Raw genomic sequence first — 56,112 nt, 5'->3', positions numbered from 1 at the left:
TCGTACGTCAGGGCCTGTACGGCCAGCGCTACCTGAAGGAGAAGTTCGGGGTCACGGCCACGGTAGGCATGAACGTCGACCCGTTCGGCCACAACGCCATGCTGCCCGCGATCCTGCGCGGCCAGGGCATGGACTCCTACTGCTTCCTGCGCCCGGGACCGCACGAGAGCGAGTTGCCCGGCACGATGTTCTGGTGGGAGAGCCGCGACGGCAGCCGGGTGCTGGCGTACCGGATCCCGTTCGAGTACTGCAGCCCGCCCGGCGAGGTCGCGGGTCAGACCGAGAAGGCGCTCGGCCAGCTCGACCGCTCGCTCGGCGACCTGATGATCTTCTACGGCGTGGGCAACCACGGAGGCGGCCCCACCAAGGCGAACATCGAGTCCATCCACCGCTACGACAGGATGGGCACGTTCGGCGAGCTGACGATGTCCTCGCCGCGCCGATACTTCGACGAGGTGGCCAAGCGCCTGGGCGAGCAGGGCCTGGCCGAGCTGCCGGTGTGGCGCGACGACCTGCAGCACCACGCGGCCGGCTGTTACTCCTCGCACTCCGGGATCAAGGCGTGGCAGCGCAGGGCGCAGGCGGCGGTGCTGTCGGCCGAGCGCTGGGCCGCCGTCGCGGGCCACGACGTACGTGAGGAGCTGGAGCGGGCCTGGAAGCAGGTGCTGTTCAACCAGTTCCACGACGTGCTGCCCGGCTCGGCCATCGAGCCCGCCTACGACGACGCCCGCGACCAGCTCGGCGAGGCGGTCGCGATCTCCAAGCGGATCATCACCAGGGCGCACAACGTGATCGCCCGCGACATCGACGTGCCCGAGGAGGCCGGCACGCAGCCGGTGGTGGTCTTCAACCCGCACCCGTGGCCGGTCACGACCCGGGTCGAGATGCAGTACGGCCTCGCGCCCACCGGCGTGCGGGTGGTGGACGCCGACGGCGCGGACGTGCCCTGCCAGCGCACCCAGTCGGTCGCCACCACGGACGACAAGGGGCGCGGCGCCACCGTGTTCCAGGCGGAGCTGCCGGCCCTGGGCTACCGCCTCTACCGGCTGCGCCAGGGCACGTCGCCGTACACCAGCGGCCTGACAGCGTCCGAGCACCACATCGAGAACGACGTCCTCCGACTGGAGATCGACCCCCGGACGGGCTGGCTGTCCGGCCTGCTCGACAAGCGCACCGGCGTCGACCTCGTGGCCGGGGCGGCGGGCGAGCACACGCAGATCTGCCAGGACCCGACCGACACGTGGGGACACCGCGTCGTGTCCTACGACTGGCCCGGCGAGGCGATGACGACGACCCGCATCGTGCTGCGCGAGAGCGGGCCGCTGCGGGCCCGCATCCGCGTCGAGCGCGAGTGGGGCCGCTCCACGATGGCCGAGGAGTTCATCCTGGGCGTCGGGGACGACGCGGTGGAGGTGCGGGTCACGCTCGACTGGCGCGAGCAGGCGCACCTGATGAAGCTGCGCTTCCCGGTCGCGGTGGAGGACCCCGTGGCCACCTACGAGATCCCGTTCGGGCACCTGACCAGGCCGATCGACGGGGCGGAAGAGCCCGCGCAGTCGTGGGTGGACCTGTCGGGCACCGGTGCGGGGCTGGCCGTCGTGAACAACGCCAAGCACGGCTACGACGTCTCCCCTCCGGCCCCGGGCCGCGGCCACAGCATCGGCCTCACCGCCGTGCGCAGCCCGGTCTACGCCTGGCACGACCCGCGCCTGCTCGACCCGGACGGCTACTACTCGTACCAGGACCAGGGGGCGCAGCGGTTCACGTACCTGCTGGTGCCGCACGCGGGAGACTGGCGCGCTGCCGGGCTCACCCGGCGGGCCGCGCTGCTCGGCTCCCCGGTACGCGCGATGCTGGAGAGCTTCCACGACGGCCCGCTCCCGGCGGCGCGCGGCTACCTGGACGACGGCGGCGGCCAGGTCATGGTGACCGCGGTCAAGCCGCACGAGGACGCGCCGCGCGACCTGGTGGTCAGGGCCGTCGAGACCACGGGCCGGGCCGCCCTGGCGACCTTCGACGTCCCGCTGGCCCGGATCAGGCTCACGGCGGACTTCGGGCCGGGCCAGATCCGTACGTTCCGGATCCCGCTCGACGATCCGCTCTCCACGGTGGAGACGGACCTGGTCGAGTTCGGCGCCCGCAAGGGCGCGTGCACGGTGGAAGCGTGGTGATCCCCGGCTGCGGCGAGCCGGCCCTGAAGATCCGGTACGAGGGCGCGGAGCCCGCGACCTCCTGCCCGGAAAGATCCGCCTACTCGCGGAAGGCGTCAAGCGGGTGCGCGCGGTGGTCGATCACGGTGGCGTCGAGGATGCGCGCGCCTTCGGACCCTCTCGCGGCCTCGGGCAGCCACACCGGTGTATCCGGTGTAAGCGGATAAATCATGACCTCGACCGTCTCGATGCCGCCGGAGATGTCGATGTCCCAGGGGGCGCCGTTCCAGTAGAGGTCCTCCGTGCGGTCGCCGACCCTGGCCACCGCCACGTCGCCGACCAGGTCGAGGCGGAGCAGCGTGCGCTCGCCGCCCGGGGGCACGGTGATCGTGTAGCGGGCCGCGTGGGCGGCCAGCGTCTCCGGGCCGGGCGCGGAGGCGCGGCCCGGGACGGTGATCGGGCGGGCCGGCGGTGGCGTGGCCTCGGCCGTACACACGATCTTCACCGGGGCGGGGGCCGTCGGATGGTCGAGGTCGTGGCGCTCGAAGGCGCCGTCCTTGAGGATCTCGACGGTGGCGGGGCCGGTGGTGACGGCGGTCAGCACGCCGTCGGCCTCGACGATGTCGGCGTCGGAGATGACGAGCCGGCCGCCGGGCGTCCAGGCGCGCCGGGCGTCGGCCGCGTCGAGCACCAGCAGGCGCAGCCGGGCCCCGTCCGGGGTCTCGACGGTGAGCGGCTCGCGGCTCGCGGGCAGGTCCTCCAGGATCACCTCGCCGTCCCGGTCCAGGGCCGGGTGGCCGGTGACGGACGTGCCGGCGGGCAGGGAGAGGTGGGCGGGGATCCCGTCCGTTCTCGTCAGGACCAGCACGGAACCCTCCAGCAGCGTCAGGACGCCGAGGGTGGCCCAGTTGATAGTGACCCCGTGGACGTCGAGATTGACCGGCCAGCAGAAGAACGCGCCGCCCGGGATGTCCACCGGGCGGTGCGGGAAGCGGACGCGGGCCCCGTCGTGGGCCCTGCCGAGCTCGACGTCGAAGCGCACGTCCCGGTGCGCCGGCAGCGGCTCGTACGGCTGGTGGTTGTTGACGAACACGAACCCGCTGCGCCCGTCCGAGCGCAGGGACCACCGGAGCGACGCCTGGCCGGGGATGGTGGCGTTCATGGCGGCCAGGCGGTCGCCGAACGCGGCCAGGAAGGCGTGCTGGTTGCGCAGCAGGTGGAAGCTGTCGCGGGTCTGCAGGTGGGCCCCGATGGGGGCGTGGAAGTCGTAGTTGTACTCCGGCAGGTCGTTGGGGTAGCCGGTGGCGTGCGACTCCTGCAGGCCGGGGCGCGGGTTGGTGCCTCCGGCGTACATGTAGTAGCCCTGCCAGGCCGAGCCGCTGCCCAGCTTGGTCAGCGCCAGCGCGGCGATGTCCGCCCCTTCGAGCAGGGGGCGGCGGTGGTACGCGGTGGCCATGCCGCCGCCCAGCTCGCACGTCGCCGCCGGGAAGTCCGGGTGCTTCGCGCCGCTTGCCCGGTCGCCGGCCAGGTCCTTGCCGATGCCGGGGTCGTCCCACTGGTGGGAGAAGCGGAAGTGGGCGCGGAAGGAGTCGTCCCAGCCGTCGGCCGTGTCCACCCAGAAGCCGTCCGCGTAGCCGCCGTACAGGGGGAAGACGTCGCCGACGGGCACGTCGGCGCTGCCCCAGGCGGTGGCCGTCCACAGCGGGGCGTGCAGGCCGGACTCGCGGGCGATCCGCTTCAGGGTGACGATGTGGGCCGGCTGGTCGTACAGCTCGTTCTCGAGCTGGATGCCGATGATCGGTCCGTCAGGGCCGCACAATGGGCCGAGCTCCCTCCCGAGGTGGCCGAACCAGGCCCGCACCTGCTCCAGGTACGCCGGGTCGTCGCGGCGGGCCGGTGCGACCCAGTCGGGCAGGCCGCCGTTGCGGACCTCGCCGTGGCACCAGGGGCCGACGCGCACGATCATCTCGAGGCCCTCCCGCCGGCAGAGGCCGGCGAACGCGGCCACGTCCAGCCCGCCGCCGAAAACCGGCTCGCGGTCCTCGCGTTCCTGGTGGTGGATCCAGAAGACGTACGTGGACACGACGTTCACCCCGCCCGCCCTCACCAGGCGCAGGGCGTCCTGCCAGCGCTCGCGCGGCACCCGGCTGAAGTGCAGCTCGCCCGTCACGGGGATCCACCGGCGGCCGTCACGCCAGAGGGAGCGGTTGGTGAGGGCCAGTCCGGGCCGGGGATCCTCGGTGCCGGCCATGGCGGGCCGGGTCTCCGGCAGGTCCCAGGGGGTGTGTCGTACGGGCATCCGACCATTGTCCACACCGGCCGGGGGAGCGGAGGGAGGGGGTCATAGCCTCGCAATATGAGGGTATTCATCACCGGCGGCACCGGGGCGGCCGGTCGTCACGCGGTCCCGGCACTGCTCGCCGCAGGGCATGAGGTCACCGCGCTCGCCCGCACGCCCGAGAAGGCGGCCGGGCTCGAGGGCCAGGGTGCGACCCCCGCCATGGTGTCGCTGTTCGACCGGGAGGAGCTGGCCTCGGCGTTCGCCGGTCACGACGCGGTGGTCAACCTGGCGACCGCGATCCCGCCGATGTCCAAGTTCATGAGCGAACGGGCGTTGCGCGACAACCACCGCGTCCGGGCCGAGGGATCGGCCGCCGTCGTGGACGCTGCGCGCGCCGCCGGCGTCGGGCGGATGGTGCAGGAGTCGGTCTGCCTGCTCTACCGCGACCAGGGCGCGCGCTGGATCGACGAGGACGCCCCCGTGGACGACTTCCCGATGGCCCGGGGGAATTTCGCGGCCGAGTCGAGCGCCCATCGGTCCCCGTGCGGCGTGGTCCTGCGCTTCGGCTGGTTCTACGGGCCGGGCGCCGCGCACAGCGAGCAGCTGTTCGCCCAGGCCCGGCGCCACGTCGGCATGGTGCTCGGCCGGCCGGACGGCTTCCTGTCCTCCATCCACATGGCCGACGCCGCCACCGCGGTGGTCGCGGCGCTCGGGGCCGACGCGGGCACGTACAACGTCGTGGACGACGAGCCGCTGACCAAGCGCGGGTACGCCGACGCGCTCGCCCGCGCCGCCGGCGCCCGCATGTGGCTGCGCGGTCCCGGCCGGGCCGCCCTGCTCCTCGGCGACCGCCTCACCTCTCTCACGCGCTCCCTCCGTGTCAGCAACGCCCGCTTCCGCGCGGCCACCGGCTGGGCGCCGCGTTACCCCAGCGCTCGGGAGGGCTGGCTGGCGTTTACATCCTGAATATACTTACATCAGTTGTAAGTTTGCTCCTAGTGGTGTTATCTGGGAGTCGTGACAACAACTCACCAGATGCCCTTACGTGCCCGGGTGGCGCCCGCGATCGGCCTGTTCCTCCTGGCGCCGATGGACGCGGAGTTCCTGATGGGGAACATGGCGGTCACCAATGTCGCGGTGGTGCTCGGCACGATTCCCCTCTACGGAGCCGGCGCCCTGTTCATCCGCGAGGCGGCCCGGCGGACCGGGCGCGGCTGGCCGGCCATTCTGGCGTTCGGGCTGGCGTACGGCATGTTCGAGGAGGCGTTCCTCACCCAGACGCTCTGGGATGAGAACTGGGCGAACGTCCGCATCCTCGACTACGGCTACATGCCCGCGCTGGGGACGGCGCCGCCGTGGATCATGTTCATGGCGGGTGTGCACACCATCTGGAGCATCAGCGTGCCGATCGCGATCACGGAGACGCTCGCAGGCTCCCGCCGCACCACGCCGTGGCTGGGGAAGCGCGGTTTCCTGGCCGTGGGCGTGATCTTCGCGCTCTATTTCGCCGGCGGCGCCGCCGCCACCGCCGCCGGCAAAGGCCTGCTCACCGGCCCGGCCCAGTTCATCGGGGCGGCGGTGGTGGTCGCCGCGCTCGTCGTGCTCGGCCTGCGCCTGCGCCGCAGTGCCCCCACGGTCGAGGGCAGGGCGCCCGGCCCGTGGGCGGTGTTCGCCTTCGCCCTGGTGGCCGGTGCGATCTTCGTCCTCCTCTATGCGGTCGACCCCACCGGCCTGTCGCCGTGGCTGGCGATCCCCATCCCGGCCTGGGGCAGCGTGCTCATCTACCTGGCCCTGTTCGCCACGGTCGGCCTGCTGGTGAGGCGCTGGTCGCACCGCTCCAACTGGTCGGACGCGCACCGGCTGGCGCTCGCGGCAGGGGCCATGCTCACGTACGCGTGGCACTCGTTCCCGTGGAAGGTGATCGTGCCCGCGAGCCAGGCGGCCGACCTGACCAGCAACGCGATCATGACGGTCGGCGCGGTCGTCCTGCTCCTGATCGCGTCGCGTCGCGTCTCCGCGTGAGGAGCCGGAGCGCCATCAGGCCCAGCCAGGCCCACGCGATGGTCACCGCGGTCCGCTGGAAGAGCCCGCCGTAGGCGACCAGCGCGGGGTCCTGGCCGAAGGCCATCGTGGCGAGCACGATCCCGCCCGTGAACCCGACCGCGCAGGCGCTCGAGTACGCCGCCCATCCGCGCTCCCGTTCCCGTAAGAACCTGACGGCGAACACCACGCAGGCCGCGGGCAGCGCCACGAATCCCACCAGCGAGAGGAGATCGTGCAACGCCGCATGCACGCTGCCGTACTCGTCCAGCCGTTCTGGAGTCCCCGGCGGACAGCCGCTCACCGGGTCGGTGGTGAACACCCCGGCGCAGATCAGCATGACGCCCCAGACCCCCACCAGGATCGGTCCCCAGACCGTCGCCGCGGGCTGAGGGGATGCTTTGAGCGCCCGCCGCAGCCCGGCGGCGAGGGCGACCGTCAGGAGGCCGGCCACGACGAAGTTGACCGCCTGCACCCAGCCGGACCCACCCAGCGCGAGTGAGCTGACCGGGTGCCGCAGGGGGTCGTAATGGGGGCGGCACAGTGCTGTCAATCTAGCCTGACAGGCTGGACCCGGGATCTAGTCGAAGAACCCGACCACGCGCCGGATGCGGTCGCCCTCGAACTCCACGACGTCGTAGCCGGTGGCCACGGGCGTGTCCGAGCCCGGCGCCCCCAGCCTCCAGGTGAACAGCGCCGTGTCGTGGTGGGCGCCGATCAGCGTGCCGAGGCTGAACACCAGGTCGCCGAAGTTCTCCTGAGCCCGGCCGATCGCCTCGGACAGCTCGGCGTGACCCCGCAGCCCGGCGTAGTCGGGGTCGGAGTAGACCGAGTCGTCGGTCAGCACGGCCTTGATGAGGACGTCGCGGGCGGCGGCGTCCCGCTCGTTCCAGACGTCGAGGTACTTGCCGATGAGGTCGTTGATCATGAGATGGTTCCTTCCTTGGCTGGTTTGAGTACGAGGGCGATGAGGCCGCCCACGGCGGTGACGGCCGCGGCCGCCCAACCGGCCGCATGCAGCCCGCCGAGCACCTCGGAGGCCGTGCCGGTGGCCTGGCCTGCGGTGGCGACGGCGACGAAGATCGCCAGCCCCATCGCGCCGCCGACCTCCTTGGCCGTGCTGGCCAGCCCGGACGCCACGCCCTGCTGCTCGGGCGCCACCCCGGCGCCGGCCGAGGCGAACAGCGAGACGAAGGCCACGCCGCCGAAGAATCCCCAGATGACGCTGCCGGGCAGCAGGGTCCAGAACCCGCCGTCGATGGGCGTTCCGGCGGTGAGCACGCCGATCCCGGCTCCGGCGCCGATCATCCCGACGCTGAGACTCGTACGGACTCCCCACCTGCCGAGCAGCACCGGCGTGACTTTCAGCGCGGTGGCCATGCAGACGAGGGTGAGCGGCAGGAACGTCAGCCCCGCCGCCAGGGCGCTGTAGCCGAGGACCGGCTGCAGGTACGAGGTGATCACGTAGTAGCCGCCGCCCAGCGTGCCCTGGAAAATGGCGATCACGACCATCGTCGTGGCCAGACTCCGCCGGCCGAGCAGCCGCAGCGGGATCAGCGGATCCCGGGTACGCGACTCGACCAGCAGCAGCAACCCCAGCAGCGCGACACCGGCGACCAGTGCACCGGCGCCGCGTACCGATCCCCATCCCGCCTCCGGCCCGCTCGCCAGGCCGAACACGAGCAGCGTCGAACCCGCCGTGGCCAGCAGCGCCCCCGGCACGTCGAACCCGCCGGGCCTGGACGTGTCTCCGGGGTCGGAGCGAAGCAGGCGGGGCGCCGCCGCGGCGGCGCCGATGGCCAGCGGGACGTTCACGAAGAACACCCACTCCCAGCCCAGGTAGTTGGTCAGCACGCCGCCCAGCAGCGATCCGGCGGCCAGTCCCGCGCTTCCCGCCATGCCCCAGGCGCCCAGCGCCCGGTTGCGCGCGGCCCCCTCCTCGAAGCCGCGGTAGATCAACGCGAGCGTGGCCGGAGTGAGCAGCGCCCCGCCCGCGCCCTGGACGGCACGGGCCACGATCAACGCCGTTGACCCCGTGGCCAGGCCGCCCGCCAGCGAGGCCACGGCGTACAGCGAGAGGCCGAGGACGAACATGCGCCGCGCGCCCAGCTTGTCAACGGCCCGGCCGCCGAGCAGCAGCAGCCCGCCGAGCCCGATGGCGTACGCGCTCACCACCCACTGCACGGACCGCGTGCTGAAGCCCAGGGCCGCTCCGATGTCGGGGAGCGCCACGTAAACGATGTTGTAGTCAAGAGCCACGATGAGCTGGGTGAACGCCAGGAGCGCCAACCTGAGCCCGGAACGGCCCACGTCGGTCGGCGCACGAGAGGCGGCAAGCGTCACGGGAGGTCTCCTCAGGGGATTCTTATACGGCGAATGGTTTGTACACGCCGTTCAGTCTCTGCACGCAGAACAGTAGCCCAACTCTGTAGACTGTCAAGGGTGGGCGATCAGACGATGAGCAGGCGCGACCGGCTGCGCGCGGAGACCACGGCGGAGATCAAGGCGATCGCGCTCAAACTCATGGCCGCCGGCGGCCCCGACGCCATCTCGCTACGCGCCATCGCCCGCGAGATGGGCATGACCGCCGGCGCGATCTACAGCTACTACGCGACCCGGGACGACCTGGTCACCACGCTCATCGCCGACCTCTACACCGCGCTCGTGGAGGCCGCGGAGGCCGCCCGCGACGCCGTGCCCGCCGACGATCCGGGCGGCCGCATCCTGGCCTGGGCCGAGACCGTACGGGAGTGGGCCCTGGCAAACCCGGAGGGTTTCCGCCTGATCTACGGCGACGCGGTCCCCGGCTACCAGCCCCCGGCGGACGGCCCGGCGAAGGAGGCCGAGCACCGTGCCTGCCGGGGGCTCACCGGCCTGGTCGCGGCGGCCTGGCGCGGGCCGGGCAAGGGCGAGTACGGCTGGTCCGACTTCGACCCGGGGCTGGCGGAGGACATCCAGGCCACGTTCCCGGGCCTGCCGCCGGACGCGGTGGCGCTCACTGTCCGGGTGTGGGGCCGCATGCACGGCCTGGTCGCCCTGGAGATCTACGGCCACCTGCGCACGCTCACCCATGAACCCACGGGGATCTACCGCGACGAGATGATCGCCCTGATCACATCCCTCGGCTTGACGCCTGGCCGCGACTCGAGCTGAGGACCGAGGGCCCGGCCGTCACGACCCCTTCGCGGGATCCGCGCCCTCGGCCTCGGACAAGTGCGTGAGCACGATCTCGGCGATCGTCCCCAGCGTCTGGATCTGCTCGGGGGAGAGCAGGTCGATGAAGTGGCGGCGGACGGATCCGACGTGTGCGGGTGCGGCCTCCTGGATGGCGCGCGGGCCGCCCTCCGTCAGCACGATCATCGCCCCTCGGGCGTCGCCCTCGAACTCCTCCCGCCCGCCCGCGATGGTGTGCGGGAGCGGGTCCTGTCCCACCTCGTCCCCATGACCGACCCTGCAAGGGCCGTGGCGCGCCGGGTCAGCGGCCGGCGAGCTCGGAGAAGATCTCCACCAGTTCGGGCCGGTCGAACGGGCCGACATGGGGCGCCGCGACGCTTCGCACGTCAGTCAGGTTGTCCGGAGTGAGGCGGTCGGCCTCGTCGATGAACCGGTCCTGCAGCGCCGGCGGAATCAGCCGGTCGAGGGTGAAGCGCACATACGTCCGGGGAATCCGGCCCCAGGTCTGCGCTTCTCCCCGGGCTTCAGCCAACGGAATGCCGGCGGGCTCGTCCGGCTCGAGGTCATGGAGCAGCCGGGTCACCGCCTCGTCGGTGAAGTCGCCGGCGAGGCACTCCTTGATGCCGGCGATCACCGACGGGTCGGCCGTACGCCAGTTGACCCGGCTCACTCCCAGGACCGCCGGATCCGCGACCAGCGCCTGGGTCACCAGCGGCAGCAGGGTGTCGCTGTTCTCCGGCGTGGTCTGATAAGCGGTGATGCTCGGCAGGTCCACGCAGCAGTACGCCGCGACATAGACCACCCGATCGAGCAGGTCGGGGATGGCGTTGCCGACCCTGCTCACGGTGACGCCGCCCTGGCTGGCGCCGACAAGGATCACGGGCCCGTGGCGGCGGGCGCGGCGCACCACCTCCACAGTGCGCTCGACATAGTCGTCGAGGGTGAACTTGGCGTTCGGCGACGGTTCGGTTGCCAGCGCCTCGAGGTCCTGCGGGGCCTGGTACGCACGGGGGATGAACGCCTCGTGGCCGTGTCCCGGAAGGTCGACGGACACGCCCCGGTGCCCGCGCAGGGTGAGTTCGTTGATCAACCCCGACCACATCCACGACGGGGCGTTGGTGCCGTGGATGAACACCAGGGTCGGCGGCCGCCGGTCACCGTGATCGGCGGCGGCGGTCGTCTCAGCTTCATAGTTCGTTGTCATCGTCGTTCTCCTTTGCTCGTCGGGTTCTGCCGGTTGAGTGAGGGTGGCTGGATGGGCGGTGCCAGTCGGCGCGTTGCCGTGCGCCGGCGGTCAACGGCGCGGTTGGCGCCACATCGGCCACAGGAGCGGGCTGTCCGCCACGCGAACCGGTTCGCCGAGATCCTCGAATCCGTGCCGCTGGTAGAGCGCGCGACTCCGGGGTGAACTCGCCTCCAGGTACGCGGCGAGCCCGTCGGCGTCCGCTCGCTCCAGCCGGTGCCGCAACATCGCCGAGCCGAGCCCGGCGCCCTGCCGCCCGCCGAGCACCCCCATGCACGGGAGATAGAGGTGCGCTTCGCGATCGGGGTGTCGTTGGGCCAGCGCCTGGCCCAGGGCCGTCAACCGCGCGCCGTTCTCACCGAAGACCGTGCTCTGGCCCGCCTCGGGCGTGTCCGGGTGCTCCTCGTGGGGCGCCTGGCCCGCGGCCAGCGTCATCCACACCGACGCGCCCTCGCGACGGCCGGCCAGGTACGCCTCGGCGGCGGGATGGGCGAGCAGGCGGCGGTAGAAGTGCCTCTGGAGAAGACCTCGTTCGCCCGCCTTGGGGAAGAGCCAGCAGACGAGGGGATCGTTCATGAACGCCTCGGTGAGGACGTCCAACACCGCCTGCCGGTCCGCGTCATCCGCCCGCCGCAAGGATGCGTACGGTGTATCTAGTGTCATGCGTACAGAGTATCGACATCGTCGACCGATTGGCGTCTATGTCGTTATATGAGCGGACAAAGTGAACTAGTACTGTAGCAATTGAACTAGTACACTTGCGACAGGAAGGCGACCTCACCGATGGATCGGGGGCTCCCATGTCGTCGTCAACGCAGCGGCCGGATCCGCCGTACCGGCAGATCGTCGCGGAGATCCGCGCCCGGATCCTGGCCGGCGACCTGCGGCCCGGCGATCGGATGCCGTCCATCCGGCAGATCGCCCAGCGATGGGGCGTCGCGATCGCGACCGCGACCAAAGTGATGGCGACTCTCCGCGACGACGGGCTGGTCGAAGCGAAGGTCGGTTCCGGCACGGTGGTCAGCGCGCGCACGAGCAGGCAACAGCAGGCCGCCCGGAGCGCGTCACCGGGCCCGCGTCACGCCGGCGTCCCCAAGCGGGCACTGAACCGGCAGCACGTTCTCCGCACCGCCATCGCGATCGCCGACATCGAGGGGCTCGACGCCGTGTCCATGCGGCGACTCGCGGCCGAACTCGGCGTCGGTCCGATGTCGCTGTACCGGCACGTGGCCAACAAGGACGAACTGGTGACGCAGATGGTCGACGAAGCCTTCGGCGAACCGGAGCTCCCCATCCCCGGGCCGGACGGGTGGCGAGCCAAGCTCGAACTGATCTCCCGCCGGCAGTGGCAGCTGGGACGGCGACACCCCTGGCTGCCCAGGGCCATCTCCTTCACGCGCCCTTTGCTCGTGCCCAACATGATGGCCCACACCGAATGGACCCTGCGCGCACTCGACGGGCTTGGCCTGTCCATGACGACACGCATTCGAGAGGCGCTCACGCTGCACGCACTGGTCGTCACCGTTGCTCTGTCCATGGCCGATGAGATCGAAGCTGAGCAGGAGACCGGTATTACTCTCGACCGGTGGTGGCTCGCGCAACGGAAACGCGCCGACGAACTCCTCAGCAGCGGACGATTTCCCCTGCTGGCCGCGATCCCAGAAGAAGCGGTGTCGGACCTGGACGGACTCTTCGAATACAGCCTCGCACGCCATCTCGATGGTTTCGCCGCCCTGGTCGAGGACCAAGCCCGAACGCCGTCATGAGGCGCCGCCGACCCCGCGGCCCTGCTGCTCGAACCGCCGGTCGGCTCCCGGGAGCCGACCATCTCCGCAGCCGCCGCGCATTCTCAACACTTTGCGTGTTCGTTGTGTGACAATGAGTGTCATGCCGTCCCCCCGACATGACGCCCTCGTCGGGCTGTTCCGCGACCGCCCCGAACTGGCGGTGGAGGTCCTGCGCGACCTCCTGGGCGTGGATCTGCCCGCCACTCCGCTGATCTCGCTGGAGAGCACCACCTTCAACACCCGCCGCTCCGACGACATCGAGGCCGACCTGGTTCTCGCCATGGGGCCACCGCAAGAGCCCGCGCACGCCATCATCGTGGAGATCCAGCACGACACATCCAAGGCACCCCGGCAGTTCGCCCGCTACGCCGCCGCGCTGTGGCTGCTGCTGGGCTGCGACGTCACGGTCCTGATAATCTGCCCCGACCGCGGGACCGCCACCCATTACGCCCAGCCGATCGATTCCGGGCTGACCGGCTATCGCCTGCAGGCCCAAGTGCTGGGACCGGACGGCATTCCGGCCATCACCGACCCGCAGGAGGCCGGTGCGCACCTGGAATTGATGGCCATGGCGGTCATGGTCCACGGCCGTGACCGCAAGGTGGTCGAAGCCTTCGCCACGGCGCTGTCCCAGCAGCGCGACGAACACGCTCCGAAGTACTATGAATACACCTACAGCATGTCCGCGCCCGAAGTGCGGCGCCTCCTGGAGGAGATCATGACGTCCACGGACTGGCCCGTCTACAGCCCCTTCGCCCGCGAACACTTCGGCCGCGGCCTCGCGGAAGGCAAAGCAGAGGGTAAGGCAGAAGGCAAGTCGGAAGAAGCAGTCAAAATGCTCCTGCTGGTGCTGGACGCCCGCGGTCTTGACGTCCCAGAAGACACGCGCGCCCGGATCACGGCCTGCAGCGATCTTGCCCAACTCGAAGCCTGGACCACCCGCGCGGTAACCGCCCGGACCCTCCAGGACCTGTTCAACTAAGCTGGCGGACAGCACCGTTAGAGGCAAAGCAAGGCCGGGGGCGGTTACGAGCCCGCGACGGCTGCGTACGGCGCGCTGCGCTATCACGTGCCCGATCCCGGGAACATCAGCTGAGAAGGCCGCCCGCGCCGTGCGGCCTTCTCGCTCCGGGAGTCGGGGGAAGCCTCGATCCCCGGGGCATACTCGTCCGAGCGCCAGCGAGAACCACTCGGGGCGGGCTCCAGCAGGCCCAGGCGGTAACCGGGCAACGGCCGGGCGTGGCGAGCAGGGGTTTCGGGGGGTCGAAGGGGGCGTGAGCCCCCTGGGAGGCACTGGCTGGAATCCCATGCGCGAAGCGCCCCCCGTGGAAGGCCTTGCTTCTTGCCCCCGAGACCCTAGCTACCGACTGGTTCGGCGCGGAGGCGGGCAGAGTGTTTGACCAAGCTGATCAACACTTCCCGGCTCGACTCCCGCTTCCGCGCGTCACACATGATGATGGGGATCGAGGGGTTGAGCTGCAGCGCCAGCCGTACCTCGTCCAGCTCGAACGTAGGCGCGTCCTCGAAGCAGTTGACCGCCACCACGAACGGCGTTCCCCGCCGCTCGAAATAGTCCACTGAGGGGAAGCAGTCCGCCAGCCGCCGGGTGTCCGCCAGGATGACGGCCCCCAGAGACCCCTCGGCCAGCTCGTCCCAGACGAACCAGAACCGCTCCTGCCCAGGCGTGCCGAACAGGTACAGGACGTAGTCGTTGCCCAGCGTGATCCGGCCGAAGTCCATCGCCACGGTGGTGGTGCGCTTGGCCTCCACCGACGTGAGGTCGTCCACGCCGATTCCGCGGTCGGTCAGGACCTCCTCGGTGCGCAGCGGCCGGGTCTCGGAGACCGCGCCCACCATCGTCGTCTTGCCCGCGCCGAAGCCGCCCGCGATCAGGATCTTGATCGCCGTCGGCAGGCGCGGACGCTCAGAGCGAGCGAAGACCATCGAGCACCGCCCTGTACATCTTCATGTCGTGCATGTCCACCTCGGATTGTGGTTCCTGGGCAGAGACGAGTTCGCGGTCGAACAAGTCGCCGAGCAGCACCCGGATCGTGCCGGCCGGTAGGTCGAGGTACGCGGCGATCTCGGCGACGGACTTGGGTTCGCGGCAGAGCTGGATGATCCGCAGGTGCTCCGGATCCAGCCCGGCGTCGGGGCCCGGTGGCGGGCCCACCGCGAGGGCCATCGAGATCAGGTCGAAGCGGCCGTGCGCGGGCTGCGTACGGCCACGGGTGACCACGTAGGGCCGGATGATCTCCGGATCGAGCCAGTGCTCGTCCGTCGGTTCGTCCGCGCCTCTCACCGGTCGCTCCCGGCGATGGCCTCGGCGTTGCGGGCACCCGAGGTGAGGTACTGGCCGACCCTGGCCACCAACATCGCCATCTCGTACGCGATCAGCCCGATGTCGGCGTCATGCGAGCACAGGACGGCCAGGCAGGCCCGCTCCCCGGCCGTGGTCACGATGAGGAACTGGTGCTTCCACTCCACGACCGTCTGCCGCACGGTGCCGCCGGAGATCTGGTCCGAGACGCCCTTCGCCAGGCTCTGCAGCCCGGAGGCGACGGCGGACAGGTGCTCGCCGTCGGTCCGCTGCAGCCCGGCGGACGAGGCCATCAGCAGGCCGTCGGACGACAGCACGATGGCGTGGTCGGCCTCCTTGATACGGCCGACGAGGTCGTCGAGCAGCCAGTTGAGATCGGTGCCGGCGGAGGGGGTCATGCCTCACCTCTCGACTGCTCGTCCAGCATCTTGGCGGCTTCGCTTCGGCCAAGACGCGTGCCTGACTGCAGAGATCCCATCATCGCGCGGATCTCCTCCGGCGAGCGCTCGTCATCGTCCTCCTCGAAGTCGGGCTGCGTGGGCGTGTCGTCCCGCAGCGCTGGCGCCAGGTTGGCCTGGGGCACCCGCAGGGGCAGCCCATTCGACGTGAACTCGGTCACAGGCTTCTGCTCCGGTTCGGCCGGCGTTTCCGGTTCTGTTGCCACAGAGGCAAGTGAGGGCGCGGGGGCCGGCGGGGCAGGGTCCGGGGGAGGCGTGGAGGCCGGCGGGGCAGGGTCCGGGGGAGGCGTGGGGGCAGGCTCGGGAGCGGGTGCCTGGCGCGCGGGCTTGAGCGTGCGTACGTTCTCCGCCGTGCCCGGCCGGATCGCGGTGGCCACGGCCGTCGTCCTGCGCGGCAGGCGCTCCCGCCGCTCGCCGTCCTGCGGTTCGGGCGTGGGGTCGAGCTGTACGAGCTCCTGCGGCAGCAGCACCACGACCGTCGTCCCGCCGTACGGCGACGCCTTGAGCACCACCTGGATCTCGTGGCGCTTGGCGAGCTGGCTGACCACGTAGAGGCCCAGCCGGGCGGTGCCGGTGATGCGGAACTCGGGCGGGTCCGCGATGCGCGCGTTGTTGGCCTCCAGGTCCTCGGCCTTCATGCCCAGGCCGCGGTCCTCGATCTCGATCACGTACCCGTTGGCCACGAGCTGGCCGCTGACCTGCACGTTCGTGTACGGAGGCGAGAACGACACGGCGTTCTCGATCAGCTCGGCGAGCAGGTGGATGACGTCACCGACCGCGCGGCCGACGAGCACGACGTCGCCCATCGGCATGAGCGTGACGCGGGTGTAGTCCTCGACCTCGGCCAGGGCGCCGCGGACGACGTCGACCATGGGGACCGAGCGGCGCCACGTACGGGCGGGGGCCGAGCCGGACAGGACGATGAGGTTCTCCGCGTTGCGCCGCATGCGGATGGCGAGGTGGTCGAGCCGGAAGAGCTCCTTCAGCTCCTCGGGGTCGGTCTCGCGGCGCTCCATCACGTCGAGCACGGTGAGCTGCCTGTGGACCAGGCCCTGCGTCCTGCGGGCCAGGCTGAGCAGGATGTCGCGGATGCTGCGGCGCAGCTCGGCCTGCTCGGCGGCGACGCTGATCGCGGTGCGCTGAACGGTGTTGAACGCCTGGCCCACCTGGCCGATCTCGTCGTCGCCGAAGTTCAGGTCCGGGGCCTCCTCGGCCAGGTCGACCTCCTCGCCACGGCCGATGCGCTCGACGACGCCGGGCAGCCGGTCGTCGGAGAGCTCGTGCGCGGCGTCGCGCAGCTTCTGCAGCTGGGCGAACAGGGCACGGGCCGTGGTGATGGACAGGATGATCGAGGCGATGACCGCGATGAGCCCGAGACCGCCCGCCAGGATCAGCCGGATGATCACGTTGACGGCGACCGGGACGGCCCGGTCGACCAGGCGGTCTCCCGCGGTGAGCACCAGGTTGTTCAGGTCGGCGAGAGCGCGGTCGGCCGTCGACTTCCACTGGTCGGCGCTGAACGGCAGGGTCCCGGCGTTCGGGTCCTGCTCGGAGACCAGCGTTTCCAGATTTTTGAGACGGGTGAACGACTGGCCGTTGACGAGCTTGTCGTAGTTGGTCCTCTCGGACGCGGGGAGCTCGGCCGCGGCCTGGTCGGAAAGGATGCGCCAGGCTCCCACGGTCTGCGTGAACTGCGCGTGCTCCACGGCGGTCAGCCGGCCCTCGGCGAGCGCGCCGGCGAGCAGCGCGTCTTCCCTGGTGATCACCTCTCGGGCCCGGCTCAGGGAGAGGAGCGTGCGGATGTCCTTGGCGAGAGTCTTGTCGTCGAGGGTCGCCAGCGAACCGTAGAGGCCGTAGACGGCGTCGATGACGTCGCCGTAGGTGCTCGTCGCCTGGAGCCGGTTCATCTGGCCCGCGTCGATGGCCTGCCGGGTCTGCTTGAGGGTGTCGAGCTGCCGGAGCACGTCGGAGAGCCGCTTGGCCCCCTCCTCGTCCAGAGCGAAGTCGACGAGGCTCGAGCTCGCTGACTCCTTGAACGTGGCGAGCATGCGGTCGGTCTGCTTGCGCTGGTTTTCCACGTCCTTGCGGGACCGGACGCCCGCGTTGCTCAGCTTGACGACCGAGACCCGGCGTTCCTTCTGGAGCTCGACCAGGAGCGGCTCGCTGGGTGAGATGATGCTGGAGTCGAGCTGGGAGACCCAGAGCAGGTTGACGCCCTCACGAAGCGTGACCCACGCAGCGAACGCCCACAGCGCCGCCAGGGAGAGAAGCAGAGCCGTGACTTTGGTCCGCAGTCGTGTATTGCGGAAGCCCATAGTACCTACCCTGTAAAAGTCATTTCGTGTGCCGACCACCAGGCCATGCAGTGGCATACCGGGGGCTGTCGATCAAGGAACTTTAGCGCAGCTCAAAGCGCCTCTCAAGCAACAGTAATCACTTTGCCTACAAATATCCCCTTTTTGACAACATTAGTCAAATATGCTCAAAGAGGATATCATTCCACAGTGAGCGACCCAGCCCTCTCTGGCTACTTCAGCATCAGTAATGACGTGGTGGATCGCCTGCTTCGCGGGTCGCACCAACTGGCCGGCGTTCCGGAGGAGGATCGCAGCGGCGTTCTCCGGGCCGCGCTGGAGGCGGTGCAGGAAGCCGCCGAGCTGGTGCGCCCTTACCCGCACCTGCTCGCCGACGGCGACAGCTCCGCCAGTCGGCTGGCGTTCAGCTGCCTGTCTGCCGCGGCGACGTTCCCGCAGGCGCGCCCGGACCAGATCGCCGATCTCGGGACGCTGATCGTGATCTTGTTCGGCTTCGACGACATCGCGGACAACATCGCAGGGCAGTGGTCCCATCACGACATCGCCGCATTTTTCGAGCAGCTCTGCCTGATCGTTTCCGGCGAACCGCCCCAGACCAGCGCTGAGGGCGCCCTCGGGCAGGGCCTGCACGTCTGGCAGGCGTGGTGCGACCGCTTCCGCGGGCACGAGGGTGCCGCGGTGCACGCGTCGACTCTGCGGGAGCAGCTCGAGCTGGCCGGCGCCGCCATGATCCGTGAGCGCAGGTGGGCGGCGGGTGAGGAGCCCTGGCCGTCGTACGAGGAGTACGTGGCCAACGGCAGCCTCACGATCCTCTACCCCACATGGTGGGCCGCCGCCCTGGCGATCTACGGTCCCGCTCCCGCCGCCGCCGAGCACTGGGGATCGACCGCCCGGATCACCGGACTCGGCGCGGCGTGCATGCGGCTCGTCAACGACGTCAGGACGTTCGAACGGGAGAAGAGCGAGGGCAAGCCGAGCTCCGTCCTCATCCTGGAACGCCAGGGCATGACCACGGAGGCGGCGGTCCAGCGGGTCTTCGCGCACTACGCCGAGCTCAACGCGGCATTCCTGGCCGCCATCGGGGAACTGCCCTCCCCGCTGGCGGGGGTCGGGGAGGGGCAGCGCAAGAACGTCGCGTTCAACGGTGGCTGGTACATGGCCAGGGACACGCATGCGTACACCGTTCAGGAGCTGGTCAGGGACGCGGACACGTACGCGGACTAGGACGGTGCACCCTCCGGCGGCCAGGGGCGTTCTCGCGCCCGCCGGGCGAGATGCGTCGCGGCGATCACTGCGGAGCGGGCCACGGCGAGCGGCACGTAGAGGTCCTTGTCGTGCCAGAGCGGAGGATGCTCCTTGCCGGCCGAGCGCGTCAGGTACTCCTCGCCCGCCGCCGCGGCGCGCAGCAGTCGCGGATCCGCCCGGTCCCCGGTCAGCAGCAGGACCTGCATCGCGTACGCGGTCTCCTCCGCGGTGCCCTCCCAGCGGCCCCAGGAGCCGTCCGGCCGCTGGGTGCCCAGCACCCACTCGACCGCGGCGCGCACCGGCTCATCCGATGCGGCCCCGCCGAAGGAGTCGAGCGCCAGGGCGCAGCTGACGGTGGCGTAGTAGGGCGAGGCGTGCCACCTGTCGGTCCAGCTCCCGTCCGGCTGCTGCCGCTCACGGACCCAGGCCGCCACCTCCGCGATGGTCTGCTCGTAGCGGGGTGCGGCGGCGGGCCTGCGGCGTACGTACTCGCCGAAGGCGTCCAGCACGTGCGCGTTGACGCTGACCGACGTGCCCTGCTCGCCGGGCCAGGTCGAGAAGTGGGTCCCGGAGCGGAAGCCCAACAGGCTGTCCGGCTCGTGCGGCGCCCCCAGCAGCGCCAGCGCGTACAGGGCCACGGAGGTCGTGTCGGCGTCGGCGGGCAGCCCCGGCCCCGCGGGCGTCCCGCTGGGCCCGATCGCCGTCCTGAGGTCCGCCAGCATCTCCGGCGGCACCTCGACGGTCACGCCCGCGCGGGCCAGCCAGCTCAGCACCCAGCCCCGCTCGAACACGGTGATGGGCAGCCCGACGGGCACCGGTCCGCCGTGGCGCCGGACGACCGCCTCCAGATGTTCGCGGGCCGGCCCGTCCGCGTCCCGCCCGGCCAGCCAGGCGGCGGTGGCCGCGGGTGACGCGCCGACGGTGCCGATGGCGTCCGGCCGGACGCTGGGCGCCCCGCCGGCCTGGTCGCCCGCGATCTCCAGAGCGTGGAGCAACTTCTCCGGGATCTCGCCTCCCGAGCCGATCCAGGAGGTGACCAGGTGGAGGCCGTCGTAGCTCATTCCCTCGGGCAAGGGCAGCGGTGCGTGGCCCGGCAGGTTCTGGAGGTGCCGGTTGATGAGGGCCACGAGCGAGGGCACGATGTGCTCGATCGCCGGCATGTCCGGCAGGTCGATCCGCCCGCCGCCCAGCCAGGCCGCGAGCAGGCGCAGTCCCCGTTCCGCCGCCTGGGCGAGGCGCTCGCGGTCCGTGCCCGGGTCCTCGCGCGTCAGCGCGGTCAGGATCGCCTCGGTGGCGCTCAGGGTCGGCACGAGACCGTACCCGTCCGGCGCGCCCCAGGCTCCGTCCGGACGCTGGGTGCCGATCAGGTAGTCGATCCGGTCCAGGTGACCTGTCAGCCAGGGGGCCAGCGCGACCACCCGGCCGGTCTCGTAGACCGACGGCGACACCTGTCCCCATGGCCGGAGCATGAGGCTCTCGATCAGTTCGCCCGCGTGTGTGGCGAGGTCGGCCGCCGCCTCGGCGGTGATGCCTGCGTGGCTCATGTCTGCGGGTTCCGCTCGATCGGGACCAGCCGCAGCATGATCTGCTGCTTCGGCCGTGCTGACGCTCCCGGCAGAGCGGTGAGCGGCTGGGGGTTGGTCTGCACCAGCCGGTACTTGCTCAGCAGGTTGGCGATGACCAGCGGGGCCTCGATGCGGAACAGGTTCTGGCCGAGGCACGAGTGCGGGCCCGCGCCGAAGGGGAAGAACGCGTAGCGATGCCTGGGCGTGGCGCCGTCGCCGGCCCAGCGCCCGGGATCGAACTCCAGGGGCCGATCCCAGAACTCCGGCAGGCGGTGGGTGGTGTACGGGCTGATCAGGACCTGCGAGCCGGCCTTGATCCGGACGCCGCCGATCTCCGTGTCCGCAACCGCCTGGCGGGGGATGAGCCAGCCCGCCGGATACAGCCGTAACAGCTCCTGCAGGACGGTGTGGAGGTAGCTGAGCCGGGGCACGTGCTCAGGCCGTACCGGGTCCTGGCCCACCACGTGGTCGATCTCCTCATGGAGCCGGGCGCTGACGTCGGGATGATCGTTCAGCACCGCCCACAGCCAGGTCAGCGACATCGCCGTGGTCTCGGTGGCCGTGGCGTACATGCTCACCAGGTCGTCGCGGACCTGCTCCAGATCCACCCTGCCGTCCTGCTGCTCCCTGGCCGTGAGCAGCACCGCGATCAGGTCGGCCTTGCCGCTGCGCGCGCCCTCGCGGCGCGCCTGCTCGATGAGGGGATAGACGATCTCGTCGATGTTGTTCGTGGCTCTCATGTACGCGCGATCGCCGGGAACCCTGATCGAGTACGGAATGAAGGGAAAGAGCAGCCGGAAGGCGATCGACGTGGCGCAGGTGGCGAACTCCGGCGCCAGCCGCTCGGCGGTGTCGCGCGAGATGCGGCCACCGAAGAGGACCTTGACGATGGCCTGGTTGACGATCGCCGTCATCTGGTCGGCGGCGTCGATCGGCTGGCCCGTCCACGCGTGCACGTCGAGCTCGAGGACGCGCTCGGCGATGGCGTCGGCCATGTCCTCGGCCAGGGTGGCCGTGTACTTGGCGGTGAAGAGCGGCTGGAGGATCTTCCTGGCGTCCGTCCACTCCGCGCCCTCGCGCAGGATGCCCTTGCCGGTCAGGCGCCGTACGGGCCGCCAGAACATGCCCTCGCGCGCGAAGTTGTTCCACTCCGCGGTGAGCACCTGCTGGACGTGGTCGGGGTGTGAGACGAGATAGGGGCGGAAGGGGCCGAGGTCGACCCGGACGACCTGTCCCGCGGCCTCCGCGCCCATCCTGGCCAGCTCGGCGACCGGGTCTTTCAGCAACCGGGGGATGGCCCGGTAAAAGGGGACGACTTGGGGGCTGATCACGGAGGTTTCCGTGGCGTACGACATGGCGGCGATCCCCGATCCGAATGCGATATACGACTAAGAGCTAGCTATGCGGCATTTATTATGCTTGTGGAAATTTGTCCGCTTTGTCGTATTTTGGAAGAGGTGGTGGCGGCCCTCCCGGTGGGGCGGAGTTCATCGCCACGAGTACTCCCTCCATCGCGTACGGTGTCCGTCTCACGTCACGGACATTTCCTGACAAATGTCAATTGATGGGTGGAGTATCACATGCTTATGCATGTAGATTCAAGATCGTACCGGGGTAGGAGCACCGTTTGAATCTCAGCCATCCCTTGGGGGGCGACGCCATGGCCCGCTTCCGGGGCCTGCTCGAACCGGCTCTCCGCGAGGCGGTCTCGGCCCTGCACCCGTGGGGCGCCCGGATGGCCGCGTTCGCTCTGGGCTGGTCGGATGCGGACGGCCGGCCACACAACGGCGACGGCGGCAAGGGCGTGCGGCCGGCCATCCTCATGCTCAGTGCCGAGGCCGTCGGCGGCACGGCCGAGTCCGCGCTGCCCGGGGCGGTGGCGGTGGAGCTGGTGCACGCTTTCTCGCTGGTGCACGACGACATCATCGATCATGACGAGCGGCGGCGGCACCGGGAGGCCCTCTGGAAGGCCTACGGCGTGGGCCCGGCGCTCCTGGCCGGCGACGCGCTCCTCGCGCTGGCCATCAACCAGCTCGCCGGGTCGCCTGAGGCGATGAAGTACCTGTCGGCGGCGCTGATCGAGCTCGTCAACGGACAGACCGCGGACATGGCCTTCGAGAACCGGCCCTGGCGCGGGCCCAACGCGGTCACCATCTCCGAGTACACGGCGATGGCCGCGGGCAAGACCGGCGGCCTGCTGGGCGCCGCCGCGGCCGCGGGGGTCTCCCTGGGGGGCGCGCCGGAGCTCGCCGGCAGCATGTGGGAGATGGGGCTGGACCTGGGGGTGGCCTTCCAGATCGCGGACGACATGCTGGGCATCTGGGGCGACCCGCGCATGACGGGCAAGCCCGTGTACTCCGACTTGCGGCGCGACAAGAAGACTTTTCCCATCCTCGCCGCCCTCGCCAACGACCACCCCGCCGCCCGCGAGTTCTCCGCCCTCCTGTCGGCCGGTGTCTCGGGCGAGGACTCGCTACGCCACGCCGCCCGCCTGGTGGAGCAGGCCGGCGGCCGCGCCGCCGCCCAGGCCCAGGCCGACCGGCACCTCGCTTCGGCGCTGGCGGTCATGGACGAATGCCTGCCGGGCGCGACGGACCTGCGCGCCCTCTGCGCCTCGCTGGTGAACCGCGCCCACTGACCTCCCCACCCGCCCCGGCACCTGCCTGTGTGCGCATCCTCCATGCGCGTGCGGGCCCGCCGCGCCCCTGGGGATCGCTCCAGACGCCTCCGTGGCGCTTCATCGGGCGGGCCCCGTACGGAGTGGGCGCGGCGGACGCCGTACGCGCGTCAGGGGCGGGAGGCCTCGTCCAGGAGGGTCAGCTCTTCCTCGCTCAGCGTCAGCTCCGCGGCCGCCAGCAGGGGCTGCAGCTGGGCCACGTCCCTGGCGCTGGCGATCGGCGCCGCGATCGTGGGCTGGGCGGCGAGCCAGGCGAGCGCCACCGTGGCCGGAGCCACCGCGCGCTCGGCCGCCACCTTGGTCAGCGCGTCCAGGGCCCGGCGCCCGTGCTCCTTCTGCAGGTACTCGGCCGCCACCCCCGCCCGAGGGCTGTCGATCGTCACACCCGGCGCGTACTTGCCGGTCAGGAACCCGCGCGCCAGCCCGAAGTACGGCGTGCTGGACAGCCCCTCCCGGGCCACCACGTCCCGCAGTTCGCTCTCGTAACCGCGCTCGACCAGGTTGTACTGCTGCTGCAGGGCCACATAGCGAGCCAGCCCCTCCTCGTCGGAGGTCTTGAGCGCCTCCGCCAGCCGGTCCGCCCCGTAGTTGGACGCCCCGGCGTACCGGATCTTGCCCTCGCGGATCAGCGCGTCGAAGGTCGCCAGCGACTCCACCAGCGGCGTGTCGTGGTCGTCCACGTGCGCCCAGTAGAGGTCGATGTAGTCGGTACGGAGCCGGCGCAGCGAGTCCTCGACCGCCGTCCGGATGGTCGCGGGGGCCAACCCCTTCAGCCCCTCCAGCATGCCCACCTTGGTGGCGAGCACGATCGAGTCGCGGTTGTGGCGGGTGTGCAGCCACTCGCCGATGATCATCTCCGAGGTGGACTCGCCGGTCACCCAGTACGGGTAGACGTCGGCGGTGTCGAGGAAGTTGCCGCCGCCCTCGACGTACGCGTTCAGGACCGCGAACGCGGACTCCTTGTCAGCCGTCCAGCCGAAGACATTCGTACCGAGCGATATCGGGAAAACGGACAGGTCCGTCGTGCCTACTGATCTCATTACGCCATTATCGGCACCCTCACTGCGCAGGCCCGATGCCACCCCCTCGCTCAGCGATGGGGTGGACGACAGGTCGAGGCCACGTCCGGAGCCCTGCCGAGCGACCTGCCCGCGACTCCCTCGTACGCCGGCTCGCCACGGTAGGCGGCGGCGACGACGCTGCCCAGAACGGCCACGCCGAGCGCCCCCGCCCTTCGCGGCCGGCGTACCCGACATGACCACGGCCGAGACCAGCGCCGTTCCCCGCGCTGACCAGCGTCGGCGCGCCCGCGATCGGTCCCAGCGGGCTCGGCGTCAGGTAGAGCAGCAGGAGCCCCGGCCCGGTCACCGCCAGGCCGCCCGCCGGCACCGTACGCACGCCGATCCGCGCGGCCGGCACCGGAGCCGGCGGTGAGGCGACGAGCGCGGCGGGCAGCAGTCGCACGCCCGTCTCCAGCGGCGAGTAGCAGCGGGGCGTGGCGCAACGAGGTCGGACAGGCAGGGCCGGGCACGGGGGTCTCGCCTTCCCGGGATGGCGGTGAAGTCGCAGGTGGCGCTATGGTGCGAGCTGTGGTGATCGGTGACGCGCGCACGCGCATCCTGGACGCGGCCGAGGAGTTGTTCGCGGGCAGCGGCTACGAGGCCACCCCGACCGCGGTCATCGCCCGGCTGGCGAAAGTGCCCAAAGGGCTGATCTTCCACTACTTCCCGCGCAAGATCGACGTACTGGTCGCCCTCGTCGACGAACGCACGCTGGTGGAGGAGGGGCGCGAGGTCGACGCGGTGCCCGGCGACCCGGCGCGCACACTGTCCAAGCTGGCGCGCGGCCTCCCCCTGCGGGCCTCACCCGCGATGCGGCGCATCCTGTTCAGGGAGGCCGACACCCATGGCTCGGTCAAGGAACGGCTCGGGCGGCTCAACGGCGAGCTGATCAGGCGCTCCAGGTTCGCGCTGGAGCTGGCGCTGCCCGGGGCGCGCGGGGACGCGGCCAGGCTGGAGGTGGCGGCGGCCACGTTCGCCGCCGTCCTGCTCTATCAGGAGAACCTCTGCCAGCTAACGGGCCACCAGATCGATCCCGACGCCGTCGCGGAACTCATCGCCCACTCGCTCGTCTAACAACTCGTCGAGCGCCGTACGCAGGTGGCCGAGCAGCCCCCACACGTCGTCCATCCGCTCAGGGCAGGCCACGATGCCGAAGTCGAGCATGCCGTCGTAGGAGAAGCAGGTGATGTTCAGGCCGCCGCTCATGTCGGTCAGCACGGACAGCGGGTAGTACGACAGCACTCTTCCGCCGCACAGATACAGAGGGAACTGCGGGCCCGGCACGTTGCTGACGATGAGGTTGACCGGCGGGAACGCCATCCCCGCCAGCCGGAAGATCGCCGGCGTGGCGAGGCTGGTCAGCGGGGCGGGCAGCACCGAGCACAGCTCGCTCAGCCAGGTCGCCGGGGCCAGCGCGAAACGCCGCTTGGCCCTGCTCATGGCGGTGCCGACGGCCTGGAGGCGCTCTCTGGGATCGGGAACGTTCGTGGGCAAAGGGGCGACCATGGCGGAGATCTGGTTGCCGACCAGGTCCTTGGCGTCGGCCGTACGCACCGCCACGGGGACGGCGACGATCAGCGGCGCCTCCGGCAGCGCGTCGCGCTCCTGCAGCCACGAGCGCAGGGCCGAGGTGCACAGGCTCATGACGACGTCGTTGACGCTCATGCCGTTGGCCTTGGCGACGTTCTTGACGTCCTTGAGCGAGAGCGAGCCGAACGAGAGACGGCGGCGGGCACTGATGGGGCCGTTGAGCGGGGTCCGGGGGACGGTGAGGCTGGGGAGCTCGGGGCGGTCGTGCCGGTCGCCGGAGACCATCCGCGCGGCCTTGGCGATGAGCTTGGCGCCGGGGATGCCCGCCGCCAGCGGGATGGCGTCCAGGTCCTCGGCCGCCCTGACGACCGACTGGACGGCCCGCACGGGGTGGGTCGCCGTCCGCATGGCCGCGCCTGCCAGCATGGCGACCAGCCCGGGCACGTCCTGCTCGGGCAGCCCGGGGATGCCCCGCTTCACCGGTACGGGAACGTTTCCTTCCCTCCCCGCGCCGGCACCGTTGTGAGCTGCGGCGCTGACGCTTTGAGCCGTGGTACGGCCGCCATTCGCCTTACCGGCACCATTCGCGCTACCGCCGCCGTTCGCGGTGCCGCGGCCGTTCACCGCGTGGCCACCGTTCGCGATGCCGCGCCCGTTCACCGCAGGGCCACCGTTCGCGGCGGCGTGGCCGTTCACCGTGGGGCCGCCGTCAGTGGCGGAGCCATGGTCCAAGGCGTCGGCGTCGCAGGCGGTGTGATCGACATCCAACGTGCGGTGGCCGTTCGTGCCGTGCCCGCCGTTCAAGCCGTCCGAGGCACGGGCCGCTATCGGGCGGGTACGTGGCTGGGGGCGGTCTGCGTGCGCGGTGGAGAGTCCTCTCCTCGTGAGGTGGCCGTCAGGGGTGAGGTCGAGCAAGGTGGCGAGGGTTTCCGCGCCCGAGATGCCGTCGATGGCGGCGTGGTGCACTTTCGTGTAGACGCCGACCCTTCCGTCCATCAACCCGTTGATCAGATGCATCTCCCACAGCGGGCGTGCCCGGTCCAGCCGGCGCGCGTGGATCGCCGCCACCGCCTCGGCCAGCTGCCAGTCGTCCCCGGGAGCAGGCAGCGTCAGCTCGAAGAGATGGTTGTCGATGTCGAAGTCCGGGTCGGCCGCCCAGTACGGGTGATCGAGCCCGAACGGCACCTCCGCCAGCCGCAGACTGAGCGCGGGCGACAGGTGGAGGCGCTCGAGCAGGAGCTCCGCCAGGGTGTCCCGGTTGACCGCTCCGCCGGCCGAGTCGAGAATCGCCAGGCCCGCCACGTGTGCGGCGGTGGTCGCGGTCTCGACATTGAGGAACTGGGCGTCGAGTGCGGTCAGCTGGCGCATCTGCTCTCCTTTTCCCGTGATCTGTGCAGCATCACACGAAGGGATTTCCGGAACGTTTCCGCGAGAGTCTTTCAGATGAATTCAGGTGTGCCGTACCAGACTTTAGTGAATGCCCAGCTCAGTCGCGATCGGTGACAATTACCTATCCAATGACGACGTCAATGGGGTGGCGCACGACGGCGTCGAACCCGTACCCGAACGGGTGCCGCGGCGTGACCATCGGCTGCGTGGCGCCCGTCTCGTCGGTGGCCCGCGCCATCAGCACCTGAGCCCCCGCATGGCGGGGGGCCCATGAAATGTGCCATGGCAGCCACGCGCTGACCAGGTGCTGCCCGTGATGTTCCGCCTGGCGCCAGCTGAGCCCGCCGTCGAAGCTGACCTCCACCCGGACGATCCTGCCCCGCCCAGACCAGGACCGTCCGCGCAGGATATGGGGGCCGGCGAGGGACAGCCGCGCATTCCAGGGGAGTTCGAACGAGCTCTTCACCGGCTGGACCGTGACGTCCGGGTAAAAGACCGTGTTCCATGGTGTGAAGAGCTCTGTTGTTGAAACTTCTATATCGCCGAGCCATTTGATGGAGGCTATTCCCACCCATCCCGGCACCACCAGCCGCACCGGAAATCCATGATCTGGGGGCAGCGGCTCGCCGTTCATTTCGTAGGCGACGAGGACGTCGTCCATGGCCTTGCCGATCGGCAGCGGCCTGCGTACATGCCCGTGATCCTCGAACGGCGCGTCGAGCCCGGTCGGCAGCACGTCGACCGCCCCGGGGAGCAGCCCGACCTCCTTGAGCAGGTACTTCAACGGCACCCCGCGCCACCGCGCGACCCCGATGGCGCCCAGCCCCCACTGCGTGCCCGGTGCGGCGTCGTGCTGCTGCGTGCCGTAGAACCGCCGCCCGTTCCCGGCGCACTCGATCGCCACGTCGAACGTCCGCGACGGCATGGCCCGCAGCTGCTCGTAGCTGAACTCGCGCGGACATCGAACGCCCGCTCCGTGCACCCGCAGCCGCCATGTGGTGACATCGATGATCGGGGTCGAGGTGTGGTTCCGCACGAAGAACCGGTCGTTCGGGGTGTGGTATCCCTGCCCCGACATGGCCTCCCACCGCATCTCCGCATTCAGGCCGTGCACCCTGAACAGGTGGTCGGGCAGCGGCTTCACGATCGCCGCCGTCGCTTGTTTCATGGCAGTCACCTCCTAAGACTTATTTCCTACCTGGAAACCATTTAATCTCCTCAGGCCGTTCCATGGCGCCCATCGTTGCCAAACTCTGTCCGACCAGTACAGGAACGTTCCACTTCTCCACCTCGGGCCTTACCCGCCGCGGGGGAGCCGGGAACCGACCCCCGGCCCGGCTATCCTGCCCCTTTGCACCCCGCGTCACCGGCCTGTCGGCTGTGGCACCGCCGACCGCCACTCGGCCTCCCGCTCCGGCTTGCACCTCGGTGGTACGTGTCACCAGCGGCCCTGTCGGCTGTGGCGCCGGCGACTGCCGTTTGGTCCCTCTCCCGCTCGTCGGCAGCCCGTGTGACCAGCCCTGACGTCAACGGGAGCGGAACCGCCTCCCCGCCGGGTGCCGTCGAGCCGCTCGGAGGCTCGCCGACGGGTGCCGTCAATCGCCTGGGACGTTCTCCGCCGCGTGCCGTCGGGCGCCTCGGACGCTCCCTGCTGGTGCCGCCAACCGCCACGGACGTTCCCCGTCGCCCGGCTGCATGAGCGGGCATGATCACCTGACCTGCCGGGTCACTGACGTGGATGCCCCTGGTGGTCGTGCTTTCCGGTTCGGCGTCGCTCGGCCCGGATGCGAAGGAGTTCGGCGGTGGTCTCATCGGCCGGCAGGAACGCCTCCAGGTGGAGTTCGGCGAGCGTGATGTCGGTCGCAGTGGCGAACGAGGTCAGCGTGGTGATCAGGCGCAGCTCGCCGTCGGCCGACGCCAACCGCATCGGTACGGAGAAGCCGAGGTGGCCGGGGCCGACCGGGGTCTGCGGGACGTATTCGGCCAGCTCGGCGACGAAGTCGTCCAGGCGCGGGTCCGGACTCCGCCGCGCCCGGGCGCGAAGGTTCTCGATGACATGTCGGCCCCACTCGTCCATATTGCGCACTCTGCGTCCCATCCCGTCTGGATGGAGCATCAGACGCAGCATGTTGACCGGCGGTGTGAGCAGCTCGGGGGAGGCGTCCTCGGTGAACACCTCGACGGCGTCGTTGGCCGCCACCATCCGCCCGTAGGGTGCGATGACGAGCGCCGGATACGGCATATGGCCGTGCAGGATCTGCTCAAGGGCCATGCGGACCGGGCGCAGCGCGGATTCGTCCAAGCCTGATTCGGCGAATATCGGTGCATACCCCGCCACGGCGAGCAGATCGTTACGCTCCCGCAGCGTCAGGCCGAGCGACTCGGCCAGCCGGATCACGAGGGGCCGACCGGGCTGGGAGCGGCCACTCTCGATGAAGCTCAGGTGACGCTGGGTCGTGCCGGCCAGCGTGGACAGTTCGAGCTGGCTGAGCCGGCGCGCCCGCCGCCAGCGACTCAACTCCGCGCCGACGCCGCTCCGTTCAATCGTGCTGCTCACCAGACATTTCTATCCAGTCCCATCCACACTGGCGATTCCCTCGAGGGAATTGCTGGACGCCCCGGCCACTGTGGAGGATCCCGGCATGGAGCGTGAGACCGCCCCCGAAATCGTCCGCCGACTGACCGTTCCCGGCGCCGAGGGGCCGGTCTTCACGCATGATCACGAGATCGCGAAAGGTCGTTCAATGAAGAGCTATCACCTTGATCCGGGGCATGGCCTCACCGGGCTGACGGTCCAGGACCACGACGAACCGGAACCTGGGCGTGGGCAGGTCGTGGTCAAGGTTCGCGCGAACTCGCTCGGTTTCCGCGACCTGATGGTGCTGGCCGGCAACTATCCGCTGCCGATCAGGCCCAGCGTGGTGCCCGGCTGTGAAGGGGTGGGGGAGGTCGTGGCCGTCGGCGAGGACGTCAGCCGGGTCAAGCCGGGCGACCGGGTGGCGGCCACCGTCTTTCCCCGTTGGCTGGATGGTCCGTTCATACGGGACAACGCCGCACAGCTCGGGACGACGGTCGACGGCATGTTGACGGAGTACGCCGTACTGAGCGAGGACGGCGTCGTGCACATCCCGGAGCACCTGTCCTTCGAAGAGGCCGCAGCGCTGCCGTTGGCGGCGGTGACCGCCTGGAACGCCCTGACCACGGGCGGCGCGCTGCGCGCCGGAGCGACCGTGCTGACCTTGGGGTCGGGGGGCGTGTCGCTGTTCGTGCTGCAGTTCGCCAAGCTGTCCGGTGCCCGGGTGGTCGTGACCACGTCCAGTGCCGCCAAGGCCGAGCGGCTGAAGGCGCTCGGGGCGGACGAAGTGATCAACTACCGGGATGACCCGCAATGGTGGGAGAAGGTCCGTGCCCTCACCCACGGGGTGGGCGCCGATCACGTCATCGATGCGACGGGGCCACTTGAGCAGTCGCTGAAGTCCGTTGCGCTCAGCGGCGAGGTCGCCTTCGTCGGCTACACGCTCTCCGGAGCCGAGGGAGCCCGGCCCATCGACCCGGCGACCCTGTTCGGGGCGGGTGCGGTGCTGCGCCGCGTCGCCACGGGCAGCCGGACCCATTTCGTCGAGCTGAACCGCGCCGTTGAGGCCCATCGGCTGCGTCCGGTGCTCGATCGGGCGTTCCCGTTCGAAGATGTCCCAGACGCTTTCCGCTACGTGGAGTCGGGCGGCGGCTTCGGCAAAGTGATCATCACCCACGACTGACGGCCGGGGAACTCGAGCCCGCTGGCCGCCGATCGGGGATGGAGGTCACTGATGCGTGGGTGGAAACGGCTCGGTGCGGCTGGGCAATGTGGGCTTCACGATCGAGGCGAATGGTTCGCCGGCGTTGAGGCGTTCGATCAAGGACAGGATGGCCGCGTGATCTCCGTTCTGGTGGAGCCAGCGGCTCACCTGGCAGGCGGACTTGGCGTACGTGCCGGGATCCCTGCTTGCCGTGCCCGTCCACTCCTCGAGCGTGGCAGGCAGCGGGACGGTCGGCGCGACCAGGCAGCGGTCCGGGGACGACTTGGAGGCCAAGTAGCGAGGGTCGTCGGACACCACGACGGCCAGGCCCTCGTCGAACCACTGCGGGACCTCCGCCCCCGACGTGAGGCGGGTGTGGAGCTCGACATGGGACATCTCGTGGGAGGAGATCACCGCGTTCACGCCGCGTGGCGACAGCATCACCGAGCGGTTGAGGATCGCTATGCCGCGCTCCTTACCGCCGCCGATGTGCTGGTAGCAGGACTCCGTTAGGCAGACGAGCAGAGTGGGTGAGCTCACTCGAGTGCCGTAGAAGGTCGCCACCCGCTTGCGGGCGTCCGCGGCCACCTGCCTTATCTGTGCTCTCTGGGCTTCTGAGAGGCCGGGCTCGGCGTAGACGCCCTGCTCCAGCTCGGTGAGGCCGTAACAACCGGGGCAGGTGGTCGCGGCCACTGACGGGTAGGCCAGGACGACTCCGGCGACGGCCGCGACCAGCAGGGCCGTCAGGGCCGCCAGGATCCGGGCCCACAGCTTGCGCGGCCGATCTCTCGGCATCCTCTTCATCGGTAGCGGTGGCCTCCGTGGTGGCGGGCGGGCTGGCGGGAACACTCTTTCGTATTCTTGGCCCCGGCACATCCGCCTAGAGTTTGTCATCCTCAGGGTTGACGGCGGCCGATGAACGTCTCGTTTCAGGTTGCCAGGGCGGGCTGCTCGACGTGCCCGTCGGCGAGCTGTGCGTGGCCCGGTTGATCATTGTCCGGCGGGCCCTCGCCGGAGTCGACCTCGCGATCGCGTTGGCGCGCTTGAGCTGATCACCGGATCGCGATCGATTCAGGACGTCCGTCAGCGGCACCGCAGGTCCCGAGGCCGGCCGTACCGCACCCGAGCTTCAGTCCAGGTCCCGCCACCGGCACCTGGCCGGCCGCCTTGCCGGGGCAGTGCCTTCATTCCGAGGACGCGGTGGTCCCCCGGATCTCCGCCGCCGCAACGGTGGTCTTCGGCCCATGCGCATCAGCAGCGGGGAGCTTGATGGCGGCGACCAGAAGGGCCACGCTCGCGCCGATGCTCAGAACATGTTCGATCACCGCGACAACGGGATATTCCGCCGGCATGTAGTCCCAGGGCCGGATGAGGGCCAGCGGAAGCTTCCAGCAACTCCAGGCGAACAGCGACCCCGAAGCCGCGAATACCAGCGTCATCGGAACCCACAGCGGCAGCCGGGCAGGGCGACGACGGTCGAGCACCAGCATGCTCCAGCCACCGATCAGAGCCCACAGTCCCGCGTTCCCGTTCAGCAGCCGCCCGTTGAGATCCAGATGGGCGGTGTCCAGGCCGATCGTCCCGCCGAACCCCCAGTACAGCCAGAGCAAGCCCAGCACCACGGCCGCGAGCATCCCCGGCCTGGCCCAGCATGAGACGCGGGGCCGGCTCTGTCCGACCCGCCCCAGGAAATGACTCGGCCATCGCTCCCTCAGATAGATCGGAAGGGCCACTGCCAGCCCTGCCGCCATCCCGGCGAAACCGATGCCGATGAAGACCGTCTCCCACCCGGGCGCCGGCTCCGCGCCGCCGCCCCGGTCCACGCCGGACGCATCGAGGACCGCGCTGATCATCATGTACGGGAGCATCGGAACCAGGAAGCCGGCACCCACCCAGGAAAGGAAGATCACGGGAAGTGCGGGCAGTCGCCGCCCCCATCGCTGGGCCAACGCCAGTCCCAGAACGACCCCGACCCCGGACATCCCCACCGTGACGGTGTTGAGCCCGACCCAGCCGGCGGTGCCGACGTCCGAAGGCCCATGCCCGGCCAGCGCGGCCACGATCCAGATGACCTTGACCACCAGATAGAGCGACATCGTCAGCGCGGCCGCATAGCCCGCTACTTTGCGTGCGGAGCTCCACCGCGCGCCGACGATCCCGGCGGCCGGCCGCACCTCCTGCCCCGGTGACCACCGCGTCAATTGGCCCTCGCCTTCTCCGTGCCGACGTCCGACACTGACGATCCTTCCGCCGGCCGCCCGTGCTGGGCTCCCCCCGGGAGGGGAATATCGCACGGGCCTTCCCTCAGATGGGCGATGGCAAGATCCCCCATAAGGGGGGGTGCGTACCGGCGGCTGAGCCGCGGTGAGGCAGGGCGGCCATTGGGCAGCCGGCGACAAGAGAAGGGGCGAGTTACGAATCTACATAGTAAAGGGCACCGCGTTGCCGGTCGAAGGGCACTGGTGGCGTCGCCTTGTCGTGCCGAGAAGGCGACGCCGTTGGCGTTATCGGCCGAGGAAAGCGAGGAGCCGGTCCAGCGGCCAGGTGTTGATGACGTCGTCCGTGGTCAGCCAGGCCCGCTGCGCGATCCCCACCCCGAACCGCTGGTTCGCCAGGTGCGGGATCGCGTGCGAGTCGCTGTCGATCGAGAACTTCACCCCATGATGCTTGGCCAGCCGCACCAGGTCCGACGGCAGGTCGGACCGGTCGGGGAAGGAGTCGATCTCCATGGCGGTCCCCGTGCGGGCGGCCGCGCGGAAGACGGCGTCCCAGTCGGCGTCGACGGCCGGCCGCTTGCCGATCTTGCGGGTGGTCGGATGCCCGATGATGTCCACGTACGGGTTTTCGCAGGCCGCGATGAAGCGCCGGGTCATCTCGTCGCGTGACATCCCGAAATGGGAGTGCACCGAGGCCACGCACACGTCGAACTCGGCGAGGATCTCCCCGGGCCAGTCGACGGACCCGTCGGGGGCGATGTTGAGCTCCGTGCCGTGCAGGAGGCGCATGTCGGGATATTTCTCCTGGAGCTCGGCCACCTGCCCCCGCTGCTCCAGCGCCTTGTCCAGGGTCATCCGCTGCATCGCCAGGTCGGGGGCGTGGTCGGTGACCGCGTAGTACGCGTAGCCGCGGGCGTGCCCGGCCGCCACCATGTCCTCCAGCGAGGCGATGCCGTCGGTCAGGTCGGTGTGGGTGTGCAGGTCGCCCTTCAGATCCTCCAGCCGTACCAGCGCCGGCAGCTCGCCGCGCAGCGCCGCCTTGACCTCGCCGCCGTCCTCGCGCATCGGCGGTGGCACGTACTGCATGCCGAGCGCGGCGTAGATGTCCTCCTCCGAGGCGGCGGCGATCACCCGCTCGCCCTCGAACAGGCCGTACTCCGACAGCTTCCAGCCCTTCTTCACCGCCATCTCCCTGATGGCGACGTTGTGCTCCTTGGAGCCCGTGAAGTACTGCATCGCCGCGCCCCACGACTCGGCGGGCACCACGCGGAGGTCGACCTGGATGCCGGACGTCGTGCGGATCGAGGTCTTCTTGTCGCCGGCCGCGATGACCTCGGCGACGTAGGGCTGGGCGCGGAAGCCGGCCATGATGGACTCGGGCGCGACCGCGAGGATGTCGATGTCGCCGATCGTGTCCTTCATCCGCCGCAGCGACCCCGCGTACGCGATGCGCTCGGCCTGCAGCGAGGCCATCACCTGCTCGGCCAGCGACATGGCGACGCCGATGTGGACGCGGCGGCCCGACTGCTCGAGCTGCTCGATGCCCTTGACCAGGTTTGCCAGCGTCTTCGGGCCGAGGCCCTTGACGCCGTCGAGGCGGCCGGAGGTGATCGCCTCGCTCAGCGCCGCGGTGGAGTCGATGCCGAAGTCCTCGAACAGCATGATCGCCGTCTTGGGCCCCAGCGTCGGCACCCGCGTCAGCCTGCGCACGCCGTCGGGCACCCGCCCCCGCAGGTCGTCGAGCTGGCGGAAGCTCCCGCGCTGCAGGAACTCCTCCATCTTCTTGGCGATCGCCTCGCCCACGCCGGGAACGCCGCGCACGTCGACCACCGAGATGTCCTCAGGGAACCCGGCGATAGCCTTGGCCGCCTTCTGGTAGCTGCGCACCCGGAAGGCGTCGCCGCCGCAGAGCGCGAACAACTCCGCGTATTCCTGCAGCGCCGCCGCCGCCTCCTCATTTGCCCGCATGCCCACACCCTAGAAGGTCGGGCCGACAATCCGGGAACCGCTAGAAGCGCACCTCTCGCGGGCGGTACTGCTCGCCGAGGAAGGTCAGCTCCGATTCGGTCAGCGACACCGACACGGCCGCCACGGCGTCGTCCACGTGCCGGTCCTTGGTGGCCCCCACGATCGGCGCGGTCACAGTCGGCTGGTGGAGCAGCCAGGCCAGCGCGACCTGGGCGGCCGGAAGGTCGCGGTCCCTGGCGACCTGCGCGACCCGGTCGAGGATGGCCTTGTCGTTCTCCGGGTCGTACAGGAAGTCGATGCGCTCGTCGGAGCCCGTCCGCGCGGTCGTCGCCGACGAGCCCGCCCTGGCCAGCACGCCGCGCGCCAGCGGGCTCCACGGGATCACACCCACGCCCTGGTCGGCGCAGAGCGGCAGCATCTCGCGCTCCTCCTCGCGGTAGAGGAGGTTGTAGTGGTTCTGCATCGAGACGAACTTCGTCCAGCCGTTCCGCTCGGCCACGTGCTGCGCCTTGGAGAACTGCCACGCCCACATGGTCGAGGCGCCGATGTAGCGGGCCTTGCCGGCCCTGACCACGTCGTGCAGTGCCTCCATGGTCTCCTCGATGGGCGTCTCTTCGTCCCACCGGTGGATCTGGTAGAGGTCCACGTAGTCGGTGCCGAGGCGCTGGAGCGAGGCGTCGATGGCGGCGTGGATGTGCTTACGTGACAGCCCGCGGTCGTTGGCGCCCCTGCCCATGGGGAAGTACACCTTGGTCGCCAGCACGTAGTCCTCACGCCGGGGGAAGATCGCGCGCAGCGCCTCGCCGGTCACCACCTCGCTGGCGCCGAGGCTGTAGAAGTCGGCGGTGTCGAAGAACGTCACGCCCGCGTCGGCGGCCCTGCGGATGATTGGCTCCGCCTCGTCGCGCGCCAGTGCCCACTCCTGCTTGGCGGGATCGCCGTAGCTCATCATGCCGAGGCAGATGCGGGAGACCTTCAAACCGGTGTTGCCAAGTCTTGTGTATTCCATGCCGCCCACCATACGGGCCCGATTGGTCCGGTTAACCAGGGGCGCCGCCACGGCTCCGCCCGGATATCACGGTTGAGGTCCGGTGAAAGACCTTTGGCCACGATCAGTGGGATCGTCTGATCCGGTCTGATGTCCGGAAGCGGACGGGTCTGGTTAACCGGGGCACCGCCGGGAAGTCATGGGTTCTCGCAACACGTCTGGCTCCGTCGATCCAACCGCATATCGGGGGTGGGGTGGAAGACACTCGTCGCGGACCTGTGTCATGGGCGCGGATCACCATGCGTCCTTGCGGTCGGCCAGGTTTACAACGTCTGCGGGCCCCCTAATCCTGACGTATCGACTCGATTGTAAAAAGTCTTGCTTTGTGACGGTCAGACCAATAACCGGATTTTCGGCGAACGGACCCGGACTCCGGACGATCAGTGTCCGGATCGGGGAGTGATCATCGTGACACCCGGCACCGATCCGATCGAGGCCAGCGCCTTGCCGGCGTCGGCCAGACCGATCGTGCGGGTGATGAGCTGGTCGGGGTGCAGGATCCCGGCCCTGATCATCTCCAGCATCGGCGGGTACGCATGCGCGGCCATGCCGTGGCTGCCCAGCAGCCGCAGCTCGTAGCCGATCACCCGGCCCATCGGCACCGGAGTCGGCCCGCCCGGCAGCAGCCCCACCTGGACGTGACGGCCCTTGCGGCGCAGGCTCTCGACGGAGGCGGCACATGTCTGCGGGCTGCCCAGCGCGTCGATGGAGACGTGAGCGCCGCCCCTGGTCAGCTCCCTGACCTGGGCCGCCGCGTCACCGGCCGAGCCGTTGACGAAGTGCGTGGCCCCGGCCCGCTCGGCCAGGTGCAGGGCGTCGGTGTTGACGTCCACGGCCACCACGCGGGCCCCGGCCGCCGTCGCGATCATCACGGCTGACAGGCCCACGCCGCCGCAGCCGTGCACCGCCACCCACTCGCCGGGACGTACCTCGCCGACCTGCGCCACGGCGCGGAACGCGGTGGCGAAGCGGCAGCCGAGCCCGGCCGCCGTGACGAAGGCCATGTCCTCGGGGATCGCGATCAGGTTGACGTCGGCGTGGTCGATGGCCACGTACTCGGCGAACGAGCCCCAGTGCGTGAAGCCCGGCTGCGTCTGCCGCTCGCACACCTGCTGGTCGCCGGTGGCGCAGGACGGGCACGAGCCGCAGGCGCAGATGAACGGGACGGTCACGCGCGCCCCCGGCAGCCAGCCGCGCACGTCGGAGCCGACCGCCTCGACGACGCCCGCCAGCTCGTGGCCCGGCACGTGGGGCAGGACCTTGATGTCGGGGTCGTGCCCCTGCCAGCCGTGCCAGTCGGAACGGCACAGCCCCGTCGCCTCGACCCTGATCACCGCCCCATGTGGCGCGGGGGACGGATCAGGCAGCTCGCGCACGTCGAGCTCTCCACCGAAGACATCAAAGGCAACCGCTTGCATCTCATGAGCTTAGAGTCAGTTGCCGCAGGTCGCGCAAGGCCTGGTGCGACGGCGAGCCGGGTTCGGTGGTGTAGAGGACGAGACGGAGGTCGTCACGGTCGGGCACGGACATGACCTGGCAGATCGCGTCGATCGTGCCGACCGCCGGATGCGTGACCTGCTTGCGCTGCTCCCTGCGGACCTCGACCTCGTACCTGGACCACAGCTCGGCGAAGTGAGGGCTGAGCGCGAGCAACTCGGCGACCAGCGCCTGGAGCCTGCGGTCGTCGGGGTAGCAGCCCATGGCCGCCCGCAGGTCGGCCACCGATGAGCGGGCGAAGCGGCTCTTCTCCTCGTCGTCGAGGTGCTCGGCGATGTCGGGGGACATGAAGACCCAGCGGATGACGTTCCTGTTCTCGTCCGTCACGCTGTCGAGGCCGCCCATGAGGGCGCCGGCCAGGGGGTTCCAGGCGCGGATGTCGTAGCGGGCGTCCAGCACGTACGCGGGGACCTCCTCGAGGAAGGAGATCAGGTGCAGCAGGCTCTCGGGTACGTCCTCTCTGATCTGCGGGGCCTCTACGGCCTGGCCTGCCAGGTGGAACAGGTGGATGCGTTCGTCCTGGGTCAGCATGAGCGCCCGGGCCAGCGCGTTGAGGATCTGCCGCGACGGATGCGGGCCTCTGCCCTGCTCCAGCCTGATGTAGTAGTCGATCGACATGCCCGCCAGCTGCGCGACCTCCTGGCGCCGCAGTCCTGGCGTGCGGCGCCGGTCGCCGGCCGGCAGACCCACCCCGGCGGGGGTGACGTGGGCGCGCCTGATGCGCAGGAAGTCGGCGAGTCCGTCGCGGTTCATGTCCTCCATCCTCCGCCATGGCGGCCCGCACGTGGGTGGTACCGCTGATACCAGGCTCTCCAGGTCTCTCCCGGACCGGCTGCGACCTGCGTGAACGTGGAGGCATGACGAAGATCGCACTCATCACGGGCGCCAACAAGGGAATCGGCTACGAGATCGCGCGGCTGCTGGCCGGGCAGGATGTCACCACGATCGTGGGAGCGCGGGACGAGGAGCGCGGGCGGGCCGCCGCGGAGCGGCTCGGGCAGCCGTACGTGCGGCTCGACGTGACCGACGAGGCGAGCGTGACCGCCGCCGCGAAGTGGATCGAGCAGGAGTACGGAAAGCTGGACATCCTGGTCAACAACGCCGCGATCGGCGGCGACATCAGCTCCATCACCCCCAGTACCACCCCTGCGGCGGCGGTCAGGGAGGTCTACGAGACGAACGTGTTCGGCGTCGTGGCGGTGACCAACGCCATGCTGCCGCTGCTGCGGCAGTCGGAGGCCGGGCGGATCGTGAACATGACGAGCGAGCTCGGCTCGCTGACCATGGCGATGGACCCGGAGACCCCCTACTGGCAGTTCAACGTGCTCCCCTACAACTCCTCCAAGACCGCGCTCAACATGATCACCGTCAGCTATGCCAAGGAGCTGATGGACACCCCGATCAAGGTGAACGCGGCCAACCCCGGCTACTGCGCCACCGACCTCAACGGGCACACCGGGTTCAGGACGGCCGAGCAGGGCGCGGCCATCGCCGTGCGGCTCGCGACCCTCGGCGCCGACGGCCCCACCGGGGCGTACCTGGAGGATGCCGGCGTGATCCCTTGGTGAGGTGTCAAGACCAATGAATCGGACAGAAGGGGGTGATGGGACGAGATCTGGATAAGGAGCGATTCACCGAGGCGGAGTACGCCGCCTTCGGGGAGCGCATCCAGGAGCAGCTCGGCGTACTGCGCGAGCTGCTCGCAACCCCCGGCTTCGGCCAGGGCCCGGCCACCATCGGGGCCGAGCTGGAGCTGTTCCTGATCGACGAGCGGGGGCGGCCGCTGCCGCGCAACAGCGAGGTGCGCGACGCCCTCGACGACCCGCGCGTGGTGCTCGAGCTGGGCCGCTACAACATCGAGGTGAACCTGACCCCGACGCCCCTGGCCGGCGAGCCCTTCGCGCGGCTCGGTGACGAGGTGCAGGAGACGATCACCAAGGTGGACGAGGCCGTGGAGGGCGGCGGCGCGCTGCCCATCGGCATCCTGCCGACGCTCGACGCCGAGGACTTCACGGTCGGCGCGATGAGCGACCAGAAGCGCTACCGGGCCATGAGCAGGGGCATCAGGCGGCTGCGGCTGGAGCCGTTCCTGGTCAAGATCGACGATCTGGAGCTCTCGGTGGAGGACGTGATCCTCGAGAGCGCCAACACCTCCTGGCAGGTGCACATTCGTACGCCGCCCGATCGGTTCGCCCGGCTGTTCAACGCCGCCCAGCTCGCCATCGGCCCGGTGCTGGCGGCGTGCGGCAACTCGCCGTTCTTCCTGGGCAGGCGGTTGTGGGAGGAGACACGGATCGCGCTGATGGAGGAGGCCGCCGACGACCGGGACGTTCAGCGGCGCGAGCGCAGGGACGGGCGCGTCACGTTCGGCTCCGACTGGGTGCGTGAGGGCGCTTACGAGCTGTTCGAGCGGTACGTGCGGGACTACGACCCTGTCATGCCCAGCCTCACGGACGACGCGGAGCCGTACGAGGTGCCCGAGCTGCGGCTGCACCAGGGCACGATCTGGCAGTGGAACCGGCCCGTCTACGACCCGGCGGACGGCGGCCACCTGCGGATCGAGATGCGCGCGCTGCCGGCGGGGCCTTCGTGCGCGGACATGGCGGCGAACACGGCGTTCCTGATCGGGTTGACGTTGTCGCAGGCGGAGCGGGATCTGACCGGGTACCGGTTCGCGCAGGCGTACCAGAACTTCTACCGCGCGGCCATGCACGGGCTGGACGCCAAGCTGTCCTGGCCGGGCGAAGACGTCGAGTTCGAGGCGGCCGACCTCGTGCTCCGGCTGCTGCCCGAGGCGCGGCAAGGGCTGCTCGCGGCCGGGGTGACGCCGTCCGACGCCGACCGCGCGCTCGGCGTGATCGCGCAGCGGACCAGGCTGCGCCGTACGGGGGCGGCGTGGCAGTGCGAAGCGCTGGAGCGGTTCCGCGGCGACCGGGGGCGGCTCGTACAGCTTTACCGCGAGCTGGCGCTGTCGGGGCTGCCGGTACATTTGTGGCGCTGAACGCAAACCTCCGTCGCTTGCCGTCCGTCAAACTTGGTCAAAGGACGGCAAAGGTGAGGATCAAATGGCGGCAACGGGGATGGTACCCACGGACAAGGCGCGTCTGGCCTTGCGACAGGAGACGGGCGACCTGGCCGAAGGGGCGGCCAAGCTGGCGGGGGAGATCGGCGGCACCGGCGTCGAGGCGGTGCTGGCGCAGGCCAACCGGGTCGCGGCACACAAAGGGGCCTCGGGCGCGATCGGGTCGATGAGGCCGCGGCCCGTCGAGTGGTACGCCTTCGACGACAAGGACGAGGACACCGTCGACTGGTATCCGCAGGGGCTGACCTGCTCCGACGAGTCCGGCTCCATCGGGGTGCCGGCGTTCCTGGCGACCTGGTACTTCAAGCCGGACGCGGGGGAGCGGGGCATCAGGGTGTCCTTCCTCAGCCCTAAAACCCTGAAATATCAGCATGCGCTGCTGGTCGAGGCGAAGCCGGATGGTTCGTACGGGCCGATCAACATCCACGCGGGCGGCATCGCGTGCGACGGCGACCTCGTCTACATCGCCGACACCAAGAACGGGCTGCGCGTCTTCGACCTGAACCGGGTGCTCGACCTGCGTACCGCCCAGAACGACCTGGGCGACCCCAAACGGATCGGGCGGCACAGCGGCAAGTTCCACGCGTTCGGCTACCGGTATGTGATGCCGCAGACCGACTTCTGGCGGGTCGCGAAGGAGGGGCCGCACTTCTCGTTCCTCTCGATCGACCGCAGCCGCGGCACGTCGCGGCTGGTCAGCGGCGAGTACCGGGAGAACGACCCGGGCGGCTGGGTGGCCCGCTGGCCCCTCGCCCTGTCCGGTGGCGAGCCCGAGGACGCCTTCGTGATGGGACAGCCCAAGATCCAGGGGGCCGTCTCGTGGGGCGGGAAGTGGTACCTGAGCCAGGCGGCCGGCGCGGCCGCCAACGGCAAGCTGCTCGTCCACACCGACGGCAAGCTGGAGACGAGGGGCTTCCCGATCGGGCCGGAGGACCTGACGGTGCAGGGCGGCAAGCTGTGGAGCGTCACCGAGTTCAGGAACAAGCGGATCATTTTCGGCGTGCCCCTGTGACTCAGTCCTTGAGACGGTTGAGGTGCTCGTACAGCACCTCTCGGTAGCGGCGGTCGAAGTCGTCGTAACGGGCCCGCAGCTCCGCGCCCGGCCAGTCGGCCGATAGCAGCTCCTCCGGGAGCAGGGGGTCGGCCAGGAGGTGGCGCAGCACGGCGGCCGAGACCAGGAAGCCTTCGGCCAGCCCCTCCGCCCGCTCCAGGGCCCGCTCGAGCCGGTGGGCCTCGGCCGCCCAGCCGTCCAGGTCCCACAGCAGGGGAGTGGGATCGCCGTGCGGGCGGCCGTCGATCAGCGTGCACTGCGCGGTGACGGTCTCCGGCCACCGGCGGACCAGGTTGGCGGGCCGCATCCAGGTGCCCTCGCGCAGCTCGGCCAGGCGCAGCGCGGTCATGGTCTGCCGGAACGCGGCCCGGTCGGCGGGCGCCCGCCGCTCCGCGGTGACCACGGCCACCTCCCACATGCCGTCCCACGGTTTGGTGTGCGGGTCGCGGCTCTCGTCCTGCCGGGCCTGGCGCTCGACGAGCCGCTCCGAGAGCGTGTAGAAGCGGCCGTCCTGGAGGAGGTCGCCCGCCGCGACCATGCGTGACAGCGCCACCCGTACGGTGCCCTCGGCGATGCCGAACAGCGCCCCGATGTGCACCAGATGACGGGCCGGAAGGCGCGGCGGGTGGCTGCCCAGCAGCGCGCTCAGCACGGCCGATCTGGCACTCAGGTTGTTACGCTCTTCCATCGCGTGTCGAGTATATGTAACACTCGCGAGTATGGGGCGCTATCTCATCGAACCTTTCGACCACAGCGACCGCTACGCCACCGAGCGCTACCAGGGTGCGGCCGGTCGCAACTGGTGGACCTGCGATCCCACGCTGCGGCTGCTCATGCGGCGGCACCTGGGTGAAGGATTCGCCTGGGCCGAGCCGCACCTGGACAGGCTGGGCGCGCTGATGGGCGGGCTCGTCGCCGAGTGCGCCGAGGAGACCGACCGCAACCCGCCGAGGCTGGAGAAGTACGACAAGTGGGGCAGGGACGTCAGCCAGGTCGTCATGCCGCCGTCGTTCCAGACGGCCAGGCGGGCGCTCATGGAGGACAACTTCACCTCGCCGTCGTTCGCGGAAGAGGCCCGGGCCCATGGGGCGAATCCGGCCGCGCTCGCCGCCGCCTGGACGTACCTGCTCGACCAGGCCGACATCGGGATGGGCTGCGCGCTCGGCACGGGCGGAGACATGGTGGTCTCCCTCGCCGAGAAGTACGCCCCGGAGGACGTACGCGAACGGGTGCGTGAGATCTTCGCCAACGGCTTCTACTCCGGCGAGGCCGCTCAGATGTTCACCGAGCGGACGGGCGGCTCGGACCTGGCGGCGCTGGAGGCGACGGCGGTCCCCGCCGGCGACGCGTGGCTGCTGACGGGCTTCAAGTGGTTCGCCTCCAACGCCAACGGCTCCGCGTTCGTGGTGCTGGCCAGGCGCCCTGACGGGAGCGTGTCGCCGTTCCTCGTGCTGTGGGAGCGCCGGGACGGCACCCGCAACGGGGTGCGGATCAGGCGGCTCAAGGACAAGCTCGGCACCAGGTCGGTCGCGTCGGCCGAGGTCGAGTTCACCGACGCCGAGGCCTTTCCGCTGTCGGGAGAGGGCTCCGGCTCGGGGCTCGGGACCATGATGAAGCTCACCAACGCCTCCAGGCTCGGCGTGGCCATGATGGGCGCCGGCGTGGCCAGGCGCTCGCTCGTGGAGTCGATCTGTTACGCCAGGGCGCGCGAGGCGTTCGGACGGCCGCTCATCGACCAGCCGCTGATGCGCCGCAAGCTCGGCGAGCTGATCGTCGAGGTCGAGGCCGCCCAGGCCCTCGTCTTCGACGGCCACGTCGGCCCCCGCCTGCGCATCGCCCCCGCCCTGATCAAGCTCCGCGCCGCCCGGCTCGGCGTGACGGCGGCCAGCGACGCGATCGAGGTGCACGGGGGCAACGGCTACATCGAGCAGTGGCCGGTGGCCCGGCTGCTGCGCGACGCCCAGGTCAACCCGATCTGGGAGGGCGGCGACAACATCCTCTGCCTCGACGTGCGGCGCGCGATGGTGAAGGAGCAGGCCCATCTGCCCCTTCTCGACCGCCTGCGCGACCTGGCCACCTCCGACCTGGTGCACGCGCGCATCGACGACCTCGCCAAGGCTGTCTCGGCGTGGGCGGCCCTGGAGCCCTCCGTGGCGGAGGCGCGGCTGTATCCGCTGGCGCAGTTCATGGCCGACGTGTACGCCGCCGCGCTGCTGGAGAACCAGGCGACGTGGGGGCTCGACGACGGCCGCAAGGCGCTCGTGGCCCGCCTGTACGCCGAGACGCACCTCGCCGACCACGGCCCGCTGCGCGGTATCGACCGTGCGGCCGAGAGCCTGGACCGCTTCGACGATCTCCTCGTGGGAGCGCTCAGCCTCTGATCTGGCGGGTGATGGAGGGATCGCTGATCGCGGTGTCGGCGGCCAGGAGGAACGCCTTCGACAGGATGATCGACAGCATGCCGCCATCCTCTTCGAACGGCAGGAAGACCTGGTCGCCGGAGCCGCGGGGGACGATGCACAGGTAGGCGTCGTTGGGTTCCATGAGGATGTTGCCCGAGCCCAGGTGGATCCTGTAGGTGCGCAGATCCCCCCGCACGTGCAGGAAGCGGTAGGTCAGCGTGCAACGGTCGGCGATCGCCAGGCGGGGCAGCAGCCTGGCCAGGGCGTCGCGGCGGACCTGGGCGGACTCGGTCAGGTCGCCGAAGCCGTAGGACTGCCAGTATTCGCCGTGTCCCTCCGGGTCCAGGCCGGTGGAGGTGACGCCGACGGCCAGATCGGCGTCACGCAGCGTCTCCGACAACGTCAGCGCCGGCACCTCGGCCAGCGGCACGCGGTCCCGCATGCCGCTGGTGAAGTGGATGACGCCGCTGACGCAGATGGAGGCGGTGCCGTAGTCGTCCCGTTCGCCGGAATCCGCGTCGAGGTGGAAGTCCCAGTGCGCCGTCAGGCTGTCGGAAAGCTCCTTGGTGGCCTCGGACTCGCCGGACCCGTACACCCAGCCCCAGTGGCCCAGCGACAGGCCGGTCCAGCCGCGGCCGGTGAGCAGTGCCTTGGCCTGGCCGTAGCGCAGCAGGTGGCCGGCGAAGCGGCGCGAGTGGTCGCGGGTCTCCTCCTCGGCCGGGGTGAGCAGGTAGACCTCGCGGAAGGCCTGCTTGAACGGCTGGCGCAGGCCGATCTCCATCAGGTGGTCGCGCCAGGCGCGCACCTCGTCCGCCGAGTGCGCGATCGGATGCCACAGGAGAACGGGTGTGTCCGGGCGGGGCTGGATGCGGCGGCCGGCTGGGTCGGTCAGTTCCCAGGCGCCGTCGACCTGGACCGGGAGCCCGGCGGGGCCCTGGAGGATCTCCCAGATCAGGGCGCGGCCGAAGGCGCCGGTGACCGGGTGGTCGAGGTAGTACTCGCACACCTCGTGCCAGCGCCAGATCCGCTCGGTGGCCAGAGCGCGCTCGACGCGGAAGCGCTCGGCGGGCAGCGCTTTCTTCAACTCTTTGGCGGTGGCCTTGAACTCGGCGAGCAGGTCCCGGTCGACGGTCTTGGGGATGGTCTTGCGGCCTTCGTAGGCGACGGCGCCGTCTAACGACAGCCGGAGACCGTGCTCGGTACGAATGCCGTCGGGTCCGAGGCCGAACGTCGGGACGGTGCGGTCCATCAACCGCTCGGGTGCCAGCCCGGTCCGTTCGGCGACCGCCTCCAGCGTGCGGTTCACCCCGGCCAGGATGGTCTTCTTGCGTACCTTGGCCTGCACGCGCGCCAACTGGGGGACCACCTCCAGGCCGCCGCGCCGGGCCAGCACCCCGATCGCCGCGTTGGCCAGCAGCTCGCTGCGGGCGTTGGCGCCCGACCCGCCGATGCCGGTGCCGCAGGTCACGGCGACGTCGCCGAGCAGCGCGGTCATCCACGGCTCGTCGATCAGCTCGCACGTCCAGACCATGCCGCGCAGCGGAACGGCGGTGCGCTCGCGCAGGAAGACGGTCTCGGTCCACTCCACATCGCGGTACGGGTGCCGGAACGTCGCCTCGCGATGGGCGGCCACCTGGCGGAGGACGTCGGCGATCACGTCGGCGGCCGGCGCGTTCAGCAGGGCCGCGGTCCGCTTGAGCCACGTGGGGCTGGGCTTGGAGGCGGTGGCGGTGGCCCAGTGCCGCAGCAGCGGCAGGACCTCGGGGGAGGCGAGCCGAGAGGCGAATTCGGCGGCCAGCCGGATCGCGAACGGGTCGTCCTCCCACATGACGTTGCGGACGGCCGCGGCGGGATCGCCGGTCTCCGGCTCGGTCAGCAGCTCCGTCACCGGGCCGCGCAGGATCTCCCACGCCTGCGGGCGATACCGGCGGAAGCCCTCGGGCACCCAGTCCAGCGCGATCCGCCGCTCGGGGTAGGAGATCGAGGCAGTGGCGGCGAGCGGCACCTGGTAGAGATCGGCGTCATCCTGAGGCCCCGAATAGACCAGGCGCCACAGACCGGCCACCGTGTTCCTGGACCAGGCCGGCATGTTCTCGGACACCTGGCGGAGCAGCTCGCGGCGGCGAGGGTCGGCCGGGACGGCGCAGAATCGGTCCACCGCCCATACGCCGAAGATCTCGCCGGGCTCGCCGGCCATCGGCTTTCCCTCCTCGAAAGCCCGGTCCAGCCGCGCGAACTCCTCCTCGTCGGCCTGGCTCAGGTGACCCCACGCGTCCACATCAGCCTCCGACCAGGGGAACGAGCTTGACGAACGACACCACCGGATCGGCGGTCAGGTCGATCTCCTCGTCGAGGTCCTCGATCTGCCGGTCGTCGATCAGCAGCAGGAAACCGTTGCGGGCGAACGCGGCCTCGGCGGCGTCGGCCTGCTTCTCCCAGTCGAGCCTTCGTGCGGTGCGCATCCGGTAGCCGTTCAGCTCGGCCTCGGCGTCGGTCGGCTTGACCAGGCCGCGGAAGTGCTGGGACGGGGCGGCGTTGTAGCGGGCCACCTCCTCGCGGACGCGGAGCCGTACGAGCTCGCGGGCCGAGATCCGCTCGGGAAGGTCAGGGAGGGAGAACTCCTCTAACGCCCGGCCGGTCGCCGTCTCATCGCGAAACACCACTGATGCCATCGAACACCCTGTTCTGCGAAATATCTGATGATGGCGCAATTCATAGCAACAGCGAACGACAAATCGTCGGCCCCGCCCGGCATACTTCACGCATGATCAACGATGCCGTCTGCTGGGCGGTATCCAGCCGGTAACCGGGTGGCGAAGGCGAGCTGCGGCATGCGCTCAGGCCGCAGCGGCCGCTCTCAGGGGCGGTCGTAGATGGAGTGGTCGCCGATGCGCCGCCACTGCAGGATCGTCTCGCCGTCGTCCTCCGTGGTGAAGCGGAAGGTGGCGCGCCCGTCCGGCGAGGCGAAGTTCCATGTCATGGAGTAGATGTCGGTGCCGGCGAGTTTGTGGATGCGCAGCCGTACCGGCCAGGGCAGGTGACCCGTGTGGGCTCCCTGGGTGAGCGCGGGCAGGAAGTGTTTGCAGACCGCATCTTTGAACAGCGCGTAATGCTCTGAAGGCAGTCGTGAGAGATCCCGCAGAAACGAGTCGGACCGCTCGTACTTCAAGCGGAGGTCTCCCCGCGAATGGCGTCGCTCTCGGTGAAGAGGTCATCCATGCTGTCGAAACGTCGGCTGCGGCCGTCTCGGAAATCCGTGTCGGCCTCGGCTTCGGCCGCTTGCCAGCCGGGCGTCCAATACCACGCGTCGTCGGCGGGGACAATGGCGGCCACTCGACGGCCGTGATCGGTCAGGTAGGCGATCGCGCCACGCTCGGAGGCGGCACTGATGACCTCGGGCAGGTGGCCGTCGGCTTCGTTCAGCGGGACCTCGAAGGCGCTGTCGCTCATGTCTTGAGTGTAGGTCAGAGCATATGCGGGGGTCACACTGCACAGTGTAGCCGTTCGATTGCTGAACGTGTGTGCTTGATAATGACGTCGGGGGATTCCTCTCCGGCTCGGCAAGGTCGCGCGTAAGGCTGGAGCCGGCTCCGGTCATAGGCACCAGGTCAAGCGCCTAGGTGGCAAGGTCCGCGCTGAGCGGCCCGGTCAACTGTCACACCGCCGAGTCCGGCGATTCTTGCCAGGTCGAGGGGGCCGGAAGGATGCGGCGGCGCAGGAGTTTCACCAGTTCGCGGCAAGTCATCCAGCGGGTCAGCCGCCGCCGGTCGGGGCCAGCGTGGCTAGATATCCTGGGAAAACCACGGTCACTTCCCCGTTCCGGAAAACCTCCGCAAGCGTGCGGTGACACCAGTCGCGCGCCTGCTCGGCGCTGACGTCCCCGCGCGCGATGGCACCGTCCACGTTGACCTGGCCCAGCACGTAACGGAGGTAGTCGCCGAGTGTCATCGGTACCGGAATCTCGACGTCGGTGTGGTCGAGCAGGCGCAACCCCGTCCCGGCGAGGGCCAACTCCTGTACGGCCAGCGGCCGCCATCCAGGTGGTGATGGAAACCGCTGCTCGAACGACTTGAACCACGCCGCCAGCGCGTCACCTGCCAGCGAGTACCGGCCTTGCGAGAAGTCGTACAGCAGGAAGACCCCGTCTGGAGTCAAGACGCGGGCTACCTCGGCAAGGGCCGACGAAAGCTCGGTGTAGTTCAGCGAACCAGCGGCGGCGACCAGGTCAAACGACGCTGCGGCGAATGGCAGTCCCTCCGCTGCGCCGATGACGAATCGAGCGGATGGCGCGACCGATCGTCGGTGCACAAGCATCGCAGGGACCGGCTCCAGGCCGATCACATACTCGGCCAACGGTGCGAGCGCGGCAGTAGATACGCCGGCACCGCATCCGACATCCAGTGCTCGCCCGACCGGACGCTTAAGTTGAACCGACTTGAGGATCTGCTGATGCACCGGAGGACGGTCGAAAGCGTAGCTTGCCGCCAGCCGTTCGCTGTCGTAGACGCTTGTCATGGCATCTCCGGGATCGGCATCGGCTACGCAAAGGATCATGCCGCACATTCGTTCAACACGCATTCCCCTGTTCGGAGCACTAGTGCCAGAACACCGAGCACTCAAGCTGGTGGCACAGCGAGCTCAGCTCGATCCACGGCTGTCCACTCAGAGGTACGGATCCGGTCGGTGCTCCCTCGCAGGGCACTACCGTAGTACCTGGAGCGAGAGCACGGCTTCCGGCTGTGACATCGGAAATGCGCCGGCCGTAGCGGGGCTTGTCGCTGGCCGGGACCTCCGCATCAGCGTACGCTCGGCACGTTTCCCGAGGAGAACCGCACGCTTTCCCGAGGAGGGTGGCATGACCGTACGCGTGGAGCGTGAGGGACCGGTCACCACCGTGGTGATCAGCAGGCCCGAGGCGCGCAACGCGGTCGATCGCAAGACCGCCGACGCGCTGACGGACGCGTTCCGTGACTTCGAGGGCTCCGACGCCGCCGTGGCGGTGCTGTGGGGCGAGGGCGGCACGTTCTGTGCCGGCGCCGACCTCAAGGCGCTCGACAACCACATCGGCGAGGAGGGCGACGGGCCGATGGGCCCGACCAGGATGCGCCTGACCAAGCCGGTCATCGCCGCCGTGGCCGGGCACGCCGTCGCGGGCGGGCTGGAGCTCGCGCTCTGGTGCGACCTGCGGGTGGCCGAGGAGGGGGCGGTGTTCGGGGTGTTCTGCCGGAGGTGGGGGGTGCCGCTGATCGACGGCGGCACCGTGCGCCTGCCCAGGCTCATCGGCGCCTCGCGGGCCATGGACATGATCCTCACCGGCCGCGCCGTCGAGGGGCGCGAGGCCTACGAGTGGGGGCTGGCCAACCGGCTCGTGCCCGACGGCACCGCCAGGCGCCACGCCGAGGAGCTGGCCCGCGAGGTCGCCCGCTTCCCGCAGACCTGCCTGCGCGGCGACCGGCTGTCGGCGCTGGAGCAGTACGGGCTGGGCGAGGAGGAGGCGATGCGGAACGAGCTCCGGCACGGTCTCGTCTCGCTGCCCGACGCCGTGGGCGGCGCCGCCCGGTTCGCGTCGGGCGCGGGCCGCCACGGCGACTTCGGCGACATCTAGCCGAGGACGGGGAAGTTCGCCCTGATCACGCCGTGCGGGTCGCGGGACCGCTTGAGGTCGCGCAGCCTGGCCAGCGACTCGCGCGGGAAAGCCGCCGCGGCCTGCTCGCCCCCGTGCAGCATCGTGAACGGCTTGCGCCCGCTGGTGAACGGCACCAGCGCCTTGCCCAGCCGCTCGAGGCGCTCGGCCGTCGCCTCGGAAGGCAGTCCGATCCCGTAGAGCAGGTACGGCTCGTCGAGGTGCCCCGCTGCGCCGCCACCGTCCGCGGGCCTGGTCAGCGCGCCGCCCAGATGCCGGATCTGCACGCTGATCAGCGGGTCGATGGGCTCGCCCAGCAGCACGCCGGCCACCTGGTCGTCCAGCCCGGTCAGCAGCTCGCACCGGCTCGCCCCCGGCGAGGGGTCGGTGGGTTCGTCGCAGATGGAGCCCAGCTCGGCGACCGGCAGCAGTCTCCTGTTGTCGCTGAGAGCCCCGTCGATCAGGTCGAAGGGCCGCAGCAGCCCGCCCGGCTCCTCGCCCAGGTAGGTGCAGTCGATCATGACGAACCCGGAGCCGCCGGGGATCTGCAGCAGGTCGAACCAGACCGTCAGCTCGTCCGGCGCTGACGCGGTGACCTCGCGGAAGGCGTCCAGCACCTCGGGCGCCCGCTCGATCGGCCACATGATCCGCCCGCCGTACAGCGAGGGGGCGGGAGGCAGCTCGAACTCCATCGCCGTCACGATCGCGAAGTCGCCGCCGCCGCCCCGCAGCGCCCAGAACAGCTCCGGATCCCGATCGGCCGTCACCCTGATCCGCGTGCCCTCGGCGTCCACCGCGTCGAAGGCTCGCACGGCGTCGGCGGCGAAGCCGTACTTCCTGCTGAACCAGCTCAGCCCGCCGCCCAGCGTGTACCCGACCACGCTCACCACGGGCGAGCTGCCCGCCAGGCCGGTCAATCCGAGCGGGCTCGCCGCGGCCAGCACCTCGCCCCACTTCACGCCCGCGCCGACGCGGGCCACCCCGTTGTCGATCTCCACTCCACCGAGCCCGCGGGTACGCAGCAGGATCGTGCCCTCGGTGTCGCCGGAGGGGCCGTGGCCGCTCGGCTGCGCGGTCACCGCCAGCCCGTGCAGGCGGGCGTAACCGACCGCCGCCGCCACGTCGTCGGCGTCGGCCACCTCGACGACCGCGCGCACCGGCTGGTCAACGGCCAAGTTCCACGGCCGGCGCGCCTCGTCGAAGCCCTCGTCGCCGGGGAGGAACACGCGGCCGCTCGTCAGATTCTTCAGTTCGTTCATGCATCCAGGGTGCGTTTTAGGACTTGAGGAGGAGTTGGGGTTGACTTGGGGTTCGTGGAGTTCAGACTGTTCGGCCCGCTTGAGGTGGACGACGACGAGGGCAACCGGCTCGACTTGGGCACCCGCAAACAGCGGGCGGTCCTGGCCAGGCTGGGGCTCGAGCCCGGCCGCGTCGTCCCGCTCGACCGGCTGATCGAGGAGCTGTGGGCGGGGGAGGCGCCGGCCAAGGCCACGGCGACGCTGCAGGCGTACGTCTCGCATCTGCGGCGGGTGCTGGAGCCGGACCGCAAGCCGCGCACGCCGCCGCAGGTGCTGCTCACCCGCGAGCCCGGCTACCTGCTGAACGTCACGCCCGGCCAGACCGACGTGGGTCGCTTCGCCGCCTGGGCCGCCGACGGCGCGCGCCTGGTGAAGCAGGGGCGGCACGCGGAGGCGGCCCGGGTGCTGGACCGGGCGCTCGCGCTGTGGCGCGGGGAGCCGCTGGCCGAGTTCCCCGATCTGGCGCCGGTGGCGTCCGCGCGGCTGGGCGAGCTGCGGCTCGCGGCCGAGGAGGACCGGCTGGAGGCCCGGCTGGCGCTGGGAGAGGCCAGCGTGCCCGACCTGGAGGCGCTGACCGAGGCGCACCCCTACCGGGAGCGGGCGTGGGGGCTGCTGGTGGTCGGGCTGTACCGGGCGGGGCGTCAGGCCGACGCGCTGGCGGCGCTGCGCAGGGTGCGCGCCCTGCTCGCCGGCGAGCTGGGGATCGAGCCGGGGCCCGAGCTGAGGCGGCTGGAGCAGGCCGTGTTCGAGCAGGCGCCCGAACTGGACGCGGGAACGCCCGCGAGAGGCGAGGCGGCGCCCGCGGACAGCCCCAGGCCTGTCCCCGTCCTCGACGGGGACAGGCTCGTGGCCAGGGAGGGCGAGCTGAGGGCCCTGGAGGAGCTGCTGTCCGAGGCCAGACGGGGCAGGGGCGGGCTGGTCCTGGTCACCGGCGAGGCGGGCATCGGGAAGACGAGCCTGGCCAGGGCCGCCGCCGACCTCGCCGCCGCCAGGGGCTTCAGGGTGGAATGGGGGCGGTGCCTCGACGGCGGCACCGCTCCGGCGTTCTGGCCCTGGACCAGGGCGGGCCTGATCCCTCCGCGCCCGCACGCCGAGCTGTTCGACCTGTACGACGCCGTACTGACCGAGCTGCGCAAAGGCCCCCTGCTGGCGGTCCTCGAGGACCTGCACTGGGCCGACGCCTCCTCGCTGAAGCTGCTCGGCCACGTCGCGGGCGAGGTGGCGAGGACCTCCGCGCTCATCGTCGCCACGCTCAGACCGGAGCCGGGCGACCACCCGGAGCAGCTGCGCGAGACCCTGGGCGCGCTGGCCAGGGAGAGCCGCAGGCTCCCGCTGGAGCCGTTCGACGCCTCGGGCATACGCGACTACCTGCGCCTGCACGACGTGGCGGCCGACCCGCAGGAGCTGCTCGACCGGTCGGGCGGCAACCCGTTCTACCTCGCCGAGCTGCTCCGCCTCCCGGAACGCGAGCGCCACCTCGTCCCTCCGGGCGCCCGCGACGTCATCGAACGCAGGCTGGCCCGCCTGCCCGAGCCCACCCAGGAGCTGCTCAGAGCCGCCGCGGTCGCGGGCCGCGAGGTGGAGCTGGACCTGCTGACCGCCCTCGTGGACCGCCCGGTCGAGGAGGTCATGTCGCAGCTGGAGCCCGCGCTGGCCGCCGGGCTGCTCGCCGAGCTGTCCAACGGGGCCGCCGACTACCGCTTCTCCCACGCCCTGGTACGTCAGGCCCTCGACGCGGGGCTCACCAGGCTGGACCGCGCCCGCCTGCACCTGCGGGCCGCCGGACACCTGGAGACCGTGCCCGGCGCCGATCCCGTGATCCTGGCGGGCCACTTCGCCGCCGCGGCCAGACTGGGCGGCGCCCCCAAGGCCGTCACGTACGCCACGCGGGCCGCCCGGCAGGCCGCGGAGCGGCACGGCTACGAGGAGGCCGTCGAGCTGTGGGAGCTGGCGCTCGGCCATCTCCCGCCCGGCGACTCGTCCGAGCGCTGCCGCGTGCTGACCGAGCTGGGCCAGGCCCGCCGCACCCTGGGCGACGCCGAGGGCGCCTACCGCGACCTGAGCGAAGCCGTCGCCCAGGCCCAGCGGCTCGGCGACAGAGACGCGCTGGTGGCGGCGGTCTCGGTCTTCGGCGGCCTGTCGGTGTGGAACTGGCGCCCGTACGGCGTCGTCGACGAGGGCATGGTCGCGCTCCTGGAGGACCTCCTGGCCGGCGACCTCGACGACCGGTCCAGGGCCGCGCTCCTCGGCACGCTCGGCATCGAACTGCACTACGGCCCGCGGCGCGCCGAGGGCGAGCGGCTGGCGCTCGAGGCGGTCGACCTGGCCCGCCGCTCCGGCGACGGCATGCTGCTGGCCAGGGCGCTCAACAACTACCTGATCACGAGCTTCGTACCCGGCCGCAACCGCGAGCGGCTGGCGGCGGCCGAGGAGATGGTGGCCGTCCCCGGGCTGCCCAGGGAGGCCAGGCTGGTGGCGCGGGTGCTGCGCATGGCGTGCCTGCTGCGCGCGGGCGAGCTGGCCGAGTGGAGCAGGGACCTGGCCCGCTGCGAGCAGCTGCTGCACGAGGTCGACCGGCCCGAGCTGGAGGCCATGGTCCGCGTCGCACAGACCGCCGACCACGCCCTGCACGGCCGGTGGGCGGAGGCGGAGGCGCTGGCCGAGCACTTCCCCACGATCTCCTTCGGAGCGAGCCTGTGGGGCCAGGAGGCCCGCCACCTCGGCGTCCTCTACACGTGCCGGCGCGGCCAGGGCCGGGTGGCGGAGATGCTGGACGAGCTGGTGGCCGCGGGCGACCGTCCGCTCATGAGCATGGTGCGCCCGCTCGCCATCCTGGCCTCCCTGGACGTGGGCCGCACCGAGCAGGCGCGGCAGCTCCTCGAACGGTGGGGTGTGGACCTGCGGGAGGACTGGTCGGCGGACTTCTTCTTCCCGGTCTGGGGTCTCGTGGCCGCCCAGCTCGGCACCCCCGACCCCGGGGAGATGTACGAGCGGCTGCTGCCGATCGCCGGCCAGCCCGTCGTCATGGGCACGGGCAGCGCGGCCCTGGGCTCCGTGCAGGACGTGCTGGCCGAGCTCGCGCTCCGGCTCGGGCGTACGGAGAAGGCGCTCGAGCACAACCAGGCGGCCATCGCCACGCACCAGCGGCTCGGCCTGGCCTACTTGGAGTCGCGCAGCCGCGCCCGCCGCGCCGAGCTGACGCCCTGAGCCTTGTCGGTGGCCCCGCGTATGGTGACCGTATGCCTGTCATCGAGGTCGCCGGGCGCGAGGTCCGCATCACCAGCCCCGACAAGGTGGTCTTCCCGCAGACCGGTCACACCAAGCTCGACCTGATCAAGTACTACCAGGCCGTGGGCGAGGCGGCGCTGCGGGGCGCCTACGGGCGGCCGATGGTGCTCAAGCGGTTCGTGCACGGCATCGAGCAGGAGGCCTTCTTCCAGAAGCGCGCCCCGGCCAAGCGGCCCGACTGGATCGAGGTGGCCGAGCTGAAATACCGCTCGGGCCTCAGCGCGGAGGAGGTGGTCTGCACCGACCTGGCCCAGCTGCTCTGGGTGGTCAATCTGGGATGCGTCGACCTCAACCCCCATCCGGTGCGCTCCGACGACCTGTCCAGGCCCGACGAGCTGCGCATCGACCTCGACCCGGTGCCGGGCGTCGAGTGGGCCGACGTGCTGGCGACCGCCCAGGTGGCGCGCGAGGTGCTGGCCGACCACGGGCTGGTCGCCTGGCCCAAGACGTCCGGGTCGCGGGGATTCCATGTGTATGCCCGGATCGAGCGGCGATGGCCGTTCGCGAAGGTGCGCAAGGCGGCCGAGACGGTGGCCCGCGAGGTCGAGCGGCGGGCGCCCGAGCTCGCCACCAGCCGGTGGTGGAAGGAGGAGCGGCACGGCGTGTTCGTCGACTTCAACCAGAACGCCTACGACCGCACGGTGGCCTCCGCCTACTCCGTGCGCGCCGTGCAGGACGCCCGCGTCTCGACGCCGCTGACCTGGGACGAGGTGCCCGGTTGCCGGCCCGAGGCGTTCACGATCGACACCGTGCCCAAGCGGCTGGCCTCGGCCGGCGACCCGTGGGAGGACATGGACCTGCACCCCGGCTCGCTCGACGGGCTCCTGGCGCTGGCCGAGGAGCTAGGGCCCGCGCCCAAGCCGCCCAAGGGCACGGGGCGCAGGCAGCAGACCATGCCCGTCATCGAGATCGCGCGGGCGGAGCACAAGGACGAGGCGCTGGCCGGGTTCGAGCGGTGGAAGGCCCGCCATCCTGAGGTCGCGGCCCGGCTGGAGCCCGCCGACGTGCTGGTGGACGGCATGCGGGGGCGCAGCAGCGTGTGGTATCGCGTCCGGGTCAACCTCCAGCACGTCCCGGAGGAGCAGCGGCCGGAGCAGGAGCCGCTGGAGGTCGACTACGACCCCTGGCGCGGCGCCGGAGGCCCCGGCCCAAGCTGAGGGGGCGCCGGGTCTCAGACGACGCGGACGATGATCTTGCCGCTCACGCCGCCCGCCTCCAGGGCCCGGTGCGCCTTGGCGATCTCTTCCAGGGGGAACACGGTGTCCACGACCGGGCGGATGGCGCCGGTCTCCACGTACCGGGTGAGGTCGGCGAGGAGGCGGTGGGTGGGCCGGCCGCTGAAGAAGCGCACGCGCCGCCGGCCGTACACGGTGGAGGCGGCGATGTACGACAGGGACGCGGCAATCTGGTTGACGTCGAAGGCGATCGCCACCATGCGGCCCGACGGGGTCAGCAGGCGCCGGTAGGCGGGGTGGTCGCTGCCGACGGTGTCCATGACCACGTCGAACCGCGGCAGATCCGCGGGCCGCGTGGTGGCGTAGTCATAGGCCTCGTGGGCGCCGAGCTCGCGGACGAGGTCGAGGTTGCGTGCCCCGGCGAGCGCGGTGACGTGGGCGCCGAGTGCC

The 56,112-nt window shown here is 70.5% G+C and carries 50 protein-coding genes (2 of these 50 only partly in view); 18 read left to right on the top strand and 32 right to left on the bottom strand.

The genetic code is table 11. The annotated features are described in order from the left end of the window. Positions 1-2,171: the 3' portion of an alpha-mannosidase gene (locus ACQPWU_RS39665; protein WP_433430814.1), read on the top strand. The gene continues 397 nt to the left of window position 1, outside the view; the window shows 2,171 of its 2,568 coding nt (coding positions 398-2,568); its start codon lies beyond the left edge, outside the window; the stop codon is at positions 2,169-2,171. Between the two features lie 79 nt (positions 2,172-2,250). Here ACQPWU_RS39665 and ACQPWU_RS39660 read toward each other — a convergent pair whose 3' ends face one another. Then, positions 2,251-4,449, bottom strand: a complete 2,199-nt coding sequence (locus ACQPWU_RS39660) for a beta-galactosidase (protein ID WP_433430813.1) — start codon at positions 4,447-4,449, stop codon at positions 2,251-2,253. Positions 4,450-4,506: 57 nt separating this feature from the next. Here ACQPWU_RS39660 and ACQPWU_RS39655 point away from each other — a divergent pair, with 57 nt between their 5' ends. Both ACQPWU_RS39655 and ACQPWU_RS39650 read left to right on the top strand, forming a co-directional pair. Then, positions 4,507-5,397: an NAD-dependent epimerase/dehydratase family protein gene (locus ACQPWU_RS39655; protein WP_433430812.1), complete on the top strand. Its 891-nt coding sequence runs from the start codon at positions 4,507-4,509 to the stop codon at positions 5,395-5,397. A 69-nt stretch (positions 5,398-5,466) separates the two neighbouring features. Continuing rightward, a complete protein-coding gene (locus tag ACQPWU_RS39650) occupies positions 5,467-6,453 on the top strand; it encodes a hypothetical protein (protein WP_433430811.1) in 987 nt (328 codons plus the stop codon). Here the strand turns inward: ACQPWU_RS39650 and ACQPWU_RS39645 are convergent. Genes ACQPWU_RS39645 through ACQPWU_RS39635 form a run of 3 tightly spaced genes read right to left on the bottom strand, consistent with a single transcriptional unit; the run spans position 6,395 to position 8,814 of the window. Continuing rightward, entirely contained in the window at positions 6,395-7,024 is a 630-nt protein-coding gene (locus ACQPWU_RS39645; RefSeq protein WP_433430810.1) for a DUF998 domain-containing protein, read from the bottom strand. The genes ACQPWU_RS39650 and ACQPWU_RS39645 overlap by 59 nt on opposite strands. Positions 7,025-7,051: 27 nt before the next feature. After that, positions 7,052-7,399, bottom strand: coding sequence for a nuclear transport factor 2 family protein (locus tag ACQPWU_RS39640; protein WP_433430809.1), 348 nt, complete (start codon positions 7,397-7,399; stop codon positions 7,052-7,054). Continuing rightward, entirely contained in the window at positions 7,396-8,814 is a 1,419-nt protein-coding gene (locus tag ACQPWU_RS39635; RefSeq protein ID WP_433430808.1) for an MFS transporter, read from the bottom strand. The genes ACQPWU_RS39640 and ACQPWU_RS39635 overlap by 4 nt, the downstream gene beginning before the upstream one ends. Before the next feature lie 99 nt (positions 8,815-8,913). On the opposite strand from ACQPWU_RS39635, the gene ACQPWU_RS39630 reads away from it, so the two are divergent. Continuing rightward, the gene (locus ACQPWU_RS39630; protein WP_433430807.1) at positions 8,914-9,624 is read left to right on the top strand and encodes a TetR/AcrR family transcriptional regulator; all 711 of its coding nucleotides are present in this window, start codon (positions 8,914-8,916) and stop codon (positions 9,622-9,624) included. A gap of 18 nt (positions 9,625-9,642) precedes the next feature. Here the strand turns inward: ACQPWU_RS39630 and ACQPWU_RS39625 are convergent, their stop codons facing one another. From ACQPWU_RS39625 to ACQPWU_RS39615, 3 genes are all read right to left on the bottom strand, one after another. Beyond that, a complete protein-coding gene (locus tag ACQPWU_RS39625; protein WP_433430806.1) occupies positions 9,643-9,903 on the bottom strand; it encodes a hypothetical protein in 261 nt (86 codons plus the stop codon). A gap of 43 nt (positions 9,904-9,946) precedes the next feature. After that, entirely contained in the window at positions 9,947-10,849 is a 903-nt protein-coding gene (locus ACQPWU_RS39620; protein ID WP_433430805.1) for an alpha/beta hydrolase, read from the bottom strand. A 90-nt stretch (positions 10,850-10,939) separates the two neighbouring features. After that, positions 10,940-11,551 carry a GNAT family N-acetyltransferase gene (locus tag ACQPWU_RS39615; protein ID WP_433430804.1) on the bottom strand — a complete coding sequence of 204 codons (612 nt, stop codon included), beginning with the start codon at positions 11,549-11,551 and terminating at the stop codon, positions 10,940-10,942. Between the two features lie 137 nt (positions 11,552-11,688). Between ACQPWU_RS39615 and ACQPWU_RS39610 the strand changes: the two genes are divergently transcribed. Both ACQPWU_RS39610 and ACQPWU_RS39605 read left to right on the top strand, forming a co-directional pair. After that, on the top strand, positions 11,689-12,654 hold the full coding sequence (locus ACQPWU_RS39610) for a GntR family transcriptional regulator (RefSeq protein ID WP_433430803.1): 966 nt from the start codon (positions 11,689-11,691) through the stop codon (positions 12,652-12,654). 112 nt (positions 12,655-12,766) lie between these two features. Continuing rightward, positions 12,767-13,657 (top strand): hypothetical protein, encoded by an 891-nt coding sequence (locus ACQPWU_RS39605; RefSeq protein ID WP_433430802.1) that lies wholly within the window; start codon positions 12,767-12,769, stop codon positions 13,655-13,657. A gap of 374 nt (positions 13,658-14,031) precedes the next feature. Here the strand turns inward: ACQPWU_RS39605 and ACQPWU_RS39600 are convergent, their stop codons facing one another. Genes ACQPWU_RS39600 through ACQPWU_RS39585 form a run of 4 tightly spaced genes read right to left on the bottom strand, consistent with a single transcriptional unit; the run spans position 14,032 to position 17,768 of the window. Next, complete coding sequence (locus ACQPWU_RS39600) at positions 14,032-14,619, bottom strand: GTP-binding protein (protein WP_433430801.1); 588 nt, start codon at positions 14,617-14,619, stop codon at positions 14,032-14,034. Further along, positions 14,600-14,977: a DUF742 domain-containing protein gene (locus tag ACQPWU_RS39595; protein WP_433430800.1), complete on the bottom strand. Its 378-nt coding sequence runs from the start codon at positions 14,975-14,977 to the stop codon at positions 14,600-14,602. The genes ACQPWU_RS39600 and ACQPWU_RS39595 overlap by 20 nt, the downstream gene beginning before the upstream one ends. Further along, the gene (locus ACQPWU_RS39590; protein ID WP_433430799.1) at positions 14,974-15,393 is read right to left on the bottom strand and encodes a roadblock/LC7 domain-containing protein; all 420 of its coding nucleotides are present in this window, start codon (positions 15,391-15,393) and stop codon (positions 14,974-14,976) included. The genes ACQPWU_RS39595 and ACQPWU_RS39590 overlap by 4 nt, the downstream gene beginning before the upstream one ends. Next, positions 15,390-17,768, bottom strand: a complete 2,379-nt coding sequence (locus ACQPWU_RS39585; RefSeq protein ID WP_433430798.1) for a nitrate- and nitrite sensing domain-containing protein — start codon at positions 17,766-17,768, stop codon at positions 15,390-15,392. The genes ACQPWU_RS39590 and ACQPWU_RS39585 overlap by 4 nt, the downstream gene beginning before the upstream one ends. 189 nt (positions 17,769-17,957) lie before the next feature. On the opposite strand from ACQPWU_RS39585, the gene ACQPWU_RS39580 reads away from it, so the two are divergent. Then, a complete protein-coding gene (locus tag ACQPWU_RS39580; RefSeq protein WP_433430797.1) occupies positions 17,958-18,992 on the top strand; it encodes a terpene synthase family protein in 1,035 nt (344 codons plus the stop codon). Here ACQPWU_RS39580 and ACQPWU_RS39575 read toward each other — a convergent pair. Both ACQPWU_RS39575 and ACQPWU_RS39570 read right to left on the bottom strand, forming a co-directional pair. Continuing rightward, positions 18,989-20,557, bottom strand: a complete 1,569-nt coding sequence (locus tag ACQPWU_RS39575; RefSeq protein ID WP_433430796.1) for a prenyltransferase/squalene oxidase repeat-containing protein — start codon at positions 20,555-20,557, stop codon at positions 18,989-18,991. The genes ACQPWU_RS39580 and ACQPWU_RS39575 overlap by 4 nt on opposite strands. Continuing rightward, complete coding sequence (locus ACQPWU_RS39570) at positions 20,554-21,933, bottom strand: cytochrome P450 (RefSeq protein WP_433430795.1); 1,380 nt, start codon at positions 21,931-21,933, stop codon at positions 20,554-20,556. The genes ACQPWU_RS39575 and ACQPWU_RS39570 overlap by 4 nt, the downstream gene beginning before the upstream one ends. Positions 21,934-22,205: 272 nt before the next feature. Here ACQPWU_RS39570 and ACQPWU_RS39565 point away from each other — a divergent pair, with 272 nt between their 5' ends. Further along, complete coding sequence (locus ACQPWU_RS39565; RefSeq protein WP_433430794.1) at positions 22,206-23,216, top strand: polyprenyl synthetase family protein; 1,011 nt, start codon at positions 22,206-22,208, stop codon at positions 23,214-23,216. 149 nt (positions 23,217-23,365) lie between these two features. On the opposite strand, the gene ACQPWU_RS39560 is transcribed toward ACQPWU_RS39565, so the two are convergent. Next, positions 23,366-24,295, bottom strand: coding sequence for an aldo/keto reductase (locus ACQPWU_RS39560; protein WP_433430793.1), 930 nt, complete (start codon positions 24,293-24,295; stop codon positions 23,366-23,368). A 19-nt stretch (positions 24,296-24,314) separates the two neighbouring features. Further along, positions 24,315-24,719 (bottom strand): hypothetical protein, encoded by a 405-nt coding sequence (locus ACQPWU_RS39555; RefSeq protein ID WP_433430792.1) that lies wholly within the window; start codon positions 24,717-24,719, stop codon positions 24,315-24,317. A 113-nt stretch (positions 24,720-24,832) separates the two neighbouring features. Here ACQPWU_RS39555 and ACQPWU_RS39550 point away from each other — a divergent pair, with 113 nt between their 5' ends. Further along, on the top strand, positions 24,833-25,390 hold the full coding sequence (locus ACQPWU_RS39550) for a TetR/AcrR family transcriptional regulator (protein ID WP_433430791.1): 558 nt from the start codon (positions 24,833-24,835) through the stop codon (positions 25,388-25,390). Here ACQPWU_RS39550 and ACQPWU_RS39545 read toward each other — a convergent pair. From ACQPWU_RS39545 to ACQPWU_RS39535, 3 genes are all read right to left on the bottom strand, one after another. Further along, positions 25,328-27,214 carry a wax ester/triacylglycerol synthase domain-containing protein gene (locus tag ACQPWU_RS39545; RefSeq protein ID WP_433430790.1) on the bottom strand — a complete coding sequence of 629 codons (1,887 nt, stop codon included), beginning with the start codon at positions 27,212-27,214 and terminating at the stop codon, positions 25,328-25,330. The two genes, ACQPWU_RS39550 and ACQPWU_RS39545, sit on opposite strands and share 63 nt — an antisense overlap. Before the next feature lie 142 nt (positions 27,215-27,356). Then, the gene (locus ACQPWU_RS39540) at positions 27,357-28,403 is read right to left on the bottom strand and encodes a sulfite oxidase (RefSeq protein ID WP_433430789.1); all 1,047 of its coding nucleotides are present in this window, start codon (positions 28,401-28,403) and stop codon (positions 27,357-27,359) included. A 558-nt stretch (positions 28,404-28,961) separates the two neighbouring features. Beyond that, positions 28,962-29,792, bottom strand: a complete 831-nt coding sequence (locus ACQPWU_RS39535) for a helix-turn-helix domain-containing protein (protein WP_433430788.1) — start codon at positions 29,790-29,792, stop codon at positions 28,962-28,964. Between the two features lie 85 nt (positions 29,793-29,877). Here ACQPWU_RS39535 and ACQPWU_RS39530 point away from each other — a divergent pair, with 85 nt between their 5' ends. Beyond that, positions 29,878-30,993 (top strand): zinc-dependent alcohol dehydrogenase family protein, encoded by a 1,116-nt coding sequence (locus ACQPWU_RS39530; protein ID WP_433430787.1) that lies wholly within the window; start codon positions 29,878-29,880, stop codon positions 30,991-30,993. Positions 30,994-31,038: 45 nt separating this feature from the next. Here ACQPWU_RS39530 and ACQPWU_RS39525 read toward each other — a convergent pair whose 3' ends face one another. After that, on the bottom strand, positions 31,039-31,809 hold the full coding sequence (locus ACQPWU_RS39525; RefSeq protein ID WP_433430786.1) for a hypothetical protein: 771 nt from the start codon (positions 31,807-31,809) through the stop codon (positions 31,039-31,041). Positions 31,810-31,916: 107 nt separating this feature from the next. Between ACQPWU_RS39525 and ACQPWU_RS39520 the strand changes: the two genes are divergently transcribed. After that, positions 31,917-32,066 carry a hypothetical protein gene (locus ACQPWU_RS39520; protein WP_433430785.1) on the top strand — a complete coding sequence of 50 codons (150 nt, stop codon included), beginning with the start codon at positions 31,917-31,919 and terminating at the stop codon, positions 32,064-32,066. 132 nt (positions 32,067-32,198) lie between these two features. Here the strand turns inward: ACQPWU_RS39520 and ACQPWU_RS39515 are convergent, their stop codons facing one another. The 5 genes from ACQPWU_RS39515 to ACQPWU_RS39495 all read right to left on the bottom strand — a co-directional run bounded on the left by ACQPWU_RS39515 (position 32,199) and on the right by ACQPWU_RS39495 (position 38,496). Next, positions 32,199-33,215, bottom strand: a complete 1,017-nt coding sequence (locus tag ACQPWU_RS39515; protein WP_433430784.1) for a hypothetical protein — start codon at positions 33,213-33,215, stop codon at positions 32,199-32,201. Positions 33,216-33,518: 303 nt separating this feature from the next. After that, entirely contained in the window at positions 33,519-35,198 is a 1,680-nt protein-coding gene (gene polX, locus ACQPWU_RS39510; RefSeq protein WP_433430783.1) for a DNA polymerase/3'-5' exonuclease PolX, read from the bottom strand. A 40-nt stretch (positions 35,199-35,238) separates the two neighbouring features. Then, a complete protein-coding gene (locus ACQPWU_RS39505; RefSeq protein WP_433430782.1) occupies positions 35,239-36,207 on the bottom strand; it encodes an aldo/keto reductase in 969 nt (322 codons plus the stop codon). 419 nt (positions 36,208-36,626) lie between these two features. Beyond that, positions 36,627-37,664, bottom strand: a complete 1,038-nt coding sequence (locus tag ACQPWU_RS39500) for a zinc-dependent alcohol dehydrogenase family protein (RefSeq protein ID WP_433430781.1) — start codon at positions 37,662-37,664, stop codon at positions 36,627-36,629. Between the two features lies 1 nt (position 37,665). Further along, on the bottom strand, positions 37,666-38,496 hold the full coding sequence (locus tag ACQPWU_RS39495) for a helix-turn-helix transcriptional regulator (RefSeq protein WP_433430780.1): 831 nt from the start codon (positions 38,494-38,496) through the stop codon (positions 37,666-37,668). A 104-nt stretch (positions 38,497-38,600) separates the two neighbouring features. Between ACQPWU_RS39495 and ACQPWU_RS39490 the strand changes: the two genes are divergently transcribed. From ACQPWU_RS39490 to ACQPWU_RS39480, 3 genes are all read left to right on the top strand, one after another. Next, positions 38,601-39,311, top strand: a complete 711-nt coding sequence (locus tag ACQPWU_RS39490) for an SDR family oxidoreductase (protein ID WP_433430779.1) — start codon at positions 38,601-38,603, stop codon at positions 39,309-39,311. Positions 39,312-39,346: 35 nt separating this feature from the next. Beyond that, entirely contained in the window at positions 39,347-40,744 is a 1,398-nt protein-coding gene (locus tag ACQPWU_RS39485) for a glutamate--cysteine ligase (protein WP_433430778.1), read from the top strand. Positions 40,745-40,808: 64 nt separating this feature from the next. Further along, positions 40,809-41,837, top strand: coding sequence for a hypothetical protein (locus ACQPWU_RS39480; RefSeq protein ID WP_433430777.1), 1,029 nt, complete (start codon positions 40,809-40,811; stop codon positions 41,835-41,837). A 1-nt stretch (position 41,838) separates the two neighbouring features. Here the strand turns inward: ACQPWU_RS39480 and ACQPWU_RS39475 are convergent, their stop codons facing one another. Continuing rightward, a complete protein-coding gene (locus ACQPWU_RS39475) occupies positions 41,839-42,564 on the bottom strand; it encodes a PaaX family transcriptional regulator C-terminal domain-containing protein (protein ID WP_433430776.1) in 726 nt (241 codons plus the stop codon). 31 nt (positions 42,565-42,595) lie between these two features. Between ACQPWU_RS39475 and ACQPWU_RS39470 the strand changes: the two genes are divergently transcribed. Next, complete coding sequence (locus tag ACQPWU_RS39470; RefSeq protein ID WP_433430775.1) at positions 42,596-44,257, top strand: acyl-CoA dehydrogenase family protein; 1,662 nt, start codon at positions 42,596-42,598, stop codon at positions 44,255-44,257. On the opposite strand, the gene ACQPWU_RS39465 is transcribed toward ACQPWU_RS39470, so the two are convergent. The 5 genes from ACQPWU_RS39465 to ACQPWU_RS39445 form a co-directional block, all read right to left on the bottom strand. Further along, positions 44,247-46,556 (bottom strand): DUF4132 domain-containing protein, encoded by a 2,310-nt coding sequence (locus ACQPWU_RS39465; RefSeq protein WP_433430774.1) that lies wholly within the window; start codon positions 46,554-46,556, stop codon positions 44,247-44,249. The two genes, ACQPWU_RS39470 and ACQPWU_RS39465, sit on opposite strands and share 11 nt — an antisense overlap. Position 46,557: 1 nt before the next feature. Then, positions 46,558-46,950 carry a hypothetical protein gene (locus ACQPWU_RS39460; RefSeq protein ID WP_433430773.1) on the bottom strand — a complete coding sequence of 131 codons (393 nt, stop codon included), beginning with the start codon at positions 46,948-46,950 and terminating at the stop codon, positions 46,558-46,560. Positions 46,951-47,135: 185 nt separating this feature from the next. Further along, positions 47,136-47,447: a hypothetical protein gene (locus ACQPWU_RS39455; protein ID WP_433430772.1), complete on the bottom strand. Its 312-nt coding sequence runs from the start codon at positions 47,445-47,447 to the stop codon at positions 47,136-47,138. Next, entirely contained in the window at positions 47,444-47,728 is a 285-nt protein-coding gene (locus ACQPWU_RS39450; RefSeq protein ID WP_433430771.1) for a hypothetical protein, read from the bottom strand. Before ACQPWU_RS39450 ends, ACQPWU_RS39455 begins: the two co-directional genes overlap by 4 nt. A gap of 303 nt (positions 47,729-48,031) precedes the next feature. Then, on the bottom strand, positions 48,032-48,793 hold the full coding sequence (locus ACQPWU_RS39445; protein ID WP_433430770.1) for a class I SAM-dependent methyltransferase: 762 nt from the start codon (positions 48,791-48,793) through the stop codon (positions 48,032-48,034). A gap of 340 nt (positions 48,794-49,133) precedes the next feature. Between ACQPWU_RS39445 and ACQPWU_RS39440 the strand changes: the two genes are divergently transcribed. Next, on the top strand, positions 49,134-49,883 hold the full coding sequence (locus ACQPWU_RS39440; RefSeq protein ID WP_433430769.1) for a crotonase/enoyl-CoA hydratase family protein: 750 nt from the start codon (positions 49,134-49,136) through the stop codon (positions 49,881-49,883). Here the strand turns inward: ACQPWU_RS39440 and ACQPWU_RS39435 are convergent. Beyond that, positions 49,880-51,160: an FAD-binding oxidoreductase gene (locus tag ACQPWU_RS39435; RefSeq protein ID WP_433430768.1), complete on the bottom strand. Its 1,281-nt coding sequence runs from the start codon at positions 51,158-51,160 to the stop codon at positions 49,880-49,882. The genes ACQPWU_RS39440 and ACQPWU_RS39435 overlap by 4 nt on opposite strands. 54 nt (positions 51,161-51,214) lie before the next feature. Here ACQPWU_RS39435 and ACQPWU_RS39430 point away from each other — a divergent pair, with 54 nt between their 5' ends. Both ACQPWU_RS39430 and ligD read left to right on the top strand, forming a co-directional pair. Next, positions 51,215-54,406, top strand: coding sequence for a BTAD domain-containing putative transcriptional regulator (locus ACQPWU_RS39430; RefSeq protein WP_433430767.1), 3,192 nt, complete (start codon positions 51,215-51,217; stop codon positions 54,404-54,406). Between the two features lie 32 nt (positions 54,407-54,438). Continuing rightward, positions 54,439-55,644: a non-homologous end-joining DNA ligase gene (gene ligD / locus ACQPWU_RS39425; RefSeq protein WP_433430766.1), complete on the top strand. Its 1,206-nt coding sequence runs from the start codon at positions 54,439-54,441 to the stop codon at positions 55,642-55,644. A gap of 14 nt (positions 55,645-55,658) precedes the next feature. Here ligD and ACQPWU_RS39420 read toward each other — a convergent pair whose 3' ends face one another. Continuing rightward, a protein-coding gene (locus ACQPWU_RS39420) for an NAD(P)-dependent alcohol dehydrogenase (RefSeq protein ID WP_433445401.1) crosses the window boundary here: on the bottom strand, positions 55,659-56,112 show its 3' end. 506 nt of this gene lie beyond the right edge of the window; 454 of the gene's 960 nt are visible here — the last part of the coding sequence; its start codon lies off the right edge, out of view — the gene reads right to left on this strand; it ends in the stop codon at positions 55,659-55,661.

Origin of the sequence: Nonomuraea sp. CA-141351, assembly GCF_050944675.1 — a bacterium.
In the GTDB taxonomy this organism is placed as follows: domain Bacteria; phylum Actinomycetota; class Actinomycetes; order Streptosporangiales; family Streptosporangiaceae; genus Nonomuraea.
Note: the sequence above shows the minus strand (reverse complement) of the source record. Positions and strands in the feature narration are given on the sequence as shown.

Excerpts from the sequence above, each read along its gene's own strand:
- ACQPWU_RS39575 (WP_433430796.1), bottom strand. The coding sequence starts at position 20,557 with ATGAGCCACGCAGGCATCACCGCCGAGGCGGCGGCCGACCTCGCCACA.
- ACQPWU_RS39590 (WP_433430799.1), bottom strand. The coding sequence starts at position 15,393 with ATGACCCCCTCCGCCGGCACCGATCTCAACTGGCTGCTCGACGACCTC.
- ACQPWU_RS39490 (WP_433430779.1), top strand. The coding sequence starts at position 38,601 with ATGACGAAGATCGCACTCATCACGGGCGCCAACAAGGGAATCGGCTAC.
- ACQPWU_RS39500 (WP_433430781.1), bottom strand. The coding sequence starts at position 37,664 with ATGCAAGCGGTTGCCTTTGATGTCTTCGGTGGAGAGCTCGACGTGCGC.
- ACQPWU_RS39610 (WP_433430803.1), top strand. The coding sequence starts at position 11,689 with ATGTCGTCGTCAACGCAGCGGCCGGATCCGCCGTACCGGCAGATCGTC.
- ACQPWU_RS39440 (WP_433430769.1), top strand. The coding sequence starts at position 49,134 with ATGACCGTACGCGTGGAGCGTGAGGGACCGGTCACCACCGTGGTGATC.
- ACQPWU_RS39475 (WP_433430776.1), bottom strand. The coding sequence starts at position 42,564 with ATGGAAGAGCGTAACAACCTGAGTGCCAGATCGGCCGTGCTGAGCGCG.
- ligD (WP_433430766.1), top strand. The coding sequence starts at position 54,439 with ATGCCTGTCATCGAGGTCGCCGGGCGCGAGGTCCGCATCACCAGCCCC.
- ACQPWU_RS39470 (WP_433430775.1), top strand. The coding sequence starts at position 42,596 with ATGGGGCGCTATCTCATCGAACCTTTCGACCACAGCGACCGCTACGCC.
- ACQPWU_RS39620 (WP_433430805.1), bottom strand. The coding sequence starts at position 10,849 with ATGACAACGAACTATGAAGCTGAGACGACCGCCGCCGCCGATCACGGT.
- ACQPWU_RS39445 (WP_433430770.1), bottom strand. The coding sequence starts at position 48,793 with ATGACAAGCGTCTACGACAGCGAACGGCTGGCGGCAAGCTACGCTTTC.
- polX (WP_433430783.1), bottom strand. The coding sequence starts at position 35,198 with ATGCGGGCAAATGAGGAGGCGGCGGCGGCGCTGCAGGAATACGCGGAG.
- ACQPWU_RS39615 (WP_433430804.1), bottom strand. The coding sequence starts at position 11,551 with ATGACACTAGATACACCGTACGCATCCTTGCGGCGGGCGGATGACGCG.
- ACQPWU_RS39600 (WP_433430801.1), bottom strand. The coding sequence starts at position 14,619 with ATGGTCTTCGCTCGCTCTGAGCGTCCGCGCCTGCCGACGGCGATCAAG.
- ACQPWU_RS39505 (WP_433430782.1), bottom strand. The coding sequence starts at position 36,207 with ATGGAATACACAAGACTTGGCAACACCGGTTTGAAGGTCTCCCGCATC.
- ACQPWU_RS39585 (WP_433430798.1), bottom strand. The coding sequence starts at position 17,768 with ATGGGCTTCCGCAATACACGACTGCGGACCAAAGTCACGGCTCTGCTT.
- ACQPWU_RS39655 (WP_433430812.1), top strand. The coding sequence starts at position 4,507 with ATGAGGGTATTCATCACCGGCGGCACCGGGGCGGCCGGTCGTCACGCG.
- ACQPWU_RS39435 (WP_433430768.1), bottom strand. The coding sequence starts at position 51,160 with ATGAACGAACTGAAGAATCTGACGAGCGGCCGCGTGTTCCTCCCCGGC.
- ACQPWU_RS39605 (WP_433430802.1), top strand. The coding sequence starts at position 12,767 with ATGAGTGTCATGCCGTCCCCCCGACATGACGCCCTCGTCGGGCTGTTC.
- ACQPWU_RS39540 (WP_433430789.1), bottom strand. The coding sequence starts at position 28,403 with ATGAAACAAGCGACGGCGGCGATCGTGAAGCCGCTGCCCGACCACCTG.
- ACQPWU_RS39570 (WP_433430795.1), bottom strand. The coding sequence starts at position 21,933 with ATGTCGTACGCCACGGAAACCTCCGTGATCAGCCCCCAAGTCGTCCCC.
- ACQPWU_RS39660 (WP_433430813.1), bottom strand. The coding sequence starts at position 4,449 with ATGCCCGTACGACACACCCCCTGGGACCTGCCGGAGACCCGGCCCGCC.
- ACQPWU_RS39550 (WP_433430791.1), top strand. The coding sequence starts at position 24,833 with ATGGTGCGAGCTGTGGTGATCGGTGACGCGCGCACGCGCATCCTGGAC.
- ACQPWU_RS39525 (WP_433430786.1), bottom strand. The coding sequence starts at position 31,809 with ATGCCGAGAGATCGGCCGCGCAAGCTGTGGGCCCGGATCCTGGCGGCC.
- ACQPWU_RS39485 (WP_433430778.1), top strand. The coding sequence starts at position 39,347 with ATGGGACGAGATCTGGATAAGGAGCGATTCACCGAGGCGGAGTACGCC.
- ACQPWU_RS39640 (WP_433430809.1), bottom strand. The coding sequence starts at position 7,399 with ATGATCAACGACCTCATCGGCAAGTACCTCGACGTCTGGAACGAGCGG.
- ACQPWU_RS39495 (WP_433430780.1), bottom strand. The coding sequence starts at position 38,496 with ATGAACCGCGACGGACTCGCCGACTTCCTGCGCATCAGGCGCGCCCAC.
- ACQPWU_RS39480 (WP_433430777.1), top strand. The coding sequence starts at position 40,809 with ATGGCGGCAACGGGGATGGTACCCACGGACAAGGCGCGTCTGGCCTTG.
- ACQPWU_RS39450 (WP_433430771.1), bottom strand. The coding sequence starts at position 47,728 with ATGAGCGACAGCGCCTTCGAGGTCCCGCTGAACGAAGCCGACGGCCAC.
- ACQPWU_RS39460 (WP_433430773.1), bottom strand. The coding sequence starts at position 46,950 with ATGGCATCAGTGGTGTTTCGCGATGAGACGGCGACCGGCCGGGCGTTA.
- ACQPWU_RS39560 (WP_433430793.1), bottom strand. The coding sequence starts at position 24,295 with ATGAGATCAGTAGGCACGACGGACCTGTCCGTTTTCCCGATATCGCTC.
- ACQPWU_RS39650 (WP_433430811.1), top strand. The coding sequence starts at position 5,467 with ATGCCCTTACGTGCCCGGGTGGCGCCCGCGATCGGCCTGTTCCTCCTG.
- ACQPWU_RS39545 (WP_433430790.1), bottom strand. The coding sequence starts at position 27,214 with ATGCGCCAGCTGACCGCACTCGACGCCCAGTTCCTCAATGTCGAGACC.
- ACQPWU_RS39530 (WP_433430787.1), top strand. The coding sequence starts at position 29,878 with ATGGAGCGTGAGACCGCCCCCGAAATCGTCCGCCGACTGACCGTTCCC.